Source organism: Mycolicibacterium chubuense (assembly GCF_001044255.1).
Lineage (GTDB): Bacteria > Actinomycetota > Actinomycetes > Mycobacteriales > Mycobacteriaceae > Mycobacterium > Mycobacterium chubuense.
Genome location: NZ_JYNX01000026.1, coordinates 1 through 54,037, shown reverse-complemented (window position 1 = coordinate 54,037; position 54,037 = coordinate 1). Strand labels below are relative to the sequence as shown.

Below are 54,037 nucleotides of genomic sequence, written 5' to 3'. Positions count from 1 at the left end.
GACACGCCGACCCCGGCTGCTTTCGCGATCTCGTTGAGCGTGGCCGCCATGCCGCCCCGCGTCGGGTCGCGCAGCGCGTGCAGGTCGGCGCCGGTCGCGATCATCGCCGCCACCAGACCGTGCAGGGGCGCGGTGTCACTGGCCACGGTGGTGCCGAATTCGAGACCTTCCCGGCAACTCAGCACGGCCACCCCGTGCACGCCGATGTCGCCGCTGACGATCACGACGTCTCCCGGCGCCGCGCGCCGTGGCTGGATGTCGGTACGTCCGTCGACCAGACCGATGCCTGCGGTGTTGATGTAGACCCCGTCACCATGCCCGGAGTCGACGACCTTGGTGTCGCCGGTGACGAGCCTGACACCGGCCGCCATGGCTGCAGTGCCGACAGCCTGGGCGACCCGGGCCAGTTCGTCCAGCGGCGTGCCCTCTTCGAGGATGAACGCGGTGGACAGCACCGCGGGTACGGCGCCCGCCATCGCCAAATCGTTCACCGTCCCGTTCACCGCCAGATCACCGATCGTGCCGCCCGGGAACACCATCGGCTTCACGACGAACGAGTCGGTGGAGAACGCCAGTCGCGCACCGCCGATCTCGACGATCGCCGAGTCACCCATCCCGGCATCGGCGGCGGGCCCGAACGCCGGCAGGAAGAGATGCTCGATGAGTTCGCCGGACATCGCTCCGCCCCCGCCGTGACCCATGACGATGTTGGGGGAGTCGCGCAGCGGCGCGGGGCAGACCCACGATTCCATGTCGATGGCCGTCCGGGTGCCGGAAGCATGCTCAGGCATTGGTCACCTCGAGACGCCGGTACAGGTAGTAGGCCGCACAGGCGCCCTCCGACGAGACCATGGTGGCGCCGAGCGGATTGCGCGGCGTGCACACGGTCCCGAACGCGGAGCACTCGTGCGGTTTGATGAGGCCCTGCAGTACCTCGCCCGAGCGGCACACCGCGGACTCCTCGGTGTGGATGTCGGTGACGGCGAACCGTTGTTCGGCGTCGTAATCGCGGTAGGCGTGTGACAACCGCCAGCCGCTGCTGGGAATCACGCCGATCCCGCGCCATGCCCGGTCGGTCACGTCGAACACGTCGAGCAGCATCGCCCTGGCGGCGGGGTTGCCGACGTCCTGAACCGCCCGAGGGTAGGCGTTCTCCAACTCGTGGCGGCCGGACTCGAGCTGCACGACCGTCCGCCGAATCCCCTCGAGGATGTCCAGCGGCTCGAAACCCGTGACCACGATCGGGATTCCGTACTTGTCACACAGAGGCGGGTATTCGTCGGTTCCCATCACCGTGCACACGTGGCCCGCCGCCAGGAACGCCTGGACGCGGCACGTCGGGGACTCCATGATCGCGGAGATCGCCGGGGGGACCAGCACATGGGAGACCAGCAGCGAGAAATTCTCGATACCGAGACGCTTCGCCTGATACACGGTCATCGCGTTGGCAGGGGCGGTGGTCTCGAAACCGATGCCGAAGAACACCACCTGCCTGTCCGGGTTGTCCCGTGCGATCGTCAGCGCGTCCAAGGGGGAGTAGACGACCCGGACGTCGCCGCCTTCGCTCTTGACGCGGAACAGGTCCTTCTCGCTGCCCGGCACGCGGAGCATGTCCCCGAACGAACAGAAGATCACATCCGGGCGGGAAGCGATCTCGAGCGCCTTGTCGATGACCTCGAGCGGCGTGACACAGACCGGGCAGCCCGGACCGTGGATCATCTCGACGGTGTCCGGAAGCAACTGGTCGATACCGTGCCGGATGATCGAATGCGTCTGGCCGCCGCAGACTTCCATGATCGACCAGCGGCGGGTCGCGGTGGACCTGATCTGGTCGATGAGCCGCAGCGCCAACTCCGGATTGCTGAATTCGTCCAGGTATTTCATGATGTCGCCTCGGATGTCCCGTTGGTGTTCGGCCGCGAGTTCGGGTTGGTCGCGCCGGCCTGTCGCGCGGCCTGCTCGAAGCCGTCGGCGAATTCCTCCTCGAGCACACCGAGATGCTCGAACTCGGCCAGTGTGCGAAGTGCGGATTCCTCGTCGAGTCGCTGGATGGCGAAGCCGACATGGACGACGACGTACTGGCCGACGCCGGCGTCCGGGATGTATTGCAGACACACGTCCTTCTTGACACCGCCGAAGTCGACGACCGACATCAGTGTGCCGTCACGCTCCTCGATGCTCATGATCTTCCCCGGTACCGCGAGACACATCTTCGCCCTCCCTTCTAGACGGCATTCCCCACGATCAGCTGTCCCAGTGCGATGCCTCCGTCGTTGGGCGGCACGTGGCGGTGGGTCAGGACATCGAATCCCTGTTCTTCCAACGATATTCGGGCCATTCGAAGCAGGAGGGCGTTCTGGAACACGCCCCCGGAGAGGGCCACCGCGGGCCCGCGATTCTCGACCGCGAGGTCGAGGATCAGCGTCGCGACGGCGCGGTGGAAACGGGAGCCGACCAGGCCGGGCGCGACGCCGGCGCGGAGGTCGGCGATGACCCCGGCCAGGACGGGGGTGGGGTCGATCTCCGCGGTGGGATCCCGGTGCTCGACGGTGAACCTGTAGCCGGTGGCGCCGCAGTCGTGTTCGCGGGAAAGCCCCTCGAGCTCGATTGCCGCCTGCGCCTCGTAGTCGACGACCTGACGGACCCCGGTCAGCGCCGCGACGGCGTCGAACAGCCTGCCCATGCTCGACGTCGGGGCGCACCCGAGGCCGGTGCGGAGTTGGTGCCGCAGCACCCGCTGTTCGTCGGCCGGGCATGCGCGCACCGGGGCCAGGTCGGCCGCCCAGGCCAGCCCGGCGGCCCACAGATGTGCGAGCGCCATCCGGTACGGGCGCATCACGCTGATGTCGCCGCCCGCCAGCGGCACGTAACGCAGCGCGGCCAGCCGCCGGTAGCCCTTGTAGTCGGCCAGTAGCACCTCACCGCCCCAGACCGCGCCGTCGGGGCCGTAACCCGTTCCGTCGAAGGCGAATCCGAGCACGGGCAGAGAGCCGTCCAGGCCGTGTTCGGCCATCACCGCGGCGATGTGCGCGTGGTGGTGCTGCACGCTGCGCACCGGCCGGCCCATCGCGTTGCGGTGCGCCCAAGCCCTCGAGCGGTACAGCGGGTGCGCGTCGGCGACGAGCACTTCTGGTTCGACCGCAGTGAGCCGCCTCAGGTGCTGCTGGGCGGAGTCGAAGGCGGACAGCGTGGCCAGGTCGTCCATGTCGCCGATGTGCTGGCTCAGCCACGCGTACCGCCCATCGGCGACGGCCATGGTGTTCTTCAGATCAGCGCCCACCGCGAGTGTCGGGGGCACCGCAACCGGCAACGCGATCGGCAGTGGCGCGTATCCGCGCGAGCGCCGGACCGGCGTGTCGGCGCGCATCACCGAGTCGTCGCACGGCACCAGGATGGCCCGGTCGTGCGTCAGCCACCCGTCGGCCAGCGGCGACAGCCGGTCGAAGGCGTCGTCGTCGGTGTAGCAGATGGGTTCGCCGCCGAGATTCCCCGACGTCATCACCAGGACCTGTGGCCCGGGTTCGTCCTCGTCGAGCCCGAACAACAGCGCATGCACCGGCGAGTAGGCCAGCAGGACGCCGAGGTCGGGGTTGTGCGGCGCCACGGCATCGGCGACCGCGGCACCGGTACGCCTGGGCATCAGCACGATCGGCCGGGCGGGACCGGTCAACAGCACGGCTGACGCGGGGTCGACGTGGGCGATGGCGTGCGCGGTCGACAGGTCGGGGACCATCACTGCGAACGGTTTGTCGCCGCGGCGTTTTCGGGACCGCAGCCCGGCCACCGCTGCGCCGTCGGCGGCGTCGCAGGCGAGGTGGAAGCCGCCGACCCCTTTGACCGCCAGTACACCGCCGTCGCGCAGGAGCCGTCGGGCGGCGCGTAACCCTGCTTCGCCGGCGGTGGCCCGACCGCCGCGGTCCCGGAAGCGCAGTGTCGGTCCGCACCCCGGGCAGCAGACGGGCTGAGCGTGGAATCGGCGGTCGGTGGGGTCGGCGTACTCCCGTGCGCACTCGGCGCACATCGGGAAGTCGGCCATCGACGTCGACGATCGGTCGTACGGCAGGGACGCGATGATCGTGAATCGCGGACCGCAGTTGGTGCAGTTGATGAAGGGGTGCCGGAACCGCCGGTTGCGCGGGTCGCGCAGCTCGGCTGCGCAGTCGGCGCACATCGCGACATCCGGGGACGCGAGCGTGCGGCCGCCCTCGGTGTGCGAGGTGTCGGCGATCGTGAAGCCGGTGCCACCGACAAGCGGAACGGGCTGTACAACCACGGATTCGAGGACAGCCAAAGGTGGTGGATGGTCGCGCAGCCGCGCGAGGAAGCGGTCGATGTCTGCGGCCGCGCCCTCGAGCTCGACGATGGCGCCGGTGCTGTCATTGCGCACCGAGCCGGACAGCCCCAGCAGAACGGCCTGCGTGTAAACGAAAGGCCGGAACCCGACGCCCTGCACCACGCCGCGCACACAGACGCGAACGCGGCGGCGGCCGGTCATGGTGGATCCCCGCTGCCGTGACCCCGGCCCATCAGCTCCAGCCCGGCCATGGCCGCGTCCGCGCCGGCCTTGTCGGTCTTCTCGACCACGAAACCCATGTGGATGATCACCCAGTCGCCGGGCGCGAAGTGCTCGTCGGGCAACATGCCGACATTCACCTTGCGGCGCTCCCCGGCCACATCGACGAGCGCCAGCTGGTCACCGTAGCCGTCCAGCATCCCGACGACCTGTCCGGGAATTCCCAGGCACATGGTCTCAGCCCCTTCCCGCCGCGGAACGCGTGAGCAGATCGGTCAGAAGGTCCTCGACGGCTTGTGCCGCGGTCGGCACCGCAGCCGCGACGGCGTCGGAGAGACCGATGCCCTCCTCGACTGCCTCGGCCTCACAGCCGATCACGATCGTGCGGGGCGGCGTGCCGCCGAGTGCCGCGAGGCTGGCGAACACCGCGCCCGGGTCCATGGCATGCGCATCGAGACCGGCGCTCACGGCGAGACTTTCGTGGTCGGCCTCGAACACGTGCACCGTCCCGGGCGCGCCGCGGCTGGGCACGGCGTCGACGAGCACCAGTGCCGACCAGCCGTCGAGCAGGTCGTAGGCCAGATGCATGCCCCTGATGCCGTAGTCCGTGAGCCGAACACACGGTCCGGCGAGCCGCGCCGGGATGTGCCGCATGACCTCGGGGCCGAAGCCGTCGTCCCCGAGGAAGATGTTGCCGATCCCGGCCACCAGGATCCTCGGGGTCACATGCGGCGCATCTTCAGGTAGCGCTGCACGTCGGGAACCGATCGCACCCCGATCACCACTCCTGCGAGGATCACGGCGGCCACCACGCCGACGGCAATCCAGCCGACTACTTCCATTTCGGACTCCTTTCGATGAGCGGTTCGACCTCGTCGGGGGCGAAGTACAGGCAGCGGCCGTACCAGTCGTGCAGCTCGGCCGCCGGATCGTCCTCGAGGACGACGCCGATGTGCTGACCGCCGTCCACATCGCCGTGCACAGACGCCACGCGCGCGATCCTGTCGGCGTAGAACAGGTCCTGGGCGTCGGCCCGGCGGCAGGGGTGCAGCCGCACCCGGCTGCCCCGCGCCACCCTGGTGCCGTTCACCAGGACCGCGTCGAGCTCGGGGCGAACGGCGTTGTCGGCCTCGGGATCCCACCAGTCGACGTCCGGCGGGATCTCGGGGAGCAGCGCCGGGCCGGGTGCGGCGGCGTGCGGATTGCGCAGTACGCCGTGCAGATCGAGCATCGCTTCCGGGGACATCGAATCGCAGCGGTCGATGATCTGGGCGGCCAACGGGTCGGTGGCGCGGGCCTGGGCCTTCTCCTCCTCGGTCATGGTCATGATGCGCAACGTCAGGATCTCGTCGATCTCGGTCGAGTCGTACAGTGCGCCCTTGCTCTGTTCGGCGATCTCGGGATGGTCGTACAGGATGATCGGCGAGACCAGAACCAGGTCGTGATCGCCGGGCGGCCCGGCCAACACGGGGAAACAGCGATGCTGACGACATCGTCCCGCTGCGCCGACGGCGGCGCCGGGTGGCTCGAGCAGCGAGACGAATTCGCCGCCGCTGACCTCCAGCAGTAGGTGGGTGCCGATCAGGGAGGTCGCGATCGCCTCGTTCTTGTCGGCTGCGGGCGACGAGGTGTTGCGCACCTCCAGCGTCAGCCGCAGCAGCCCGTCGTCCGGCTCGGCCGCGATCGAGAGGCGGCCACGCAGGTCACGACGGCCGCGCACCAGCCTGCCGCCATCGACGGTCTCGAGGTCGGTGCCGGCGGGGACTGCGATGTCCACCGCGAGCGGCAGCGCCGAGACAGGGGCGGCATCCACGGCGATCTCGCACTCGATCGCCTCGTCCCAGCTCAACCACCTGTCCGGACCTGCCCGTAGCTCGTCGACCTTCTCGTAGCGACCGCCACCGAGGTCGCGTTCGACCCCGCGGTGCTGCAGTTGCAGGAACCGAACGACGCCGGACACCGACGGCGCGCCGAGCGGCCGGACGAGAACCTGCGTGCACAGTGACGCGTTCTCGCCGATACCGGATTCCTCGGCACCGGGCGGGCCGAGGACGCCGAACTGCCAGCGCGACTGGTTCTTCCCGGACGTGGCACGGTACGGGTAGAGCAGGTAACCCTCGTAGAGCACCGCGTCGGCGACCGCGCGGGCCCGGTCCCATCCGCTGCTCATCGCAGTTCCCTGGCCGCGGCCAGCAGTTCGGAGATCGCCTCGTCGAAGTCGAGCAGTCCACGGGCCGATCGGTAGGCGGCCAGCGCGTCGATGGTGTCACGGGGCAGGCGCAGCCAACCGGTGTTGGGATAGTGCAGCCGGATGAGATCGCGCCACACCGACACCGGCATGTCGTAGCGTTCCTCTCGGTCCCACGGCACCTGCTGGACTCCGAAACCGCGACTGCCGTGGACGAAAACGGTTCCACTGAAGAGGAATTGCAGAGGAATGGCGCCCGTGTCGAGCGCCAGCAGATACTTGGCAGCCTTGACCTCGAAGTCGTAGGTGCACTCGAGCGGCAGCTGGACCTCCGTCGTCCCGGTGAACCCCGGCACCGTGACCGAGGTGTGCTGCCACAGGAATGTGTGCTGCGTTGCCGACCACCGGTCGCGAGGTCCGAACAGGTCGAGAAGTCCGGTCGCTTCGTCGTCGGAATAGCTGCGCCGCAACGGTTCGATCCTGACCTGGCACCGCAAGGCGATCGCGTGGATCGGCTCGTCACCGGTCGCCGCGGTGGCGATTCGGGCTGTCAACATCGGGGTCACGGCGTAGGGCTCGGGTGCGATGTCGACGACGGTGAAGTCGAGTTCGGTCATGTCCGCTGCACCGTCCGGGCGCGTGCGTCGAGAAGCTCGAAGAACTGGTGGACGTAGTCGTGTGCCTCCTGGCCACCGTCGAATCCGCGCCACAGGATGCGCAGCCGGCCGACGAACTCATAGCAGGCGTCGATCGGCACGAGGTAGCCCCGCGGCGCGGCGTCCTCGGTGTCGGGCGCGCGCACCAGGAGGGCTTCGGTGTCGGCGGCGAGGCTGTCGACCCGGTGATCGGCGGCACGGATGTCGTTCCACGCCTGCAGGTCCAGTTCCGACTCGGTGGCGCCCGCGGGACCCGGGTAGAAGGCCACGGTGCGCCCGAGCGAGGAGTTGCAGAAGAAGAACGCCAGCCCGACGGGGATCTGCAAGGCCTCCCACGCGCGACGGTCCATCGCGAAATCCGGGAACGCGAGGTAGCGGTCCGGCACCGCCCGGTACCGCAACTGCGCAGTGGTGTCGGTGAACAGCAGGTAGCAGCCACGACAGACGCACATCAGCTGCCGGACCTCGACATCGACCACGTGCTGGTGCTCGTCGGCGACCGGCTCCGAGCACATCTCGCAGCGCTCGCCCGCGGGCGCGGGTGCATTGCGGCCGGCGCGGATGCGCGTCAACACGGTCGGGACGTTGCCGGCCCCCGGCATCACGCCACCTCCGCGGATGCGGGCACGGCCATCGACAGCACGCCGTCGCGCTCGAGCACCGGTATCGGCTCCAGATGGCCGTCTTCGCCGATCCCGCAGCCGGCGTGGACCACGTCGAACCCGGCACCGCAGCCGGGGCACCGCAGCACGGCACCGGTCAAACGGGCACCGGCCATCGATCCGGTGCACGCGCCACACCGGTCGCGGTAGGCGAACACGGCATCGCCGATGCGGCAGGCCAGAGCGGTCATGCCCGCCACGCGGAAGCCGCCGACCTCGGCGTCGCGCAATTCGGCCAGTGCAGGCACCGGCTGCCAGGTCGAGCGCATTCCGTCGGCGCGCACCCGATTCAGCAGCGCGTCCGCGGGAATCACGCCGGTCGTTGAATCAGGTTCGGCGGCAACCACTTCGATCGTCTCGATCTCCGGGGCGGCCGCCCGCACCGCATCCTGGACCGCGAGTTCGAGCGTCACCGACGAGGACGGACAGCTCTTACAGCTGCCCTGGAACTGGAGGCGCACGACACCGTCGGTCACGCCCAGCAGTGAAACGTCGCCGCCGTGCGAGCCGAGATAGGGCCGCACGGCCTCCAGCGCATCGGCCACCCGCCGCTCGGCGTCATGCGGATGCAGCCCGTGCACCAGCAGCAGGCTGGCGACGAGATCGTCGGCCGCGAAGACCTGCGCGAGTTCCGGTTTCGCGGTCAAGGCCGCCTCGATCATCCGCTCCAGCGCCGCTCCGTAGAGATCCGTCACCTCGCCAACCAGTTGCTCGGCACGCTCCCGCGCGGCCATACCGCCGATTGCGACCGCATCGAGCAGCGTCTGTATCCGATCGCCCGCCGCGCGCCACTTCGCGTCGTCTCGGCTCGGCGGCTTCGGCGGGGCCATGCCCTATTCCCCGGTCACGGACTGGGTGGGGGAGTGCAGCAGGTTCAGGTGCTTCCCCTCGCCCAGGTACATGTGCACCCCACACGGCAGGCACGGATCGAAGCTGCGCACCGTCCTCATGACATCGATACCCTTGAAATGCTCCCTGTCGTTCTCCTCGAAGATCGGCTGGCCCTGCACCGCATCCTCGTAAGGCCCTGGCGTCCCATAGCTGTCACGTGGGTTGGCGTTCCACGGTGTCGGCGGATACGGGTGATAGTTCGCGATCTTGCCGTCGCGGATCACCATGTGGTGGGACAGCACGCCGCGCACCGCCTCGGTGAACCCGCAGCCGATGCCCTCGTCGGGCACCTCGAACTTCTCCCAGGTCTTGGTGCGTCCGGCACGGATCTCCACGAGTGCCTTTTCGGCGAAGTGCAGAGCGCATGCGGCGGCGTAGGCCTGGAAGTACGTCCGGGCGCGGTTGCGTTCGAGGGTGTTGCTGCCGTACCCCGGGATCCTCCACTCCAGTTCGACGGGTCCTTTCAGCGCCGTCTTCGGCAGGTTGATGCGCACGCTGGAACCGGTGGCCTTGACGTAGCCGATGTCCACCAGGCCGGCCAGCGCCGTCGACCACAGCCGGGCCAGCGGGCCGCCCCCGGTGTCCAGTGCCAGGTGGTCTTTGCCGTCGAACCATCGCGGTGACATCACCCAGCTGTAGTTGCCGTCGAAATCCCGCTTCTGCGGCTTGGGGTTGGTGTGCTGGTTCCACGGATGACGCCGATCGATCGGATTCCCCAGCGGATCGGTCTTGACGAACATCTCCTGGTCGGACCAGTCGTCGTAATAGCTGTGGCCCAACAGGATTCGGATACCGAGGTTGATGTCTACCAGTGAATGGGTGTGCAGTCTGCCGTCGATGACCACGCCGGGGGTGACGAACATGGCGTTGCCCCAGCGCTCCATGTCCTTGTATGCGAAGTTGCACACTTCGGGGTCCTGGAACGAGCCCCAGCAGCCGAGCAGGGTTCGCCGCAGGCCCACCTGGTCGTAGCCGGGCAGCGCCTCGTAGAAGAAGTCGAAGAGGTCATCGTGCATCGGTACGACTTTCTTCATGAACTCCACGTAGCGCATCAGCCGCGTCATGTAGTCGGTCATCAGCTGGATGGTGGCGGTGGTGCCGATACCGCCGGGATACAGCGTCGAGGGATGCACGTGCCGGCCTTCCATCAGGCAGAACATCTCCCGGGTCCACCTGCTCACCTGGAGCGCCTCGCGGTAGAAGTCGCCGGTGAACGGGTTGAGTGCCCTCATGATGTCGGCGATCGTGCGGTAGCCGTGGGCGTCGGCCTGCGGAGACTGGGTGTTCTCGGCCTTGGCGAGCACGCTGGGGTTGGTTTCGGCCACCATCTTCTCGCAGTAGTCGACCCCCACCAGGTTCTCCTGAAAGATGTTGTGGTCGAACATGTATTCGGCGGCCTCGCCGAGGTTGATCAGCCACTCACCCAGATGCGGCGGCTGCACGCCGTACGCCATGTTCTGGCAGTAGCACGAGCAGGTGGCGTGATTGTCCCCGCAGATACCGCAGATGCGGCTGGTGATGAAGTGCGCGTCTCTGGGGTCCTTGCCCTTCATGAAGATCGAGTAGCCGCGGAAGATCGACGAGGTGCTGTGGCACTCGACGACTTCCCGATTCTCGAAATCGATCTTGGTGTATATGCCGAGGCTGCCGACGATTCGGGTGATCGGGTCCCAGGCCATCTCCACCAGTTGGCCGGGGTCGCGCTTGACGTGGGACGGCTCGGGGATGATCGTTGTCATCGGACTTCTTCTTCCTGTGTGATACGCAGCGGTGCAGCGCTTTTCAACGATGCTGCACACGCGGCCCGGAAGACGCGAACAGCGACGGGCACCTACCAGGTGCGCGTCGCTCCCGTCTCGAGCCGCGTGCCGGGATGGCGCCACCTGGGTTCTTTGTCGAGCGTGCGACCCGTGACGTGGCGCAGACTGCGGATCACCGAGCCGTACAGTCCGGACGCGCCGCTCGAGAGCTTGCCGCCTGGCGGTTCGTCCATGAACGGCATGAACTTGTCGGGGAAGCCCGGCATGGTGCATCCGATGCAGATGCCGCCGACGTTCGGGCAACCGCCGACGCCGTTGATCCAGCCGCGTTTGGGCACGTTGCACTTGACGACAGGACCCCAGCAGCCAAGCTTGACAATGCATTTCGGGGACCCGTACTCGGTGGCGAAATCGCCCTGCTCGTAGTAGCCGGCCCGGTCGCACCCCTCGTGCACGGTCGCGCCGAACAGCCATGTGGGCCGCAGGGCATCGTCCAGCGGGATCATCGGGGCCTGGTCGGTGGCCATGTACAACAGGTACGTCAACGTCTCCGACAGGTTGTCCGGATGGATCGGGCAGCCGGGCACGCACACGATCGGGATGCCCGCCTTGGTCTTCCAGTCCCATCCGAGATAGTCGGGCACCCCCATGGCGCCCGTCGGGTTGCCCGCCATCGCGTGGATGCCGCCGTAGGTGGCACACGTCCCCACCGCCACCACCGCGGTTGCCTTGGGCGCGAGGCGATCCAGCCATTCGCTGGTGGTCATCGGCTGGCCGGTTGCCGGGTCGTTGCCGAACCCGCACCAGTACCCCTCGTTCTTGATCTTCTCGTTCGGGATCGACCCCTCGACGACCAACACGAACGGTTCCAATTCGCCTCTGTCCGCTTTGAAGAACCATTCGAGGAAGTCGTCGGCGCCCCCGTTCGGTCCGCACTCGAAGTCGATCAGTGGCCAGTGGACGGCGATCTTGGGCAGGCCGGGAAGCGCGCCGAGAGCGATCTCCTCGATGCTGGGTTGAGTGGCGGCAGTCAACGCCACTGAATCGCCGTCACAACTCAAACCGGCGTTGATCCATAGAACGTGGATCAGTGCCTCTTCCGCTTTGACTGCTGCCTCGAGGGGCATGTGTCACAGCTTTCCGGGGCCGGGCTGGGACCCCTGCAGCGTCGGAGTCGACCTTCGGCCCACTTGCACGCCGCTGAATCTCGGTTTACTCCCGTGGATATCCGTTGTCAACGGATAGTCGTTGCTGGATCTCGATCCAGCGATACCATTCCGCGACCCCCTGGCCGGTCGTCGCTGACACCGTCACGATGGTGACGCCGGGGTTGACCGAGCGTGCGTAGCCTGCGCATCGGTCGACGTCGAAGTCGACATAGGGGAGCAGGTCGGACTTGTTGATGACTACCAGGCCCGCGGCGGCGAACATGTGCGGATACTTCAGCGGTTTGTCGGCGCCCTCGGTCACCGAGATGATCACGACCTTCGTCAGCTCCCCGAGGTCGAACATGGCGGGGCAGACGAGGTTACCCACGTTCTCGATGAACAGCAGCGAATTCTCCGGCGGATTCAGTGCCTTGATCGCCTCACCGACCATCTGCGCGTCGAGGTGGCAGCCGGCCCCGGTGTTGATCTGCACGGCGGGCACCCCGGTGGCCCGGATGCGTTCGGCGTCGAGCAGCGTCTCCTGATCGCCCTCGATGACGGTCACCGGACTGGTTCTCAGCTCACGGACGGTCCGCTCCAGCAGCGTGGTCTTTCCGGCGCCGGGAGAGCTGGTGAGGTTCAGCGCGACGATCCGGCGTTGCGCCAGCCAGCGACGGTTCTGCTCGGCAAGCGCGTCATTCTTGGCCAGCACGCGGTGTTCGAGCTCGACGGTGTGGGCGTGCGCGTGGTCGTGGGTTTGGTCGTGGTCGTGGTCGTGGTGGGGTGGTGCGGCGCCGGGGACGGTGATGGTCGGTCCGTCGGCGCCGCACCCGCAGGTTGCGCACATGGTCAGCTCACTTCCATCGATCGAATGCGGATGTCGTGGCCGGCCGTCACCTCGACGTCGGCGCTGCCACACGGGCAGAGCAGGATGAAGTCCTGCAGGACGACGCTGTCGCCGCAGGCGCGGCAGCGGCCGGCTCCTGGTCGCATGTCGATGTCGAGGGACGCACCTTCGGCCACGGTGCCTTCGGTGGCGAGCTCGAAGCAGAACTCCATGGAGTCGGGGACCACTGCGCACAACGCCCCGACCTCCAGCGTGACGCTGTGCACGCGCCGACCGGCGGCGTGCTCACACACGGCATCGACGACACTCTGGGTGATCGCCATCTCGTGCATGAGAGTCCGTTCCGTGGCGGATCACCCCACGATAGGACTCTCGCGCGCGGCGCGTCCAGGACCGGCTAGGCGGCGACGTCGGCGAACACCCGGCGCAGGAACGCCAGCTGGTCGGCCTTGACCTGCGGGTCGCGGTAGATGTCGAAATGGCCGTAGGGGTAGCGGCGCAACTCCCCGCGCGGTGCGCGCTGCGCCGCCGCGATCGTCGGTCCCGGGGGTGTGACGGCGTCGTTCTCGCACACGCAGACCAGCAGTGGCATGGCCAGCCGCCCGGTGACGATGCCGGGCCGGTAGAAGCCCAGGCGCAGTGCGACGCGAGCGCTGAATTCATTGCGCCACAACGATTTCGGGCCGACGATCGCCTCGAATCCGGGTTTGGCGTCGGGGGAGGTCATCGCGGCGACAGTGCCCGGGTCGCCGACGGCGGCCATCAGGTGGGGCGGCCGCCCGCGCCAGGCGCCGATCTGGTCCCGCAGTCCCGCGGCCAGCCCCTTCGGGACGAACGACAGCGGTTGGGCGCGCAACGTCGCGATCCCGTCGGTGAACGGCGCCTGGGAGATCACCGCCGCGATCCGCGGATCCTCGGCCGCCACGGCCAACACGTGCCCGCCGCTGAACGACGAGCCCCAGACCACGATGCGATCGGGATCGACGCCGTCGAGGTGGCGGGCCCACTCCACGACGGTGTGGTAGTCGGCGTGCTGCATGGCGATGTCGAGCAGCTGCCGCGGTGTCCCGGTCGAGGCGCCGAAACCGCGGTAGTCGAACACGACCACGACATATCCGGCCTCGCAGAAGGCCTCGGCGTAGGCGGGCAGCCCGTCGTCGCGGGTGGCGGTGAACCCATGGGCCATCACGATGCACGGCCTGCCGGTGCCGGTCGGACCGGGCCCGTCGGGTACGTAGAGGTACGCGGCGATCTGGTCGGGGCCGGCCGGGATGCGGACGTCTCGTGGCGTGGTCATGGCCGAAACGCTAGCCCGTCGGCGTGTCCACTTGAATCGAACACCTGTTCGTCTACTGTGGGTGGAGTTCGCCCCCGCGACTTGTCGGTGCCCTGGCCTAGCGTCACGGCCAACCGACCGAGAACCGGTCGACAACGACTACCCGGAGAGGTACATCATGGCGCAGCAAGCCCCTGATCGCGAGAAGGCCCTGGAACTGGCACTCGCCCAGATCGACAAGAACTTCGGCAAGGGCTCGGTGATGCGACTCGGCGACGAGGTGCGCCAGCCCATCTCGGTCATCCCGACCGGCTCGATCGCTCTCGACGTCGCGCTCGGCATCGGTGGGTTGCCGCGCGGCCGCGTCGTCGAGATCTACGGCCCGGAATCCTCGGGTAAGACCACCGTCGCCCTGCACGCGGTGGCCAATGCCCAGGCCGCCGGCGGTATCGCGGCGTTCATCGACGCCGAGCACGCGCTGGACCCGGATTACGCCAAGAAGCTCGGCGTCGACACCGATGCGCTGCTGGTCAGCCAGCCCGACACCGGTGAGCAGGCACTTGAGATCGCCGACATGCTGGTGCGGTCCGGCGCCATCGACCTCATCGTCATCGACTCGGTCGCCGCGCTGGTGCCCCGTGCCGAGATCGAGGGCGAGATGGGGGACAGTCACGTCGGTCTGCAGGCCCGCCTGATGAGCCAGGCGCTGCGGAAGATGACCGGTGCGCTGAACAACTCGGGCACCACCGCGATCTTCATCAATCAGCTGCGCGAGAAGATCGGCGTGATGTTCGGTTCGCCCGAGACCACCACGGGCGGTAAGGCGTTGAAGTTCTACGCCTCGGTGCGTCTGGATGTGCGGCGGATCGAGACGCTCAAGGACGGCACCGACGCCGTGGGCAACCGCACGCGCGTCAAGGTCGTCAAGAACAAGGTGTCCCCGCCGTTCAAGCAGGCAGAGTTCGACATCCTCTACGGCAAGGGCATCAGCAAGGAAGGGTCGCTCATCGACATGGGCGTCGAGCACGGCTTCATCCGCAAGTCCGGCTCCTGGTTCACCTACGAGGGGGAGCAGCTGGGGCAGGGCAAAGAGAACGCCCGCAACTTCCTGCTCGAGAACGTCGACGCCGCCAACGAGATCGAGAAGAAGATCAAGGAGAAGCTCGGTATCGGCGCCGTCGTGACGGATGACGATGTCCTCCCCGCTCCCGTCGACTTCTGATCGTGCCGAGCAGGCGCGGGCCCTGTGCCTGCGCCTGCTCACTGCGCGGGCCCGAACGCGCTCGGAGCTGGAAGACCGGCTGGCCAAACGCGGCTACCCCGACGAGGTCAGCGCCCAGGTGCTCGACCGGCTCGCGCAGGTCGGGCTGATCGACGACGAGGACTTCGCCGAGCAGTGGGTGCGGTCGCGGCGGCTGCACGCCGGAAAAGGCAAGCGCGCGTTGGCCGCCGAGCTGCGCCACAAGGGCGTCGACAACGAGGTCATCACCGCGGCGCTGGCCGGGATCGACGCGGGCGCCGAACGCACCCGCGCCGAGCAACTGGTCCGCGACAAGCTGCGCCGGGAGAAGCTCGGCGACCCGGGGGACCGGGACGCCGAGAACAAGGTGGCGCGGCGGCTGGTCGGAATGCTCGCACGGCGCGGCTACAGCCAGACGATGGCGCTGGACGTGGTGACCGCCGAACTCGCCAACGAACGGGAGCGGCGCCGCGTCTAGCGTGCCGGGCGCAGATCGACGGTCAGACTGCGGGTGACGAAGCGCCGGACGGCGATCAGCGCGACGACCCCCAGGATCGCCGCCCAGGACAGGTCGACGCTCAACCGCAGCAGTCCGGCCGCGGTGAACAGTTCGATCATCACCCGCAGCGCGGGCAACGGCTGGTGGAAGACGAGCAGCGCGGCGAACCCGAGAACGATGCCCGCGATCGCCAGGCACCAGGACGCGTTGGCGACGACGCTCACGGGACCGACGAGCCGCCGGACGCGGGGCGGGGCGGTTGCCGGAGCGACTCGACCTCACGCTGCTCCTGGGCGATCTCGCGGTTGAGGAAGTAGTTCAGCACCGTACGGATGGCCGCGATCGCCGCCAGCTTGCCGATCTCGGCGAACGACGGTGAGATCGCGGTCCGCAACACGTCGGCGGCGAGCTGGAATTCCAGCCCCAGCACCAGGAAACGGGCGAGGGACAGGCGTACCGCGGAGAACTGGTTGATGTCGCGGCGGGTCAGCGCGGCGGCGAACTTCACGATCGCCACGACGGCGCCGATCATGATCACGACCGCGCCGCACGCCTCGATCAAGCGCACCATGACGTCGACCATCGACCGCAGCGCCGACTCCGGCAGGATGTCGATCGCGACCAGGGAGCTCGTCATCGGCGGTTCGGTCACACGCCGCGGCTGCGGTCGCCCTGGAACTCCAGCGGTTCGGCCTCCATCGGCGCAGGCCCCTTGCGGGAGCGCCTCATCCGGGCCTCCAGCTTGGTCGCCAACCACGACAGCGCGAAGTTCAGACTGATCATCAGCAGCGCGATCACGATCAGCGCCGGGATGTAATTGCCGTACGACGAGCCGACATTGGTGCCTTGGCGCACCAGCTCGACGAACGTGATCTGGTAACCCAGCGCGGTGTCCTTGAGGACGACGACGACCTGGGAGATCAGCACCGGCAGCATCGACGTGACCGCCTGGGGGAGCAGGATCGACCGCATCGTCTGGCCGGAGGTGAGCCCCAGCGCGGACGCGGCCTCGGCCTGGCCTTTCGGCAGCGCGTGCACGCCCGCGCGCACGATCTCGGCGATCACCGCACCGTTGTACAGCGTCAGCCCGGTGATGACGCCGGCCAGCGCAAGATGCTTCGACGGAAACACGTCGTAGTTGGCGTAGAGGAAGTAGGCGAAGATCATCATGATCAGCACCGGAACCGCGCGGAAGAACTCCACGATCACCGACGACACCCAGCGGATGACGATGTTCCTCGAGAGCCGGCCCACGCCCAGTACGAAGCCCAGCACCAGCGCCAGCGCGATCGACACCGCAGCCGCGGTCAGCGTGCCCTCGATGCCCGGCAGGATGTAGGTCCGCCACAGGTCGCCGGTCAGGAACGGCTCCCACTTCGCGGCGGTCAGCTGTCCCTTGGCTTCCAAGCGGGTGTAGACCAGCCACGCCACCGCGACCACCACGATCACGGTGACCGCCGAGATCACCCGGTTGCGGACCCGCGCCCGCGGGCCCGGCGCGTCGAAGAGAACCGACGACCCCGTCACGGCGCCATCACCTCGCCCCTCATCTGGCCACCGCCAATCGCCGGCCCAGCCATCCGAACAGCAGTCCCAGCGGCAACGTGAGGATCACGAATCCGAACGCGAAGATCGAGCCCACCACCAGCACCGCCGCGGTGTTCTCGATCATCTCCTTCATCAGCAGCGCCGCCTCGGCCACGCCGATCGCCGAGGCGATCGTGGTGTTCTTCGTCAGCGCGATCAGCACCGACCCCAGCGGGATGACGACGGCACGAAAAGCCTGCGGCAGCAACACGATCCGCAGGTTCTGCGAGAACGTCAGCCCCAGCGACCGGGCTGCCTCGGCCTGCCCGAGCGGCACCGTGTTGACCCCGGACCGCACCGTCTCACAGACGAACGACGCCGTGTAGACGGTGAATCCGAGCACCGCCAGCCGGAACCCGCTGTCGGCGATGAACGTCGGTGAGGTCCGGCTGGCCATCGTGATGCCCAGCGTCTGCGCCAGCCCGAACGAGCAGAACAGCACGATCAGGGTCAGCGGTGTGTTGCGCACGATGTTGACGTAGGCGGTGCCGAGCCAGTTCAGCATCGGTACCGGGGCCAGCCGCATCGCGGCCAGCCCCGTGCCCACCACCAGCGCGCCGATCGCCGAATACACCGTCAGCTGGATCGTCGTCCAGAACGCGGCGAAGATCTCGGCGCGGTACTCGGTGAAAATCTCCACTGCGGCGCGGGCCGACTACTTGTCGAGCGGCGGCGGCGCGGGCGCGGTGATGCCCGCCGGGCCGAGGTTCTTGTCGAACGCGGCCTTCCAGGCGCCGCTGTCCTCCATCTTCTTCAGCGCGTCGTTGATCTTGGTCTGCAGCTCGGTGTCGTCCTTCTTCAGGCCGATGCCGTAGCGCTCCTCGGAGAACGGCTCGCCGACGATCTTGAACGCGCCCGGGCTCTGTGCCGCATAGCCGGCGAGGATGACCTCGTCGGTGGTGACGGCGTCCACCGCACCGTTCTTGAGCGCCTCGACGCACGCCGAGTAGGTGTCGTACTGCTGCAGCTGAACCTTCGGGTACTCGTCCTTGATCTTCTGCGCCGGCGTCGAGCCCGACACCGAGCACAGGATCTTGTTGTTCTCCAGCGAGGCCTTGCCGGTGATGTCGTTGTTGTCCGACCGGACCAGCAGGCTCTGGCCGGTGATCAGGTACGGGCCGGCGAAGGAGACCTTCTCCTTGCGCGCGTCGGTGATCGAATAGGTCGCCGCGATGAACGTGACCTGACCGTTCTGGATCAGGTTCTCGCGCTGCGCCGAGGGGGACTCCTTCCATTCGATCTTGTCGGGCGCGTAGCCCAGCTCCCCGGCGACATAGGTGGCCACGTCGACGTCGAAGCCGCTCATCGTGCCGTCGGGATTCTTCATCCCGAGGCCGGGCTGATCGAACTTGGTGCCGATGGTGATCGTGTCGCCACCGCCGCCACCGCCACTGCCCCCGCTGTCGCCACCGCCGCAGGCGGTCGCAGCGAAGGGGAGGGCGACAGCCAGGGCGAGCGCGGCAGCGGCGCGCGAGGAAAGACGCATGATGTGAGGGTCCTTTCGAGGGTCAGTGATGAAGGATCTTGCCGAGGAAGTCTTTGGCGCGGTCCGAGGTCGGGTGGTCGAAGAACTGCGCGGGTTCGGCGTCCTCGACGATGGCACCGTCGGCCATGAACACCACGCGGTTGGCGGCCCGGCGCGCGAAGCCCATCTCGTGGGTGACTACCAGCATCGTCATGCCCTCGGCGGCCAGGTCGGTCATCACCGAGAGGACCTCGTTGATCATCTCGGGGTCCAGCGCGCTGGTGGGCTCGTCGAACAGCATCACCTTCGGGCTCATCGCCAGGGAGCGGGCGATCGCCACGCGCTGCTGCTGACCACCCGACAACTGGGCAGGGTACTTGTCGGCCTGGTTGGCCACCCCCACCCGCTCGAGCAGTTTCATCGCCGCCGCGTGCGCCTCGCCCTTGTTCTTCTTGCGCACCTTCATCGGGGCCAGCATCACGTTCTCGACGATCGTCTTGTGCGCGAACAGATTGAACGACTGGAACACCATGCCGACGTCGCTGCGCAGTTGCGCGAGTTTGCGGCCCTCCGCGGGCAGCGTCTGCCCGTCGATCGCGATCGTTCCCGAATCGATGGTCTCGAGCCGATTGATGGTGCGGCACAACGTCGATTTGCCCGAGCCGGACGGCCCGATGACGACGATGACCTGTCCCTTGCCGACCTCGAGGTTGATGTCCTGTAGCACGTGCAGGGAGCCGAAGTGCTTGTTGACCGCCTTCATCGAGACCATCGGCACGTCAGGGGACTCCCTGGGGCTCTCCATGGGTGCTGACCTTACCCAGGGAACGCCCAGCATGCTCCGAACTCGGCAATCCGCCGGGTACTCGCCGGTGCGGGGGCCGTCGCGCCCCGCCGTAGGATGGTGGCCGTGACTTCGGTGGTGAGCAGGCCCGACGGCTCGGCGGTGACCGGGTCGGCTGCGCGCACCTTCCAGGTCCGCACGTACGGCTGTCAGATGAACGTGCACGACTCCGAGCGGCTCTCCGGCCTGCTCGAGGAGGCCGGTTACCGGCGGGCCGACGAGGGAACCGACGCCGACATCGTGGTGTTCAACACCTGCGCGGTGCGCGAGAACGCCGACAACAAGCTCTACGGCAACCTCAGCCATCTCGCGCCGCGCAAACAGGCCGACCCGTCCATGCAGATCGCCGTCGGCGGATGCCTGGCGCAGAAGGACCGCGACACCGTGTTGACCAAGGCGCCGTGGGTCGACGTCGTGTTCGGCACGCACAACATCGGCGCGCTGCCCGCCCTACTGGACCGGGCCCGGCACAACCGCGTCGCCCAGGTCGAGATCGCCGAAGCGCTGCAGGAATTCCCCTCCGCGCTGCCTGCGAGTCGCGAATCTGCTTATGCAGCTTGGGTTTCCGTATCGGTGGGTTGCAACAACACCTGCACGTTCTGCATCGTGCCGTCGCTGCGCGGCAAGGAGGTGGACCGCAGGCCCGGTGACGTGCTGGCCGAGGTGCAGTCCCTGGTCGACCAGGGCGTGCTCGAGATCACGCTGCTGGGTCAGAACGTCAACGCCTACGGGGTGTCCTTCGCTGCGGACGAGCGCTTGCGCGAGGACCCGACGATGTGGTCCGACCAGCCCCGTGACCGCGGCGCGTTCGCGAAGCTGCTGCGCGCGTGCGGTCGGATCGACGGACTCGAGCGGGTGCGCTTCACCTCGCCGCACCCGGCGGAGTTCACCGACGACGTCATCGACGCGATGGCTCAGACGGCCAACGTGTGCCCGACCCTGCACATGCCGCTGCAGTCGGGTTCGGACCGCATCCTGCGCGCGATGCGGCGCTCCTACCGGGCGGACAGGTACCTCGGCATCATCGACCGCGTGCGTGCCGCCATTCCGCATGCCGCGATCACCACCGATCTGATCGTCGGGTTCCCTGGGGAGACCGAGGAGGACTTCCAGGCCACCCTCGACGTCGTCGCGGCCGCGCGCTTCGCCAGCGCGTTCACCTTCCAGTACAGCAAGCGCCCCGGCACACCCGCCGCGGAACTGCCCGGTCAGATCTCGAAAGAAGTTGTGTCGCAACGCTATCAGCGTCTGATCGAGCTGCAGGAGAAGATCTCGCTGGAGGAGAACGCCGCGCAGGTCGGTCGGACGGTCGAGGTGCTGGTCGCCACCGGCGAGGGGCGCAAGGACGCCGCCACGGCCCGGATGTCCGGCCGCGCCCGCGACGGCAGGCTGGTGCACTTCGCCCCCGGCCCGAACGCGGACCGGATCCGGCCCGGCGACGTCGTCGTGACCACCGTGACCGGGGCGGCGCCGCACCACCTGATCGCCGACACCGGGCCGATCTCGCACCGCACCACCCGCGCCGGGGACGCGCACGCGGCCGGACAGCGGCCCCGCACCGGCGTCGGCCTCGGCATGCCGTCGATCGGCGTCCCCGCCCCGGTGCAGCCGACCGGCGGGTGTGCCCGATGAGCGAGGAACCCCGCCGCGACGACGACTTCGACCACCTCAGGGAGGACATCGAAGCCGCCGAACGCCGCATCGCCCGCGAGATCGATCCCGGCCCCCGTGCGCTGGCCATCGCGATCTTCGTGTTCGCGCTGCTGACCACGCTGGTACTGCCGCACGCCGGCGACGCCCGCGGGCTCGACGTGCTGGTCGGCTCCGACGCCGCGCACGCCAGCGGCATCGCGCTCCCGCACCGAGTGTTCGCCTGGCTGGCCCTGGTCTTCGGCGGCGGCTTCTCCATCCTGGCGCTGCTGACCCGGCGGTGGGCGCTGGCCTGGATCGCGCTGGCCGGATCGACCGTCGCATCGTTCCTGGGGTTGCTCGCGGTGTGGTCGCGCCAGACTGCCGCGTCGCAGTACCCCGGCCCCGGGATCGGGCTGCTCATCGCGTGGTTCGCAATGATCCTGCTGGCCTATCACTGGGCCAGGGTGGTCGCCGCCCGCAGCGCGCTGCAACTGGCCACCGAGGAGCACCGCCGGCGGCTGACCGCCGAGCGTGACCGCAAGGGACTGCTCGACCGCTTCGGCGACGACGAGCCGCCCGCGTCCTAGCCGCTAGCGCTTCCTGCCCAGCGCATCCGCGGCGGCCTCGGCCCACTGACGCCACTGTTCCGCATTGGCGCGTGCCTGCTCAGCGTCCTTCGTACGGCCCGCCGCCTCGGCCTTATCCGCTTGGCGTTCGAACTGTTCGGCGCGTTCCCGGAACTGGTCGGCGCGGGCCTGCGCCTCGGGGTCCACCCCGCCCGTCGGCGCGTCGCGGATCTTCTTCTCCACCGCGCGCATCCGCCGCTCCAGCTCGGCGGCGCGCTCCCGCGGCACCTTGCCGATCGCGTCCCACTTGTCGCCGATCGCGCGCAACGCCGCCCGCGACGCCTCACGGTCGGCGGGATCGAGCCGTTCCGCCTCGACGAGCAGGGCCTCTTTCGCGTCGGCGTTCGCGCGGAACTCGGCGTCCCGCTCGGCGGTGGCGGCGTTGCGGGCGGAGAAGAACCGGTCCTGGGCGCTCTTGAACCGCTGCCACAGCGCGTCGTCGACGTCCTTGGCGGCCCGGCCCGCGGCCTTCCACTCACCGAGCAGGTCGCGGAAGACGGCCGAGGTCGGCCCCCAGTCGGTGGAATCGCACAGCTCCTCGGCGCGCACGCACAGCGCCTCCTTGGCCTGCCGGGCGCCGGCGCGTTCGCGGTCGAGCTCGGCGAAATGCGAGCCGCGGCGCCGATTGAACGTCTCGCGCGCCGCCGAGTACCGCTTCCACAGTGCGTCGTCGGTCTTGCGGTCGACACCGCTGATCGTCTTCCACTCGTCGAGGATCGCCCGCAGCCGGTCGCCCGCGGCCTTCCACTGCGACGCGGTGGCAGCCAGTTCCTCCGCCTCCGCGGCCAGCGCCTCCTTGCGGGCCGTCTGCTGCGCCCGGAGCTCTTCGCGTTTGGCCTTCTCTTCCTGCGAGGCGCCCTCGGCCTGCTCGACGATCGCCGCCAACCGGGCCGCCAGCGCGTCCACGTCGCCCAGCACGTGCGCCTCGGGCAGGCTCTCGGCCAGCGCCGAGGCGGCCGACCGGATCTTGCGGGCGTCGCCCGATCCCGACGCCAACCGGCGTTCGAGCAGCACCACCTCGGTCTGCAGGTCATCGAAGCGGCGCCCGAAATGCACGTAGGCGGCCTCGGCGTCGCCGGCCTGCCACGAGCCGATCGTGCGTTCGCCCGCCGCGGTGATCAGCCACACCGTGCCGTCGGGGTCGACGCGACCGAACCGGTGCGGATCGCTGGACGGCACCGCTGCGACCACCGCCGCGGCCACCGGCGGCGCCGGGCGCGGGCCGGGACGCGCCGGCCCCGGTTTCGGGCGGGAGGAGGACGGACCGGGAGTCGGCGCCGGCGACGGCGTGGGATCCGGTTCCTGCTGCCCAGCCTCGGAGGATCCGCCGGGTTCGGTGATCGTCATGTCAGTTACCTCATGTCCTCCGCGCGGTCTCCGCGCACCGTGCCGCGCAGCGCGGCGCCTCACAAGCTCCGACCGCTATTCAAACAGGTTGCCCGGCGCTGCGCCCACGCCTTGGCGCCGGTGATCTCTAGGCTCGGTGCGAAAACCGTCCGGACGGGGGAGGAGGTGGCCGATGGCGAAGGCCGACATCGCCGCGGTGCTGGCGCTGGCTGCGGCGTTCTTCATCGCCGTCGGCGACGTCATCCATCAGCGGTCCGCGCACGAGGTGACCGATGAACCCGTCGGCCATCTCGAGCTGTTCGGCCGGTTGTTGCGCGACGGCCGGTGGTGGCTGGGCAGCGGCGTCGCCGCGATCGGGTTCGCGCTGCAGGCCGCGGCGCTGGGACTGGGGTCGGTGCTGCTGGTGCAGGCGCTGCTGGTGACATCGCTGCTGTTCGCGCTGCCGATCAGCGCTCGACTGGCGGGTCGGCGGGTGACCCGCTGGCAGTGGCTGTGGGCCGCGCTGCTGGCCGCGGCCGTCGCCGTCATCGTGACGGTCGGCGATCCGACCGCCGGCGCGTCGCGGGCATCGCTGCACACCTGGCTGTGGGTGGCCGCGGTGCTCGGCCCGGTGCTGGCGCTGTGTCTGCTCGGGGCCCAGATGGCCTCGCCGCCGGCCAGCGCGGTGCTGCGGGCCGTGGTCTCCGGCGGGCTGTGGGGGCTGTTCGCGGTGCTGACCAAGGCGGTGGTGGACCGGCTCGACGTGACGAGCTGGGCGGGCATCGTCACGCTGCTGAGCACCCCCGAGTTGTACGTCTGGGCGGCGGTGGCGATCGCGGGCACCGCGATGCAACAGGCGTCGTTCCGGTCGGGTGCGCTGACGGCCTCGCTGCCGACGATGACGGTCGTCGAACCGGTGGTCGCCAGCGCCTTGGGCGTGGCTGTGCTCGGGGAGACGCTGCGGCCCGGGGAGACGGGGGTGTTCGCGCTGGTCGCCGCCGTGGCCGTGATGGTGGTCGCCACCGCGGCACTGGCCCGCGGCGAAGCCGCCACCCGCGAACCGGCCTGAGTCGCTGCGACTAGGTTGGTGGCGTGCTGAGCGCCATCGCGATCGTCCCGTCGGCACCCGTGATGGTTCCCGAGCTGGCCGGCGCCGCGGCCGCCGAGACAGCCGATCTGCGGGCCGCCGCGATCGCGGTCGCCGGCGCGCTCCCGCCGCGCTGGGTGGCCGTCGGCGTCGCGGCGACCGACGGCGTCAATGGGCCGGGCGCCGTCGGCACCTTCGCCGGCTACGGCGTCGACGTCCCGGTCCGGCTGTCCGGGACCGCCGAGGGCGCGCCGACTGCCCTTCCGCTGTGTGCGCTGATCACCGGATGGCTGCGCGGACTCGCGCGCCCCGAGGCTGTCGCCGAGGTGCGTGCCTTCGGCGCAGGCACTCCGGCGCAGGCCGCGCTGACCGCCGGGCGGGCCCTGCGCGCCGAACTCGACGGCACCGACGAGGCCGTCGGGGTGCTCGTCGTCGCAGACGGCGCCAACACGCTGACCGCGGCGGCCCCGGGCGGTCAAGACCCGGATTCGGTGCCCGTACAGGCCGCGCTCGACGACGCGCTTGCCGCCGGACGCGTCGCCGACCTAGCCGGCCTGCCCGACGGGATCGTCGGCCGGGTCGCCTACCAGGTGCTCGCCGGGTTGGCCGAGCCGGCACCGCGCACGGCCGAGGAACGCCACCGCGGCGCGCCCTACGGCGTCGGCTACTTCGTCGGCCTCTGGACGCCGTGACAGCGGTGCGGCCGCTGGCCATCATCGGGCCGACCGGAACGGGCAAGTCGGAGCTCGCGCTGGCCGTCGCGGACCTGCTGGATCGGCCCGCCGAGGTGGTGAACGCCGATGCGATGCAGCTCTACCGCGGCATGGACATCGGCACCGCGAAACTCACCGTCGCCGAGCGGCGCGGAATCCCGCACCACCAACTCGACGTCCTCGACGTCACCGAGACCGCGACGGTCGCCCGCTACCAACAGGCCGCGACCGCCGATGTCGAGGCGATCGCTGCGCGCGGGGCGGTGCCCGTCATCGTCGGCGGGTCGATGCTCTACATCCAGTCGCTGCTCGACGCTTGGTCGTTTCCCGCCACCGATCCCGCGGTCCGGGCGCGCTGGGAAGCGCGGCTGGAAGAGGTCGGGGTCGCCGCACTGCACCGGGAACTCGCGGGGGTGGACCCGGCCGCGGCGGCGTCGATCCTGCCCACCGACGGGCGGCGGATCGTGCGGGCACTGGAGGTCGTCGAACTGACCGGCCGGCCGTTCGCGGCGTCCGCGCCGACCATCGGAGCGCCCCGCTGGAACACCGCGATCATCGGATTGGACTGGCCCACAGAGGTTCTCGACCAGCGGCTGGCCCGCCGGACGGACACCATGTTCGACGCGGGACTGGTCGACGAGGTCATCGCCCTGCAGGCGCGCGGCCTGCGCGACGGGGTCACCGCGGCGCGCGCGCTGGGCTACGCGCAGGTGCTGGCCGACCTGGACGCCGGCGGGGACGGCAGCGCGGCGCGCGAGCCCACCTTCCTGGGCACCCGCCGCTACGTACGTCGGCAGCGGTCCTGGTTCCGCCGCGACCACCGCATCACCTGGCTCGACGGTGCCGCGGCCGGAAACGCCGACACGGCCGTGCGGATCTGGCGCGACGTATCCTGACCTCGTGAGGTTCGTCAAAGGGCACGGGACCCAGAACGACTTCGTCGTGCTGCCCGACCTGGACGCCGGGCTGACCCTGGCGCCCGCCGCGGTGGCCGCGCTGTGCGACCGCAGGCGGGGCCTGGGCGCTGATGGGGTGCTGCGGGTCACCACTGCCGGCGCGGCCCGGGCCGCCGGCGTGTTCGATCGGCTGCCCGAGGGCCTGGCCGACGACGACTGGTACATGGACTACCGCAACGCCGACGGTTCCCTCGCGCAGATGTGCGGCAACGGGGTGCGGGTGTTCGCGCACTACCTGCGCGCCAGCGGGCTGGAGACCCGCACCGAGTTCGTGGTCGGCTCGCTGGCCGGGCCGCGGCCGGTGGTGCTGCACGCTGCCGACGCGGTGCGCGCCGACGTGACCGTCGAGATGGGCAAGGCCAACGTCACCGGATCCGGCGCGGCGACCGTCGGCGGGCACCCGTTCACCGGCCTGGCCGTCGACGTCGGCAACCCGCACCTGGCCTGCGTCGACCCGGCGCTGAGCACCGGGGCGCTGGCGGCCCTCGACGTCGCGGCGCCGGTCGCGTTCGACGCCGCGCAGTTCCCCGACGGGGTGAACGTCGAGGTCCTCACCGCCCCCGCCGACGGCGCGGTGTCGATGCGGGTGCACGAGCGCGGTGTGGGGGAGACCCGCTCCTGCGGCACCGGAACCGTCGCGGCGGCCGTCGCTGCGCTGGCCCACCAGGGTGCGGCCACCGGTGCGCTGACCGTGCGCATCCCCGGCGGCGAGGTCGTCGTGACGATCACCGACGCCACCAGCTACCTGCGCGGACCGTCGGTTCTGGTGGCCGCGGGCGAACTCTCCGAGGAATGGTGGACAGCGTGCGCACGTTAAACGAGGTGCATGAACAGTGATCTCCGTGCGAACCTTGGTTCGCCTATGACGTATCCCGAATTCCTCAACGACACCCCCAGCGCGGGCGAACTCGCGCTCGAAGACCGCACGGCGCTGCGCCGCGTTGCGGGGCTGTCCACCGAACTGGCCGACGTCTCCGAGGTCGAGTACCGCCAGCTGCGCCTCGAGCGCGTCGTGCTGGTGGGGGTCTGGACCGAGGGCTCCGCGGCCGACGCCGACGCGAGCCTGGCCGAACTGGCCGCGCTCGCCGAGACCGCCGGCTCCGAGGTGCTCGAGGGCGTGATCCAGCGCCGCGACAAGCCCGACCCGGCCACCTACATCGGCTCCGGCAAAGCCGCCGAACTGCGCGAGGTGGTGCTGGCCACCGGCGCCGACACCGTGATCTGCGACGGTGAGCTCAGTCCTGCCCAGCTCAACGCGCTGGAGAAGGTCGTCAAGGTCAAGGTGATCGACCGGACCGCGCTGATCCTCGACATCTTCGCCCAGCACGCCACCAGCCGCGAGGGCAAGGCGCAGGTGTCGCTGGCCCAGATGGAGTACATGCTGCCCCGGCTGCGCGGCTGGGGTGAGTCGATGTCCCGGCAGGCCGGTGGCCGCGCGGGCGGCGCCGGCGGCGGCGTGGGTACCCGCGGACCCGGCGAGACCAAGATCGAGACCGACCGGCGCCGGATCCGGGAACGGATGTCCAAGCTGCGCCGAGACATCAAGGACATGAAGAAGATCCGCGACACCCAGCGCAGCGGGCGCAGGCGCGCCGATGTGGCCTCGGTCGCGATCGTCGGCTACACCAATGCCGGCAAATCCAGCCTGCTCAACGCGCTCACCGGCGCGGGTGTGCTGGTCGAGAACGCGCTGTTCGCCACACTCGAACCCACCACGCGCCGCGGCGAATTCGACGACGGCCGGCCGTTCGTGCTGACCGACACCGTCGGGTTCGTGCGGCACCTGCCCACCCAGCTGGTGGAGGCGTTCCGGTCGACGCTGGAAGAGGTCGTCGACGCCGACCTGCTGGTGCACGTGGTCGACGGATCCGACGTGAACCCGCTGGCGCAGATCAACGCGGTCCGACAGGTGATCAACGACGTGGTCGCCGAGTACGGCATCACCCCGCCCACCGAACTGCTGGTGGTGAACAAGACCGACGCGGCGAGCGGGCTGACGCTGGCCACGCTGCGACGGGCGCTGCCCGGTGCGGTGTTCGTGTCCGCGCACACCGGCGACGGGCTGGAACGGCTGCGCAGCCGGATGGCCGAGCTCGTCGTGCCCACCGACACCTCCGTCGACGTGACGATTCCCTACGAGCGTGGTGATCTGGTCGCGCGGGTGCACTCCGAAGGCCGGGTGGACGCCACCGAACACACCGAGCGCGGCACCCGGATCACGGCGCGGGTGCCGGTCGCCCTGGCGGCCGGCCTGGCCGAGTTCGCTACCTACTGACGATCCGCGGCGGCTGGTGCGCACGCACCGGAGGCGGTGTCGCGGTGTACTTCTCGACCTCGACGAGGGCGTGAGCCCCGCTGCAGCCGCGCGCCAGTGACGACGTGCCGACGTCGTCGGTGAGCACGTTCGGGTTGCCGTGCACGCACAGCGCATCGAGGTCGGCCGGATCGTCCGGGTCGTACCAGGCCCCGGTCGACAGCTGTACGACCCGGGGTCGCACACCGGCGTCGACGATCACCCCGGCCAGGCAGGCGCCGCGGTCGTTGAACACCCGCACCACGTCGCCGGCGCTCAGGCCCCGCGCCCGCGCGTCGTCCGGATGTATCCGGATCGGTTCCCGCCCGGCCACTTTCGACTTCTGGCTGGCCGCTCCGCCGTCGAGCTGACTGTGCAGCCGGGCGGCCGGTTGATTCGCCACCAGGTGCAGCGGATACCGCTGTGCCCGCTCGCCGCCCAGCCAGTCGGTCGGTTCGAACCAGCGCGGGTGGCCCGCGCAGTCGGCGTAGCCGAACCCGTCGATGTCGTCATTGAAGATCTCGATCAGACCGCTGCGGGTGCCGAGCCGGTGGGTCTGCGGATCCTCCCGGAAGTCGGCGAGCAGGGTCAGGCCGTCCTCGACCGGCAGCCGCAGGGAGCCGGTCCGCCAGAACTCCTCGAACGTCGGGACATCGAAGTCCAGCGTCTGCGACCAGGTTTCATAGAGATGGCGCAGCCATTCCTGTGAGTTGCGACCTTCGGTGAAGGCCTCCTCGATGCCGAGCCGGCGCGCCAGCGCGGCGAACGTGTCGTAGTCGTCGCGGGATTGCGCGTAGGGCTCGGTCAGCCTCGGCATCGCCATCAGCAGCGGATCGTTGCGGGAGCCCGAGAAGTCGTCGCGTTCGGCGAAGGTGGTCGACGGCACCACGATGTCGGCGTGCCGGGCCATCGGGGTCCAGTACGGGTCGTGCACCACGACGGTGTCCGGCCGCCCCAGCGCCCGCCGCAACCGCGGGATGTTCTGGTGGTGGTGGAACGGATTGCCGCCCGCCCAGTAGACCAGCCTGATGTCCGGATAGGTGAGCCGTAACCCGTTGTAGTCGAACGCTTCTCCCGGATGCAGCAGCATGTCGCTGACCGCCGCCACCGGAATGAACGACCTGACCGGGTTGAGACCCTGGGGCAGGCGGGGCAGCGAGCAGCGCAGCGGCGGCAGGCCCGGCTCGTTCATCGAGCCGTAGCCGTGGCCGAAGCCGCCGCCGGGGAGCCCGATCTGGCCGAGCATCGCGGCGAGTGTCAGCCCCATCCACGGCGCCTGCTCACCGAACCTGGTGCGCTGCAACGACCAGCTGACCGTCACGATCGTCCGGTTCGCGGCCATCCGGCGGGCCAGCGCGGTCAGCTCGTCGGCGTCCAGACCGCTGCGCTCGGCCGCCCACTGCGGGGACTTCGGCACCCCGTCGTTGGTGCCCAGCAGGTAGCGCTCGAAACGGTCGTATCCGGTGCAGTACCGCGCGAGGAAGTCCCGATCGGCCAGTGACTCGGTGGCCAGCACGTGCGCCAGGCCGAGCATGACCGCCACGTCGGTGCCGGGCACGGGGGCGTGCCAGTCGCAGGGGCCGTCGACGTCGTCACGCAACGGCGACAACGACACGATCTGCCCGCCGCGGGCGCGGAAGCGGTCCAGCGCATCGCGCGCCGGGTGCGCGGTGGTGCCGCCGTGATTGACGCCGGTGTTCTTCAGCGCCAGGCCGCCGAAGCACACCAGCAGGTCGGTGTGCTCGACGATGACGTCCCACTGGGTGGACCGCTTGAACAGGTCGTCGTGGGTTCCGACGACCCGCGGCATGATCACGCCGGTCGCGCCCAGGCTGTAGGAGTGCCGCGAGAACGTATATCCACCAAAGCAATTCAGGAATCGGTGCACCTGGCTCTGGGCGTGGTGGAAGCGGCCCGCACTCGACCAGCCGTACGACCCGCCGTAGATCGCCTCGTTGCCGTGGCGGTCGACGACCCGGCGCAGTTCACCGGCCAGCAGTTCGGTGAGCCGCTCCCAGCTGACGGCGACGAAGTCGTCGGCGCCGCGGCGCGCGCTGGGTCCCGGCCCGTCGTCGAGCCAGCCGCGGCGCACCGCGGGTCCGGTGATCCGCGAGACGTGGCGGACCGAACCGGGCAGATTGCCCAGAGCGGGCGACGGATCGGCGTCCCCGGCGAACGGGGCGACCGAGGCGATGTCGCCGGACTCGACGGTGGCGGTGAAGGCACCCCAGTGGGTGAGGCTGGTGCCCATGGCGGTGAGTCTAGGGCGTTCTGACGCGTGAGCCCGACCAACCATCCGGTTGGATGGGGTACTTTGGCGGCAACACCTGCCGACCACCGACGCGAGGATCTCCATGGGCTCTTCTGCCGCTGCTGCCAAGTCCGTCATCGCCTACGAGCGCACGCTGTTCGAACCCGAGCACGAGATGTTCCGCGAATCGTTCCGCGAATTCCTCGCCCGCCACGTCGCGCCGTTCCACGACCAGTGGGAGACCGACAAACTCGTCGATCGGCAGGTGTGGCTGGAGGCCGGCAAGCAGGGCTTCCTCGGCATGGCCGTGCCCGAGGAGTACGGCGGCGGCGGGGTCGACGACTTTCGCTACAACACCGTCATCACCGAGGAGATCACCGGGGCCGTAGCCGGGCAGCCCGCACATCCACAGCTGGTTGAGGTCGTCGCCTTCCAGAAGCTGAACCCGCAGAAGCAGCCGAACTCGTACCTGGCGCTGNCGGCGAGTACATCAGCGCCATCGCGATGACCGAGCCGGGCACGGGCAGCGACCTGCAGGGCATCAAGACTCGCGCCGTCCGCGACGGCGACCACTACGTGCTCAACGGGTCGAAGACGTTCATCACCAACGGGATCCTCTCCGACCTGGTGATCGTCGTGGCGCAGACCGATCCGGACAAGGGTGCTCTGGGCTTCTCGCTGCTCGTGGTCGAGCGTGGCATGGAGGGCTTCGAGCGCGGCCGCAAGCTCGACAAGGTCGGCCTCGACGCGCAGGACACCGCCGAGCTGTCGTTCACCGATGTCAAGGTGCCGGTCGAGAACCTCCTCGGCGAGGAGGGGCAGGGCTTCATCTACCTCATGCAGAGCCTGCCGCAGGAACGCATCAGCATCGCGATCATGGCAGCGGCGGCGATGGAGGCCGTGCTGGACGGGACCCTGCAGTACACCAAGGAGCGCAAAGCCTTCGGCAGGCCGATCGGCAGCCAGCAGAACAGCCGCTTCCTGCTCGCCGAGCTCTCCACCGAGGCGACCGTGGTGCGGATGATGGTCGACGAGTTCATCCGGCTGCACCTGGACGAGAAGCTGACCGTGGAGCAGGCGGCGATGGCCAAGTGGTACTCCACCGAGAAGCAGGTGCACCTGATCGACCGCTGCCTGCAGCTGCACGGCGGCTACGGCTACATGCGGGAGTACGACGTGGCCCGGGCCTACCTCGACGCCCGGGTCCAGACGATCTACGGCGGCACCACCGAGATCATGAAGGAGATCATCGGGCGCAGTCTCGGTGTCTAGTTTGCGGGGCCGCGGCGGTGATTCGGGCGGCGGTGCATATTCTTGCGTTGCTCGGCGAGGTGCCTTGGTAATCGTCGTCCGCTGACGCAGAGTGAACGCACGCGGTAATTTTCGCTGAACCTTTTCAGCGACCGAGTCGCCGACCGCGGGGAGGATGCATGATCCGGCAGCCGATGCTGCGCCGACGTTCAGCCGGTCGATGGGCCATCGGACTGTTGGGGGTCGCCACCGCGCTCCTGCTCTCTCCGGTCGCCGCGGCGCAGCCCGACGTCGATGCCAACAACGCCATCACCTCGGCCTGGCAGGCCAGCGGCGGCGACGCCGGCCCACTGGGGCCCAAGTCCGGCGACGTCTATCCCGTCGGAGCGGGTTTCGCGCAGAACTTCGCGTCCGGCAAGGTGTTCTTCACCCCTGCGACCGGCGCCCACGCGATGCAGGGCGCCATCCTGGAGAAGTACGAGTCACTCGGTGGACCCGCCGACAGCGACCTGGGGTTCCCGACCATCGACGAGGGCGACGGCCGCGCGCCGGGCAGCCGCAACAGCACGTTCAGCGCGCCGGACAACCCGGTGATCTTCTGGACCCCCGACACCGGCGCCCACGTGGTCCGCGGTCCCCTCAACGCGGCGTGGGACAAGCTCGGCGGTTCTTCCGGAGTGCTCGGCGTACCCAGCGAGGACGAGACCTACGACGGCTCGGTGGTGAGTCAGAAGTTCACCGGCGGCCAGGTGTCCTATGACTCGCGGACCAAGAAATTCACCACCGACCCACCCGAACTGGCCGACCAGTTGGGCGATCTGTCGATCCCCGAGGATCCGGTCGTCGCGATCAACGCCGCGCGCCGCGCCGCGGGCGGTCCGCTCGGCCCGCTCGGCGCGAGCGACGGGGAGCCCTACAAGATCGGCTCCGACGGGATGGGCCAGGACTTCGTCAACGGCAAGATCTTCTACAGCCCGGACACCGGCGCCAATGTGGTCACCGGCCAGGTACTGGCCAAATACGAGAGCGTCGGTGGTCCCGAAGGCGACCTCGGGTTCCCGATCACCGGTGAGGTGGACGGCGGTGTCGCGCCGGCGAGCCGGATGAGCAGCTTCGCCGCCGCGGACAAGCCCGTGATCTTCTGGACCCCCGACTACGGCGCGGTGATCGTGCGCGGCGCGATGAACGCGGCCTGGCAGAAACTCGGTGGAGCCACCGGCGCGCTCGGCGCACCCGTGTCCGATCAGAGCCAGAGCGGCGACGACATCACCCAGAAGTTCAGCGGCGGGGCGCTCACCTACAACACCGCGACCAAGAAATTCACCACCGAACCGGGCAACCTCGCGTCGCAGCTCGCCGGGCTGGAGGTGCCCGGTCAGCAGGCGCCGCAGGCCACGCCGTCGTCGCAGGCCGCCGACAGCGCCAAGGGCTCGGGCTTCCGCTGGACGTGGTGGTGGCTGCTGGCGATCGTGCCCGTGCTCCTCGTTCTCGGTGTGGTCGGACTCGCGGTGGCGCGCAACCGGCGCCGCGGCGGTGACGACGACGATCTGTTCGGGCCGCCGGCGGTCGACGTCGACGCCGACGACCGGGCCTACGGCACCGGCTCGGCGGGGGGCGACGACGGCCGCGAGGACACCCTGTTCGGCGACCGGTACGCCCGCGAAGGTCTCGGCTCGCTGGGATCAACGGTTCCTCCGACGCCCTCGAGTCCGCCGGAGGGTTACGAACCGGTCCGGGCGGGTTTCTGGGGAGCGCAGGAGCCATCGGCGGACGCGGGGGAGGTTCCGTCCTACGCCGAGCAGGAGGACCCCGACGCCGTGGACACGGCACCGACGCGCGTTCCGACGCCGACCGAGGTGGCCTCCGAGGACAGCGCTGCGCCTGTCGATGCCGACCGCGAGCCGCTGGTGGCAGATGAGCCGGAACCGGAGCCTTCTCCCGAACCCGAGCCTGAGCCGGTACCGCTGCCACCGCTGCCGGCTTTCGATGCCGTCACCGACACCGGCCGCCACGCCCGCGTCGACATCGACGAACCGGCCCCGATGGGCACCGCGCTGCACCTTCCCCTCGACGATCCCGACGAGGTTCCGGACGGCTATCCCATCAAAGCCGACACCAGGTCAGGCCTGTACTGGACTCCGGGGAGCGCCGACTACGAGGAGGCGCCGGCCCAGATCTGGTTCGCCACCGAGGAGATCGCGCGCACGAACGGCTTCGTCCGCGGCGGCTGACCGATACGCGCCGGGGGCCGTCAGATCTTGCGGATGACGGTCACGACCTTGCCGAGCACGGCGGCGTCGTTGCCCGGGATCGGATCGAACGCGGGGTTGTGCGGCATCAGCCAGACCTGCCCGCGGGTCCGCTTGAACGTCTTCACCGTGGCCTCACCATCGATCATCGCGGCCACGATGTCACCGTTGTCGGCGACGTTCTGCTGGCGGACGACCACCCAGTCGCCGTCGCAGATGGCCGCGTCGATCATCGATTCGCCGACCACTTTGAGCAGGAACAGCGAGCCCTCGCCGACGAGTTCACGCGGCAGGGGGAAGACGTCCTCGACGGCCTCTTCGGCCAGGATCGGGCCGCCGGCGGCGATGCGGCCCAGTACGGGCACGAATGTGGGCTCAGGCAACGCGTCGGAGCCGGCGACGTCGGTGGACACGGTCGGAGCGGCGACGTCGTCGATGCCGCGCACGTCGACCGCGCGAGGACGGTTCGGATCGCGGCGTAGGTAGCCTTTGCGCTCCAGTGTGCGCAACTGGTGCGCGACCGAGGACGTGGACGTGAGGCCGACGGCGTCGCCGATCTCCCGGATGCTCGGCGGGTAGCCCCGGGTGGTGACCGAGCTGCGGATCACCTCGAGGATGGTGCGCTGACGTTCGGTCAGTCCCGTTCCGCGGTCGCGGCGGGCGGCGGAGTCCTGGCCTGCTGTGCTGTCGCTGTCATCGCTCATGGCCCCGAATGTAACGCGGCACGCCGTCGGAATCAAACATGTGTTCGAGGCGTGTCGGAATCCGCCCGGTCGAACATGCGGTCGAGCTGACTTGTCGGTGGCCTGCGTTAGCGTTCGCAACAGTTCGATCACATGTTCTATTCATCGAACACATGATCGACTACTGTTCGAACACAGGAGCGAATATGGCTCACCGACCGAGAGGCAGACAGATGACCGTTCTCCACACTTCCGACGTCTGGGACGTGCCGGCCCGCAGTGCGCGTCCGGTGCGGGTCGGCCAGCCACACCGCACGCCGGCGGCTCGCCGGCCCCGCTCGCAGCGCCCGGCGGGAGCGCCGATGGCCTACCGCGGCAGCGGTGTCCTCGTGTCCCGGGCCTCGCACCGCCGCCGTCCGATCACGCCCGCCACCACCGTGCTGCTCGCGCTGGTCGCCGCCGCCATCACCGTGTGGCTGGGCCTGGTCGCCCAGGCCGGCGGTCTGCTGGGCGGCCAGACCGAGGTGCCCGGCAGGCTCGCGGTGGTTCAGGTGCAAACCGGCGAGTCCCTGCAGCAGGTCGCCCAGCGGGTGGCGCCCGACGCGCCGGTCGCCGACGTCGTCGACAAGATCCGCGAGCTGAACAAGCTCCAGACGGTCGCGCTGGACGCTGGTCAGACCCTCATCGCTCCGGTCGCCTGACCCGCGCGATCGCCATGCACGACCATTCCTGTGCCCGCTCCGGGCGGACTGTCCCCGCGGGGAACGCGCCGTCGGCTCCGCTGCTGCGCTGTGTCCGCCCAGCGCAGGTACGCTCGAAGACGTTCGAAGCGGTCTGCCGGTGCGGTGAAGGAGCGGTGATGCACTGTCCGTTCTGCCGTCACCCCGATTCGCGGGTGGTCGATTCCCGCGAGACCGACGAAGGTCAGGCGATCCGGCGGCGCAGATCCTGCCCCGAGTGCGGACGTCGCTTCACGACAGTGGAGAGCGCGGTGCTGGCCGTGGTCAAGCGCAGCGGCGTCACCGAACCCTTCAGCCGCGAGAAGGTCATCAAGGGTGTGCGCCGGGCCTGCCAGGGCCGCCAGGTCGACGACGACGCACTCAACCTGCTGGCGCAGAAGGTCGAAGATGCGGTGCGTGCCACCGGATCTCCCGAAGTGCCCAGCCATGAGGTCGGTCTCGCCATTCTCGGACCGTTGAGCGAGCTGGACGAGGTGGCCTACCTGAGGTTCGCATCGGTGTACCGGTCGTTCTCGTCAGCCGAGGACTTCGAGCGGGAGATCCAGGCCCTGCGCGCACACCGCGAGGTGCCGGCGGGGAGCTGACGCACTCACTCGAGGACGCGGTGCCCATCCTCGACCACGCGTCCTGCCACCTGCACCCACCCTTCTGGGCTCCAGACGGTCCGGATCATCGATCCCTGGCCCTGGATGATCGTGAGGTCGCGACTGAGATGTTCGGTGATCCGCACCGCGCCTGCACCGGTCGCTTCGTCCTCGCGAATGCCGAGGTGCGGGGCGAACATCCGCGCCCTGATCGTCCCTGCCTCGCGGTCCAGCCACGTCCACAGATAGTGCTCGACGGCGTCGCCGTAGTCGTCCGGATCGGCGGCGGCGAGCGCCTCGGCAGTGGGTATCTCGTAGAACGAGAAGTCCGGCGCCCACTCCGCGCGTGCGCTCACCGAGGTCATGTCGCCGGAGTGGCTCACCTGCACGATGCCCGCCGGAACCTGCAGGGTCCTGACCGGTGTGCCGCGTTCCTTCAGCCACCATGCCGCGCCGACCGTGGGGTGGCCGGCAAAGGGCAGCTCCACCGTCGGTGTGTGGATGTGGGCATGCGCCGTACGGGTGCCCGGATCGGGCAGTGTCACGAAAATCGTTTCGCTGTAACCCAATTCGGTCGCAATCCGCTGCCGGTCAGAAGGCGCCACGGTGGCCGAGTCGACGACGCCGAGCGGATTGCCGAAGCCGCCGTTCTCATCGGTGAACACCCGCAGCACTGTCACATCGATGGCCATGAGGCCGATGCTACGTGCCGGCCGGGTCAGGTGGCGCTGCGCTCGTCGGCCCCCATCGCATCGAGCACGGCCACCCGGGTGTCCACCGACCCCGACAGCGTGCTCTCGCTGATGCCGGTGCGCAGCAGGGTGCGCAGGTAGTCCTGGTCGTACACAGCGGGTTCGGTCCCGTCGATGAATTTCTCGACCACCTCGACGAACCGGTCGGGGTCGTCGTGGAACGGGAAATGACCGGAGCCCGGGAAGATCTCGAGCCGCGATCCCGGCATCGCGGCGTGCGCCATCTCGGCATGGCTGACGGGGATGACCGAATCCCCGCTGCCCCAGATCAGTTGCACCGGGACCGATTGCGTCAGATAGCACCGGTCGAGCATCGTCACCACCTGGCCGCGCCAGTCCACCACGGCGCGCAGCGTCCGCGCGAACGCCGACGAGGCCGTCGGTTCCGGCAGATCGGCGAGGATCCGCAGCATGTCCGGGATGTCGCGGCCGGCGCCGGTGGAGCCGAACAGTGCCCCGCCGAGGCGTCCGAGCACCTGCAGCGCCGGCAACACCAGCGGCAGGCGCAGCAGGGCGAGCGCTTCGCTGCCCATCGGCAGTGAGGCGAAGCGCAACGCGATGTTGACGTCCTTGGTGACCCCGCCGGCGCCGACGAGGATCAGTCGCTGCACCAGCTGGGGGAATTGGTAGGCGAACTGCATCGCCACGCCGCCACCGAGGGAGTGCCCGACCACGGTGACGCTGTCGATGTCGAGCACGCTGAGCAGATCGCGCATGCCGTTGGCATACGCGGCCACCGAGTAGTCGGCGCGGGGCTTGTCGGACTTGCCGTGGCCCAGCAGGTCGGGGGCGATGACGGTGAACCGCTGCGCAAGCGTGGTCTGCACTGTGCTCCACGTCGTCGAGTTGTCCCCGATGCCGTGGATGAGCAGGATCGCCGGACCCGACCCCGCGATGCGGTACGCCCTGCGGTAGCCGTGGATGGTGCGGTAGTGCAGCGTGGGTGTGAGTTCCCGGACGGAGCGCAGGTTCGGCTTGCGTTCGGTCATCGCGGACAGTCTCTCGTCAAGGTCATGTCGCCCACTTCGTCGTCGGGACGGAAAGCTGGGGACCGGCGGGGACGGCTAGGTGTTGTCCCTGGGGTCCTCTTTGTCCTTGTCCTTGGTGTACTCACCGGCCTGTTGGGCGAGGAACCGTTCGAACTCGGCACCCAATTCCTCACCGCTGGGCAGATCCTCGTCCCGCGCCAGAAGGGACCGGTTCTCCTGTGCGGCAACGAAGGCATCGTATTGCCTCTCCAGGGCCTCCACCACCTGAGCGACCTCGGCACTGGCCGCCACCTGCTCGTTGATCTTCTCGGCCACCTCCGCGGCGGCGCGACTCAGCTCCGCGGTCGGGATCTGCAGGGAACCGCTGCGGGCCACCTCGGAGAGCAACGTCTCCGCGGCCGCGGGGTAGTCGGTCTGGGCCAGGTAGTGCGGCACGTGCACGGTGAACCCCACCACCTCGTAGCCGTGCTGGGCCATCCGGAACTCCAGCAGGTTCGACACGCTGCCAGGCACCGCCACCTCGCCGACCCACGGCTGGTGCTCGGCGATCAGTTCCTTGTCGTTGGAATGCGCCGTCAGCGTCATCGGCCGGGTGTGCGGTACCGCCATCGGGATCGCGCCCAGCCCGATGACCCGGCGCACCGCCAGCCGCTCGGACAGCAACCGGACCGCGGTGATGAACCGCTCCCAGCGCAGATCCGGCTCCAGGCCGGCGAGCAGCAGAAACGGCGTACCGACGGTGTCGCGCAACGCGTAGAGGTTGAGCTCGGGCTCGTCGTAGCTGGTGAAGTGGTCGGTCTTGAACGTCATCAGCGGCCGCCGGGACCGGTAGTCCAGCAGCTCGTCGATCGCGAACGACGCCACCAACTCGGTGTCCAGCGTGTTCTTCAGGTGCTCGGCGGCCAGTTTGATGGCCCTGCCCGCGTCGGAGAAGCCCTCCAGCGCATGGATCAGCACCGGGCCGCGACCATCGGGGGACGAGAGCGAGGGCGCGGGGAATTCGAGCTCGTACATGCCGGTCTGCTCGGGTTGGTAGCGCTGACCCGGTTCCTCGTCGTCAGCCATCTCGATGGCCTCCTCACTGTCTGTCGGGTGAATGTCCAGTGTCCCTCACCGATGGATCGCCGCCACAGCGGTATCGCGGGCGTCACCCTCTTGTTCGAACACCCACACACCGGCGTGACATTCCGTGCCCACGTACCGCGCCGGCCGTCACGGCAGCGGCAGATGGGGGAGGATCGGTGGGTATGTGCCCGCCCGCACTCCTCCGGCTCGCCGCGGCCGCCCTGGCCGCGGCGCTGCTGACCTCGTGCGGAGCCGCCTATCCGGCTCCGCCGCAGGCGGCCGAGCCGGTGAGCTCGACGCCGCCGTCGGCGCACCCGGTGCCACCCGATCCGCGCGTCGGCGCCGTGTTCCTGGGTGCGGACGGGCTGCACGTCTGCAGTGCCTCGGTGCTGAGCTCCGCCGTCGCCGACCTGATCCTGACCGCCGCGCACTGCATGGCCGACGGCCTCGACGCCACCTTCATCCCCGGCTTCTCCGACACCCGCCCCGCCGAACCCCGCCACCTCGAGGCGGTCTACCTCGACCCACGCTGGGTGCGTGATCAGGATCCCGCGGCCGACTACGCGATCGCGCGGGTGAGCCGCGACGACGGGCCGGCGCTGCAGACGCTCGCCGCCGGCGGTCTGCACCTCGGTCCGGCGCCCGCGCCGGGAACCGACGTGACCGTGGTCGGCTACGGCTACGGAGTCGGCGGCGGGCCGACGGCGTGCACGGCAGCCACCGTCGCCCCGCGCGACGACTTTCCGGTGGTGCACTGCGACGGGATCGTCGCCGGGTTCTCCGGTGCGCCGTGGATCGCGGGTTCGACCGTGGTGGGCGTGATCGGCGGCCTCGACGGCGGGGGCTGCCTCGACGAGGTGTCGTACTCACCGCGCTTCGACGGGGCATTGCCCGCGCTGATGGCGCGGGCCGAGGCCGGCGGACCGGCCGACACCCCGCCCGCTGCGTTCGACGACGGCTGCGACTAGGTGCGGAACTGGTTGAGGGCGCGCAGCTTGTTCATCACGTCCAGCGCCGCGACCTTGTAGGCCTCTGAGAACGTCGGGTAGTTGAACACCGCGTCGACGAGGTACTCCACGGTGCCGCCGCACCCCATCACCGCCTGCCCGATGTGCACCATCTCGGTCGCGCTCGTGCCGAAGATGTGCACGCCGAGCAGCCGCAGGTCCTCGGTGGACACCAGCAGCTTGAGCATGCCGTAGGAGTCGCCGGCGATCTGGCCGCGGGCCAGCTCGCGGTAGCGCGACACCCCCACCTCGTACGGGACGGCATCCTTGGTGAGTTGCACCTCGGTGGCGCCGACATAGGACACCTCGGGAATGGAGTAGATGCCGATCGGCTGCAACTCGGTCATGCCCTTGCAGGGCTCTCCGAAGGCGTGGTACGCGGCGAGCCGGCCCTGATCCATCGAGGTGGCGGCCAGGGCGGGGAAGCCGATGACGTCACCCACCGCGTAGATGTGGTCGACCTTGGTGCAGAAGTTGTCGTCGACGAAGATGCGGCCGCGGTGGTCGGCCTCGAGCCCCGCGCTGGCCAGATCGAGCTGATCGGTCTGCCCCTGGCGGCCCGCGGAGTACATCACGGTCTCGGCCGGGATCTTCTTCCCGCTGGCCAGCGTCGTGACTGTGCCGGTCGCCCCGATGTCGACCGCGGTCACCTCCTCCCCGAACCGGAACGTCACCGCCAGGTCCCGCAGATGGAACTTCAGCGATTCGATGATCTCCGGGTCGCAGAAGTCGAGCATGTTCTCGCGCTTCTCGACGACGGTCACCTTGGTGCCGAGCGCGGCGAACATCGACGCGTACTCGATGCCGATCACCCCGGCTCCCACCACGACCATCGATGTCGGCAGCGTCTTGAGGTCGAGGATGCCGTCGGAGTCGAGCACCCGCTCCTCGTCGAACTCGACACCGTCCGGCCGCGCCGGTTTGGTGCCTGTCGCGATGACGATGTACTCGCCGGTGACCGTGGTGCGCTCGCCGCGGTGGGGTTCTTCCACCAGCACGGTGTGCGGATCGACGAACCGGCCGTGGCCCGAGATCAGGTCGATGCGGTTGCGCATCAGCTGCGAGCGGACGACGTCCTGTTCCTTGCCGATGACGTGGGTGGTGCGGGCCAGCAGGTCGGCCGGGGTGATCTTCTCCTTGACCCGGTAGCTGGCGCCGTACAGTTCGCGCTGACTCATCCCCGTCAGGTACACGACCGCTTCGCGCAGCGTCTTGGACGGGATGGTCCCGGTGTTCACGCACACCCCGCCGAGCATCCGTCCGCGTTCCACCACGGCCACGGACTTGCCGAGCTTGGCGGCGGCGATGGCGGCTTTCTGCCCGCCGGGACCCGAACCGATGACGACCAGGTCGTACTCCAGCATCGAAGCCATGGTCACTAGATGTACGCCGGATGCCGACGGTGCGCATGCCGACCGACGTCAACTTCATGTGAACACCTGACGCACAGGCCCCGATCGCTCCCCAGAGGCGATTTCATCCACAGATCGGCCGGTCCGCGACACCGTCGGCCGCCCAGCGTCGGTGGTTGTTGCGAGGTTGGCCCCATGGCCTCGACATCCCATCCTGAATCCCCCCTCGACCGGCCCGGCGACCTGATCGCGGCGCTGCCCGCCGTCCTCGGTTTCGTGCCGGAGAAATCGCTCGTGATCGTCACGGCGGCCGACGACGAGATGGGGGCGATCCTGCGCGCCGACCTCGCGGACCCCCGGGTGCCGCACCTGGCCGAGATGGCGGCGACCGCCGGTGCGGAGGCGGTGATCGCGGTGATCGTCGACGACGAGGGCGCGGGCTGTCCGATGTGCGCCGACGAGCACCGCGAACTGGCGCACGAGTTGACGGTCGAGCTGGCCCGGTGGGGCGTCGAGCTGCTGGCCGCCCACGTGGTCGACGTCGTCGCCGCCGGGGGCACCTGGGTGTGCGCGGACGGCTGCGGGGCCTCGGGGCGGGTGGAGGATCCGAGCGCCTCGCCGATCGCGGCGGCCGCGGTGCTCGACGGGCGGCGCCTCTACGCGCGGCGCGACGAGCTCGTCGAGGTGGTCGCGGTGGCCGACCCGCAGCGCAGCGCGGCCCTGGCCGAGGTCATCGAGCAGATGGGTCCACTCGACGACGACCGCGCGGGCGCACAGGCACGCAGCGACATCGAGCACGCGCTGGCGTGCGCCGAGCAGCTCGCCGCCGGCACGGCGCTGTGTGACGAGCAGACCGTTCGGCTGGCGCGCTCATTCACCGACCCGCGCGTGCGGGACACCCTCTACGCGCTGGCCGTCGGGGACCGGGCCGGGGTCGCCGAATCGCTGTGGGCCGACCTGTCGCGCCGGTTACCGTCGCCGTGGCGAGTGGAAGCGCTTGTGCTGCTTGCTTTTTCGGCGTACGCACGCGGTGACGGCCCTCTCGCGGGGATCTCGCTGGACGCGGCGCTGACGTGCGCGCCACTGCATCGGATGGCGGGCATGCTCGATCAGGCTCTGCAGTCGGGCATGCGGCCGGAGCAGATCCGGGAGCTCGCCCGCACCGGCTACCGGCTGGCGTCGCAACTCGGGGTGCGGCTGCCGCCGCGGCAGGCGTTCGGTAGGCGGGCGGGCTAGTGCCTCAGACCTTCTCGACCTTGACGGCGTGCGCCATCTCGTGGGGAAGTTCGACCTGCTCGTGGCCCGGAATGACGATCATCACGCCGCCGTGGTCGTTGACCTCGACGGTGACGCGGGCGTTCGGCACCACGCCGGCGTCCTTGAGCCGGGCGATCAGCTCGACGTCGCCCTGCACGTGCTCGGTCAGCTGCCGCACCACGACCGCGACGGGCATGCCGGCGGGCAGTTCGGTCAGCCGCACGAGGTTCTGGGCGTCGTTGATCAGGTCGTCCACCCCCAGTTCGGACAGGCCGGGGATCGGGTTGCCGAACGGTGATGTCGTCGGGTTGTCGAGCACCTGGACGAGCCGGCGCTCGACGTCCTCGCTCATCACGTGCTCCCAGCGGCACGCCTCCGCGTGCACTTCCTCCCAAGGCAGGCCGATCACATCGACCAGCAGCCGTTCGGCGAGACGGTGCTTGCGCATCACCGCCACGGCCAGGGCGCGGCCCTTGTCGGTCAGTTCGAGGTGCCGGTCTCCGGCGACGTGCAGCAGGCCGTCGCGCTCCATCCGCGAGACGGTCTGGCTCACGGTGGGGCCGCTCTGCTCGAGGCGTTCTGCGATACGCGCGCGCAGCGGGATCACGCCCTCTTCCTCGAGGTCGTAGATCGTCCGCAGATACATCTCGGTGGTATCGACCAAGTCGTTCATTAGGTCACCCTTCTTCGGGGACGATTCTACGGGAAACGGCGGCTGATATGGCCCGACCCGGGCCCGGGCGGGTCAGTACACGTCCAGCGCCGTCGCGGCGTCGTCGATCTCCCGCATTCTGGCCAGCGCGCCGTCTCCCAGCGCTGCGAGCACCCCGGTGACGAGCAGCTCCGCGACGGCCATGGTCGGGACCATGCTGTCGTAGGGCGACGGTGCATCGACGCGGCACGGCAGCACGATGGACGCCTGGGATGCCGTGGGCGACAACCACGGATCGGTGAACAAGATCACCGCTCCGCCGCGTTCGCGGACCCAGCGGGCGACCCCGGCCGTCGACGGCTCGTAGCGCCGGTAGTCGAACGCGACCAGCACATCGCGCCGACCCATGTCGGCGACGACGGCCGATCGCTCCACCGCGGTCGAGGGCAGCATCTGCACACCGGCGCGCATCTGGGTCAGGTGCAGGCACAGGTAGTGCGCGATCAGCCCACTGAACCGTCCGCCCACCAGATGGACGCGGCGCTTCGGATCGGCGAGAAATGCGACGGCGCCGGACAATTCGGCCTCCGGCAGCGCGGTCATCGTGTCTTGCACGGCGGCTGCCACGGTGGGGGCGGTGCGGCGCGTCAACTCCGCGGGGTCGGTGGTGGCCGTCGACGCGAACTCCTGCGCGTCGTAGAGGGCGGCCGGAGACGCGCCCGCGTCGGCCATCTCGGCCCGCACCGCCTGCTGGAAGTCGGGATAGCCGCGGTAGCCCAACCGGGTCACCAGCCGGATGACCGTCGGCGTGCTGACCTCCGCGCGGTGCGCCACCGTGGTCGCCGTCTCGAGGGCCAGCAGCGGGTAGCCGGACAGCAGCACACGGCCGACCTTGCGTTCGGCGGGACTCGCATCACCCAGGCGGTCGCGCAGCTGATCGGCGATCCCACTCACATCGGTTGTCCTTCAGTCGGCTCTCGTCGCGGCTCCGACGCAACCTATCGCGGCCGGCAGCCGTGTGATCAGGCACGCGAGCATCGCGATCCGCGGCACCACGCTGTCCAGGTCCAGCCACTCGTCCACCGAATGGTCGTCGCCGCCGACCGGCCCCAGCCCGTCGAGTGTCGGTACACCCGCCGCGGCGGCGTAGTTGGCGTCGGCCGCACCGCCGGTCGACACGTCGTCGATCGCGAATCCCAGCTCGTGTGCCACCGAGCGCACCTCGTCGAGCACCACGTCCTGCCGCGGGTCCCGCCGCATCGGCGGGCAGGCGTTCGAGACCGTCATCGACGCGGTGACACCCGGCACGTATGGGGTGTCGACGAGTCGCCGGACCCGGGCGATGGCCTCGTCGAGCCCGGGTCGCGGATCGACCCGGACCTCGAGTTCGACCGTGGCCGACGCCGCCACGACATTGACCCGCTCGCCGCCGGAGATCCTGCCGACGTTGACCCGGACCCCGGGCACCTCGGCATTGATGCGGTGCGCGTCGGCGACCAGCAGCGCCGCGGCGACCACCGCGTTCGCGCCGCGCTCGAAGTCGACGCCGGGGTGCGCGGCGCGGCCGGTCAGCGTGACGGTGATGTCGGCGATGCCCTTGCGGCTGGAGACCAGCGACCCGTCCTCGCGCGCGCCTTCGAGGCTGAGCACGACGTCGGACTCGGCGGCCAGCCGGGCGATCTCGTCCCGGCTCGTCGGCGACCCGATCTCCTCGTCGGGAACGCACAGCAGCACCACCTCGGCGACGCTGTGCGGCTGCGCGCCCGCCAGGATGTCCAGCACCGTCAGCCCGGCCAGCAGGCCCGCCTTGTCGTCACACACTCCGGGCCCGTACGCCCGCCCGTCGGCCACCCGGAACGGCCGCGCCGCGGCCGTACCGCGTGCGAACACGGTGTCCATGTGCGCCAGCAGCAGCACGCGTGCCGTGCCGGACCCCGATCGGCGCACGACCACCCGATCTCCCAGGCGGATGCCCTCGTGCGTCCCACCGGCGGCCCGCTCGACACGGCAACCCGACCGCAGCGCGCGGTCGCACACGACGTCGGCGATCCGGTTGACCCCGCCCGCGTCGGAGGACTCGGAGTCGATGCCGACCAGCGTGGCCAGGTCGGCGACGAACGCCGGATACCGTTCGGCGGCAAGCGCATACGCGGCGCCGGGGGACAGGGTCACAGCACCTTCGACAGGAACGCGCGGGTGCGGCTCTCCCGCGGATCGACCAGCACCTGCTGCGGGTCCCCGGACTCCACGATCACGCCGCCGTCCATGAACACCACGACGTCGGCGACCTCGCGCGCGAACCCGATCTCGTGGGTGACCACCACCATCGTCATACCGTCGGCGGCCAGATCGCGGATCACGGCCAGCACGTCGCCCACCAGTTCCGGGTCGAGCGCCGAGGTGGGCTCGTCGAACAACATCAGCTGCGGTTTCATCGCCAGCGCCCGGGCGATCGCCACCCGCTGCTGCTGACCGCCGGACAGCGCCGAGGGGTACGCGTCGGCCTTGTCGGCGAGCCCGACCCGATCGAGCAGCTCGCGCGCCTCGGCCACCGCGACATCGCGGCTGACGCCCTTGACCTGCATCGGGGCCTCGATGATGTTCTTCAGCGCCGTCATGTGCCCGAAGAGGTTGAAGCGCTGGAAGACCATACCGATGCCCGCGCGGCGCTTGCTGACCTCCTTGATCGTCAGCTCCCGCAGCTTGTTGCCGTCGACGCGGTAGCCCACCAGCTGCCCGTCCACCGACAGCCGGCCGGAGTCGATCTTCTCGAGGTGGTTGATGCACCGCAGGAAAGTGCTTTTCCCGGAGCCGCTCGGCCCCAGCAGGCACATCACCTGACCGGTCTGCACCGTCAGGTCGATTCCCCGCAGCACCTCCAGGTGGCCGAAGCGCTTGTGCACCTTCTCGGCCTCGACCATCGGCTGCGCGCGTGTCGTCGTCACGATTGTTCTCCTGACTTCTTCGCCGGGCGCCGCAGGCGCAGCCCGGTCAGGCGGGTCAGCGGACCGTCGTTGCCGAGCGGCAGCGTGCCGCGGGAGTAACGCCGTTCCAGCCACGCCTGCGGGATCGACAGCAGGCTGGTCAGCACCAGGTACCAGATGCTGGCCACGATCAGCAGCGGGATCACCTCGAAGTTCTTCGAGTAGACGTTCTGCAGGTTCGTCAGCAGGTCGTGTCCGGAGATCACCGACACCAGCGCGGTCGACTTGAGCATCGTGATGGTCTCGTTGCCCATCGGCGGAACGATGACCCGCATCGCCTGCGGCAGCACGATCCGCCGGGTGGTCGCCGCCGGCGTCATGCCCAGCGAGAACGCGGCCTCGGTCTGGCCGTCGTCGACGGCGAGCAGACCGGCCCGCACGATCTCCGAGGCGTACGCCATCTCGTTGAGCCCCAGGGCGAGGAGCGCGGCCATCGAGCCGGTGACGATCGTGCTCGTCGACTTGTCGAAGAAGACGATGTCGGTGAACGGGATACCGAAGATCAGCTGCGGGTACAGCGCGCCTAGGTACCCCCAGAAGATGATCTGCACCAGCAGCGGCGTGCCGCGGAACACCCAGACGAACAGTCCGGCGAGTCCGGACAGTATCGGGTTGGCCGACAGCCGCATCACCGCCAGCATGACCCCGCCGACGATGCCGATGATCATCGCGGCGACGGTGAGCCACAGGGTCGTCCACAGCCCCTCGAAAACCAGGCGGCTGAACAGGTAGTCCCCGACGACCGACCATTTGAGGTTGTCATTGGTGGCCAGCGAGACGACCACGCTCACGGCGATGACGACCACCACCGCGGCACTCACCCAGCGCATCGGGTGGCGCGCGGGGATGGTCTCCATGGTCTCGGCGTCCGGGGTGGTCGGGATCGGCCGGTCGGTGGTGTTGCGTGCCGCGATGTCCATGAGTCAGCTCTCGCCTGCGTTGATGGTTGCCTTGGGGATCGCGATCCCGGTCTCGCCCCATGCGGCGAGGATCTTGTTGTACGTGCCGTCGTCGATCAGGCGCTGCAGCGCCCGGCGGATCGCCTCGGTCAGCTCGGGCCGGTCCTTGCCGACGCCGATGCCGTTCGGGGTGGCGTCGATCCCGCCCGGTGCGGCGGGGTCGTGCACCACCTCGAAGTACTTGCCGTCCCCGGCGGTCTTGGCGGCGTAACCGGCGGCCGGCTTGTCCATGAAGTCGGCGACCACCTGACCGCTCAGCAGCGCCAGTTGCGCGTCGGTGTCCTTGGGCTTCTGCGCGACGACGGGATCGGGCTTGCCCGCCGCGCGGCACGGATTGTCCTCGCCGGTCAGCATCTTGGCTTGCTTGCTGCCGCTCTGCACCGCCACGTCGCGCCCGCACAGATCGGTCAAGGTCGTGATGCCGTGGGGGTTGCCCTTGGCCACCAGGATTCCGCTGCCGGACACGGAGTAGTCGACGAAATCCAGCACGCCCTGGCGTTCCTTGGTGTCGGTCATCGCCGACATCACGATGTCGAACTTGCGGGCCTGGATGGCGGGGATGATGCCGTCGAACGCCTGCTGGGCGAACTCGAACCGGACGCCCAGCGTCTTGGCGAGCGCCTGGCCGAGGTCGTAGTCGAGCCCGACGATCATCGAGCCGCCATTGGACTCGAACATCTCGAACGGCGCGTAGGGGACGTCCGTGGCGACGCGCACCACGCCGGCGGTACGGATGTCGGCGGGCAGCGCGGCACGCGCGTTCTCGTCGACCGGGACGTCGATCCCGGCGAGCCCGTCGATCGGGGGAGGACCGGCCGAGTTGGCCGGGTTGCTACATGCGGTGCACGCGATGCCCAGCGCGACGGCGACCAGGGTCACCGTGCGGGCGAGGCGCGAGGAACGCATACGTCATGTTAAATGGATTACAGAACAGATCACAAGAGATCTATTCGTAAATTCCTGAACACGTCTGGAAAGCGACGATGCCCGCCGTCAACACGGCGGGCATCGTCTCTGTGCAGGATGTCTGAGATCAGCTGGCGTACGAGCGCAGGCGGTCGGCGCGCTCGCCGTTGCGGAGCTTGGCCATCACCTCGCGCTCGATCTGGCGCACCCGCTCACGGGACAGCCCGAACAGCTTGCCGATCTGGTCGAGCGTGCGGGGCTGGCCGTCATCGAGGCCGAAGCGCAGCCGGATCACCTGCTGCTCGCGCTCGTCGAGCGTGGCCAGCACATAGCGGATGTCGGTGTGCAGCAGCTCGGAGATGACCGCGTTCTCCGCCGACATCGCCTCGGCGTCCTCGATGAAGTCGCCCAGCGGCGCCTCCTCGTCGCTGCCGACCGGCATGTCCAGGCTCACCGGGTCGCGGCTGTGCTCGAGCAGATCGGTGATCTTCTCCACCGGGATACCCGACTCGGCGGCGAGCTCCTCGTCGGTGGCCTCGCGGCCGAGGTTCTGGTGCATCTCGCGCTTGATGCGGGCGAGCTTGTTGACCTGCTCGACGAGGTGCACGGGCAGCCGGATGGTGCGGCTCTGGTCGGCCATGCCGCGCGTGATGGCCTGCCGGATCCACCAGGTCGCGTACGTCGAGAACTTGAAGCCCTTGCTGTAGTCGAACTTCTCCATCGCCCGGATCAGGCCGAGGTTGCCCTCCTGGATCAGGTCCAGCAGCGGCATCCCGCGGCCGGTGTAGCGCTTCGCCAGCGAGACGACCAGTCGCAGGTTCGCCTCGAGCAGATGCCGCCGCGCGGCCTCGCCGTCCCGGACCACCGCGGCCAGATCGCGTTTGCGGTTCTCGCCCAACCGTTTCCGCGTCTCCAGGAGGTGCCGCGCGTACAGCCCCGCCTCGATCCGCTTGGCCAACTCGACCTCGTCGGCAGCGTTGAGCAGCGCCGTCTTGCCGATGCCGTTCAGATACACGCGCACAAGGTCGGCGGCAGGGCTCTGAGCGTCGAGGTCTTGGTCCATGCGGCTGGTGGTGGCATTTGCCATGACGGCCTCCTGATCGGGTGGAACTTTCAAGAGCTACAACGCCCTAGACGCGCTGAGAGTTCCCACGTTCCGCCGGGTTCACACGTCCTGAACTGCGGTTATCGGAGGTCGACCTGAGAATGTGCTGAGAAATGAGCCAGAACGAGCTCAGCTGCGATCCCCGCCGCCGAAACCGTCGGCGTCAGGTTGCGGCGCCCGGGGAGGGGCGATGTCCAGAGCCGGCCGCTCGGCGGTCGGGAACAGCGGAATGCGTTTCTGGTTCTGGTACCGGCGGGGTTCTTCCGCCCGTCGCGGCGGACGGTCGTTGGCGATCAACACCGCCATCCACGGCAGCGGGATCGCCACCACGACGATGGCCAGAGAGACGAGGCCGTTGTGCCAGATGCCGTAGGCGACCGCGGCCAGGATGAGGGAAGGGATGCGGAAGGACATCAGGGTCAGATACTTCCGCACCCGCTGACGGTGCTGTTCCTCGTAGGCGGGAGCGGCCCGGGTGATCAGAACCGGCCGACCCTCGTCGTCGAAACTCAGCTCAGGGCTTTGTTTCATCTCTCCACTGTTCCACATCCGGGACGGGCAATGCCCGTCGCATTTATTACCGATTCATTCCCAGGCAGAATGGCCTCATGCAGACCGACACCATCGAGCGCACCGACACCGACGAACGCGTCGACGACGGCACCGACAGCGACACCCCGAAGTACTTCCACTACGTGAAGAAGGACAAGATCGCCGAGAGCGCGGTCATGGGGACCCACGTGGTGGCGCTGTGCGGCGAGGTGTTCCCGGTCACCCGTTCGGCCAAGCACGGCTCGCCGGTCTGCCCGGACTGCAAGCGGATCTACGACCAGCTCAAGAAGTAGGGGAGTCGGGGGCCGCGGGCACCACCGGTCTCGTCTCCGCGTCGCCCGAAGGCGCCGAGCCGTTCGCGCCGAAGGCTTCCGCCCGGGCCTCCAGCCAGCCGCGCACCCGGGTGGCATGCGTGCTCGGGGCCGGCCATTCCTCCTCGACCGCGGCGTTGAGTTCCGCGCCGATCATGATCGCGAACCCGAGGAAGAACGCGAACAGCAGGAACGCGATCGGTGTCGCCAAGGCCCCGTAGGTGTAGCCCGTGCTGGTGATCCAGGTCAGGTACAACCGGAGCCCCCACGTGGCGACCAGGAACACCGTCGTCGCCAGCACCGACCCCAGTAGCAGCCGGTGTGTCGGCAGCGGCTTGGGCAGCGAGACCCGGTACAGCACGTTCACGGCGACCGTGATCGCCACGAACAGCACCGGGTAATAGCCGTAGCGCAGCACGTTGTCCCAGCTGTCCGGGATGAACTCGGCGACCTTGCGCGGGCCCAGGGCGAGGAACGGCGCGGTGGCGATCGCCCCGACCAGCATCACCACATACAGCCCCAGCGCGTAGAACCGTTGCCGCACAGGGTGTCGCAGCGGGGTTTGGTCATGCGCCTCGGTGATGGAATCGACGAACGCCGAGATCGCCGACGAGCCGGCCCACAGTGAGATCACGAAGCCGATCGAGACCACCTCGCCGCGCGCGCCGCGCACGATGTCGCGCACCGTCGGCTCGATGATCTCGCTGACCACATTCGGTGAGAAGAACCTCGCCGCCGTACTGATCAGCTGGCTCTCGATGACCGGAAGCGTGTCCGGTCCGAACAGCGGAGCGATGTAGGCCAGGCTCCCGAGCATTCCGAGTAGCAGGGGCGGCAGCGACAGTGCGCACCAGAACGCAGCCTGAGCCGATTCCGAAAAGATGGAATCATCCCAGCTTTTCGACAGTGTCCGTAATGCGACACGGCGGATGTGGTGGCGTGATGGTCTCGGCCTCTGCGGCGATGGCCGCGATTCCGGCCCCTGTGACTGGTCAGTCATGACCAGACCAGCATGGCCGATTCAGCGCTACGGCTCCAGCGGACTCACTTCGATGACCGCGGCGAGTTCCACCAGCTTGGCCTCGTGCTCGTTGGCGTGGTGCTGGCAGAACAGCAGCTCGGCTCCCGAAGGGAGCTTCGCACGCACCCGGGCTGCCGCACCACAACGGTCGCAGCGGTCAGCCTTGGTCAATTCGGGACTGGTGAGCGTTGCGGTCATGGCACCTCCATAGGGTGTAGCGACGTACTTCTACTGTGTCAGACGCTTGGGGTTCCGGCCTTGTTCCCCGGGGGTTTACGGGTGTGTCGTGTCTCACGACCCCCCGCGTTGCGAGCGGAAGGGGCTGCCGGTATGCCAGCCGGGGAAGAACTCGTGCATCTGTGCGGGGCCGAGGAGTGGGCGACGGCGCAGCGGCGCGGTGTGCACTCACCGCCGTCGCTGACCGAGGTCGGCTTCGTGCACCTGTCCACCCCGCAGCAGGTCCACCTGCCCGCGAACCGGCTGTACGCCGGTCGCACGGACCTGGTGCTGCTGCACATCGACGGGGCACGGCTGACCTCTCCTGTTCGCTGGGAGCCCGGGGTCCCGGGGGATCCCGATGGCATGGTGTTCCCACATTTGTTCGGTGAACTGCCGGTTGACGCTGTGATCCGCGTCACTCCCTACGTGCCGGAGGCCGACGGCGCCTTCGCGCCGCTGGTTTAGCTCTCGACGTAGGCGTCGACCTCGATCTCGACGACGAGGTCGGGCGCGATGAGCGCCGACACCTCGACCATCGTGGCTGCGGGCCGGATGTCGGAGAACACCTCGGCGTGTACCGCGCCGACCTCGCGCCAGCAGCTGATGTCGGTGACGAAGATCCGGGTGCGCACGACATCGGACAGGGACGCGCCGACCTCGCCGAGTGCCACCTCGATGCGGCGCAACGCCTCCCGGGTCTGCGCCGCCGGGCTGTCTCCCGGGGCGGTGGTGCCGGCCACGGCGATGTGCGCGCCGGTGCGCACCGCGCGCGAGTACCCGACCTCGGACTCGAACGCCGAGCCCGAGGAGACGTTGACCCGTCGCGCCACGAGCACCAACCTAACGCCGGAGACGTCCGCGCGCGGGCGTGGCTCCATACACTGAGCGCTCGTGGGAATACTCTTCGGCTTCGCACCGTGGATCGTCTACTGGGTCCTGGTCGGCAACGTGCCGTTCACCGCCGCGGTCCTGGTCGCGTTGGCCGTGGCCGTCGCCGCATTCGTCGTCGCCAGGGTGAGGCGCTCGCCCGGCCGCACGCTCGAAATCGGTGCTGTCGCAACGTTTGTGGTCCTGGCGGTGCTGACGTTCACCGTGAGTCAGTCCTTCATGGAGACGTGGATCCAGCCCTTGAGCAACGCCGGTATCTTCGCGGTCACCTTGATCAGCGCGCTGATCGGTAAGCCGTTCGTTCGCGAGTTCGCCGAAGTGGGCCAGCCCGAAGAGGTGATCGACAGCGACGTCTTCGCCCGCATCACTTCGATACTGACCTGGGTGTGGATCGCGGCGTTCGCCGGGATGACGGTGTCGTCGCTGATCCCGCCGCTCGTCCAGGGTGACGCCACGATCCTCGACACCCGCACGCCGCTGTCGTTCGTCTGCTACTGGGTGTTGCCCTTCTCCCTGCTGGGCGTCGCCGCACTGCTGACGCGGCTGCTGCCCGAGCGGATGGTGCCGCCGGCAGAGGAGATCGTGCGCAAGACGACGTTCGTGGCCTTCGCCGAGGCCGAGATCGATCAGCTGATCTATCTCGCCACCGAGCACGCCAACCGCGAGGTGGGTGCGGGCAAGGAGGCCTACGACGTCCGGATCGGCAGCAAGGGTGTGCCGCTGGTCGGCGACGACACCCGGCAGTCGTGGCCGTCGTCCTACAAGGTGCGTGATCGCCGGAGTTGACCCGGCGCGCCTATTGACTGGTTCGTGGATTTGCCGGTTAGATTCCAGCAATCCATGACACCAGCGGCGGGGGGATTGCGCATGTCCGATGGCGGGCGCGGGACGGACACGATTCGGCAGCGGGGAACCGTCCGGCAGTGGCTGGCGGTGGGCACCGGCGGCGCGGCGATGATCGGCGCCGGGATCGCGCTGAGCCTGCATCCGGGCGAGCCGTCGACGACGCACCGTGAGGTGGCGCTGGCCTCCTTCGATTCCCTGTTGTCCGCCGAAGATGCTGACGCCGAACAGGTTTGGTGGCTCGGCTCCGCGGGATCGGGACATCGAGGATCGCGGCCGGCGCCGGTGGGTCCCGCAGTGGCGGGAACGCGGGCGCCGATGATCGGGACCGGCGGCTGGCTGATCGGAGACGGCGCCGACGCCGCGGCCGACTGCACGGGCGCCGCGTGCAACGGCCGCAACGGCGGCCTGCTGTGGGGCGACGGCGGAAACGGCGCAAACGGCGGCAAAGGTGGCAACGGCGGACTCTTTGGCGGAGACGGCGGCCGCGGGGGCGACGGCACCTCGCCCGGTCAGGACGGCGGCGCCGGTGGCAACGCCGGGAGGTTCGCGCAGACCGGTAACGGCGGCGACGGGGGTGACGGCGCCGACGGCGGGCCCGGTGTCCGCGGCGGGAACGGCGGGGCCGGGGGCGCCGCCGGATCGCTGCACGGCGACGGCGGCAAGGGCGGGAACGGCGGCGCGGGCGGAACGGGCCTCGACGGCGCCAACCCGGCACCCGTGGGGCGGGCCGCCGCGGGCACCCCGAGCTACCGGGGCTCCACCGGACTCCCGACCACGAACACCGTCGTCGACGGCGCGATCACCGGCAAGGCCGGCGGCGCGGGCGCNGTGGGGCGGGCCGCCGCGGGCACCCCGAGCTACCGGGGCTCCACCGGACTCCCGACCACGAACACCGTCGTCGACGGCGCGATCACCGGCAAGGCCGGCGGCGCGGGCGCCGACGGAACGCCCGGCAGCAACCAGTCGGGAGGCCAGGGCGGCACCGGGCAGGGGGCCAGCGCCTTCCTGGCGGCGCCACACCAGTTCGTCGTCAGCGGCGACGGCGGTGACGGCGGCGACGGCGCCGGTGGCGGCATGGGCGGTGACGGCGGCAGCGCAGGCGTGGCGCAACAACTCGTGCCCGGTGCTGCGGTCTTCGGTGGCCGGGGCGGCAACGGTGGGGTCGGCGGGGTCGGCGCCCGCGGCGGCGACGGTGGCGACGGTGG

58 protein-coding genes and 2 pseudogenes (1 of these 60 cut by a window edge) are annotated in these 54,037 nt (G+C 69.3%); 20 read left to right on the top strand and 40 right to left on the bottom strand.

The features are described from left to right. The 16 genes from hypE to MCHUDSM44219_RS07290 form a co-directional block, all read right to left on the bottom strand. A protein-coding gene (hypE, locus tag MCHUDSM44219_RS07360) for a hydrogenase expression/formation protein HypE (RefSeq protein ID WP_048417584.1) crosses the window boundary here: on the bottom strand, window positions 1-791 show its 5' portion. The gene continues 289 nt to the left of window position 1, outside the view; 791 of the gene's 1,080 nt are visible here — the first part of the coding sequence; the start codon lies at window positions 789-791; its stop codon lies off the left edge, out of view. Then, window positions 784-1,884 carry a hydrogenase formation protein HypD gene (hypD, locus tag MCHUDSM44219_RS07355; RefSeq protein WP_048417583.1) on the bottom strand — a complete coding sequence of 367 codons (1,101 nt, stop codon included), beginning with the start codon at window positions 1,882-1,884 and terminating at the stop codon, window positions 784-786. The genes hypE and hypD overlap by 8 nt, the downstream gene beginning before the upstream one ends. After that, complete coding sequence (locus tag MCHUDSM44219_RS07350) at window positions 1,881-2,210, bottom strand: HypC/HybG/HupF family hydrogenase formation chaperone (RefSeq protein ID WP_048417582.1); 330 nt, start codon at window positions 2,208-2,210, stop codon at window positions 1,881-1,883. The genes hypD and MCHUDSM44219_RS07350 overlap by 4 nt, the downstream gene beginning before the upstream one ends. 14 nt (window positions 2,211-2,224) lie before the next feature. Beyond that, on the bottom strand, window positions 2,225-4,495 hold the full coding sequence (hypF, locus tag MCHUDSM44219_RS07345) for a carbamoyltransferase HypF (protein WP_048417581.1): 2,271 nt from the start codon (window positions 4,493-4,495) through the stop codon (window positions 2,225-2,227). Beyond that, on the bottom strand, window positions 4,492-4,746 hold the full coding sequence (locus MCHUDSM44219_RS07340) for a HypC/HybG/HupF family hydrogenase formation chaperone (RefSeq protein ID WP_048417580.1): 255 nt from the start codon (window positions 4,744-4,746) through the stop codon (window positions 4,492-4,494). Before MCHUDSM44219_RS07340 ends, hypF begins: the two co-directional genes overlap by 4 nt. Window positions 4,747-4,750: 4 nt before the next feature. Further along, window positions 4,751-5,239, bottom strand: a complete 489-nt coding sequence (locus MCHUDSM44219_RS07335) for a hydrogenase maturation protease (RefSeq protein WP_048417579.1) — start codon at window positions 5,237-5,239, stop codon at window positions 4,751-4,753. Next, window positions 5,236-5,355, bottom strand: coding sequence for a DUF6893 family small protein (locus MCHUDSM44219_RS31690; protein ID WP_109777625.1), 120 nt, complete (start codon window positions 5,353-5,355; stop codon window positions 5,236-5,238). The genes MCHUDSM44219_RS07335 and MCHUDSM44219_RS31690 overlap by 4 nt, the downstream gene beginning before the upstream one ends. Continuing rightward, window positions 5,346-6,683, bottom strand: coding sequence for a hypothetical protein (locus tag MCHUDSM44219_RS07330; RefSeq protein WP_048417578.1), 1,338 nt, complete (start codon window positions 6,681-6,683; stop codon window positions 5,346-5,348). The genes MCHUDSM44219_RS31690 and MCHUDSM44219_RS07330 overlap by 10 nt, the downstream gene beginning before the upstream one ends. Next, window positions 6,680-7,318 (bottom strand): DUF6084 family protein, encoded by a 639-nt coding sequence (locus tag MCHUDSM44219_RS07325; protein WP_048417577.1) that lies wholly within the window; start codon window positions 7,316-7,318, stop codon window positions 6,680-6,682. The genes MCHUDSM44219_RS07330 and MCHUDSM44219_RS07325 overlap by 4 nt, the downstream gene beginning before the upstream one ends. Next, window positions 7,315-7,959: a DUF5947 family protein gene (locus MCHUDSM44219_RS07320; protein WP_048417576.1), complete on the bottom strand. Its 645-nt coding sequence runs from the start codon at window positions 7,957-7,959 to the stop codon at window positions 7,315-7,317. The genes MCHUDSM44219_RS07325 and MCHUDSM44219_RS07320 overlap by 4 nt, the downstream gene beginning before the upstream one ends. Continuing rightward, window positions 7,959-8,849 carry a NifU family protein gene (locus MCHUDSM44219_RS07315; protein ID WP_048417575.1) on the bottom strand — a complete coding sequence of 297 codons (891 nt, stop codon included), beginning with the start codon at window positions 8,847-8,849 and terminating at the stop codon, window positions 7,959-7,961. Before MCHUDSM44219_RS07315 ends, MCHUDSM44219_RS07320 begins: the two co-directional genes overlap by 1 nt. Before the next feature lie 3 nt (window positions 8,850-8,852). Next, window positions 8,853-10,649, bottom strand: a complete 1,797-nt coding sequence (locus tag MCHUDSM44219_RS07310; protein ID WP_048417574.1) for a nickel-dependent hydrogenase large subunit — start codon at window positions 10,647-10,649, stop codon at window positions 8,853-8,855. A gap of 92 nt (window positions 10,650-10,741) precedes the next feature. Beyond that, window positions 10,742-11,797, bottom strand: a complete 1,056-nt coding sequence (locus tag MCHUDSM44219_RS07305; protein ID WP_048417573.1) for an NADH-quinone oxidoreductase subunit B family protein — start codon at window positions 11,795-11,797, stop codon at window positions 10,742-10,744. An 85-nt stretch (window positions 11,798-11,882) separates the two neighbouring features. Further along, window positions 11,883-12,665 carry a hydrogenase nickel incorporation protein HypB gene (gene hypB, locus MCHUDSM44219_RS07300; protein WP_048417572.1) on the bottom strand — a complete coding sequence of 261 codons (783 nt, stop codon included), beginning with the start codon at window positions 12,663-12,665 and terminating at the stop codon, window positions 11,883-11,885. 2 nt (window positions 12,666-12,667) lie between these two features. Further along, window positions 12,668-12,997, bottom strand: coding sequence for a hydrogenase maturation nickel metallochaperone HypA/HybF (locus tag MCHUDSM44219_RS07295; RefSeq protein ID WP_048417571.1), 330 nt, complete (start codon window positions 12,995-12,997; stop codon window positions 12,668-12,670). 65 nt (window positions 12,998-13,062) lie between these two features. Beyond that, a complete protein-coding gene (locus MCHUDSM44219_RS07290; protein WP_048417570.1) occupies window positions 13,063-13,962 on the bottom strand; it encodes an alpha/beta hydrolase in 900 nt (299 codons plus the stop codon). A 157-nt stretch (window positions 13,963-14,119) separates the two neighbouring features. Between MCHUDSM44219_RS07290 and recA the strand changes: the two genes are divergently transcribed. Both recA and recX read left to right on the top strand, forming a co-directional pair. Further along, window positions 14,120-15,163, top strand: a complete 1,044-nt coding sequence (gene recA / locus MCHUDSM44219_RS07285) for a recombinase RecA (protein ID WP_048417569.1) — start codon at window positions 14,120-14,122, stop codon at window positions 15,161-15,163. Continuing rightward, the gene (gene recX / locus MCHUDSM44219_RS07280; RefSeq protein ID WP_048417568.1) at window positions 15,129-15,659 is read left to right on the top strand and encodes a recombination regulator RecX; all 531 of its coding nucleotides are present in this window, start codon (window positions 15,129-15,131) and stop codon (window positions 15,657-15,659) included. The genes recA and recX overlap by 35 nt, the downstream gene beginning before the upstream one ends. On the opposite strand, the gene MCHUDSM44219_RS07275 is transcribed toward recX, so the two are convergent. The 6 genes from MCHUDSM44219_RS07275 to MCHUDSM44219_RS07250 are packed head-to-tail and all read right to left on the bottom strand — an operon-like array spanning window position 15,656 to window position 19,504. After that, window positions 15,656-15,904 (bottom strand): hypothetical protein, encoded by a 249-nt coding sequence (locus MCHUDSM44219_RS07275; RefSeq protein WP_048417567.1) that lies wholly within the window; start codon window positions 15,902-15,904, stop codon window positions 15,656-15,658. The genes recX and MCHUDSM44219_RS07275 overlap by 4 nt on opposite strands. Next, entirely contained in the window at window positions 15,901-16,317 is a 417-nt protein-coding gene (locus MCHUDSM44219_RS07270) for a DUF1622 domain-containing protein (protein WP_048417598.1), read from the bottom strand. Before MCHUDSM44219_RS07270 ends, MCHUDSM44219_RS07275 begins: the two co-directional genes overlap by 4 nt. A gap of 11 nt (window positions 16,318-16,328) precedes the next feature. Next, window positions 16,329-17,207, bottom strand: a complete 879-nt coding sequence (locus MCHUDSM44219_RS07265; RefSeq protein ID WP_048417566.1) for an amino acid ABC transporter permease — start codon at window positions 17,205-17,207, stop codon at window positions 16,329-16,331. Window positions 17,208-17,226: 19 nt separating this feature from the next. Further along, window positions 17,227-17,907 (bottom strand): amino acid ABC transporter permease, encoded by a 681-nt coding sequence (locus MCHUDSM44219_RS07260; RefSeq protein WP_048417565.1) that lies wholly within the window; start codon window positions 17,905-17,907, stop codon window positions 17,227-17,229. A 15-nt stretch (window positions 17,908-17,922) separates the two neighbouring features. After that, window positions 17,923-18,753, bottom strand: coding sequence for a glutamate ABC transporter substrate-binding protein (locus MCHUDSM44219_RS07255; RefSeq protein ID WP_048417564.1), 831 nt, complete (start codon window positions 18,751-18,753; stop codon window positions 17,923-17,925). 22 nt (window positions 18,754-18,775) lie between these two features. Next, window positions 18,776-19,504 (bottom strand): amino acid ABC transporter ATP-binding protein, encoded by a 729-nt coding sequence (locus MCHUDSM44219_RS07250; RefSeq protein WP_082162091.1) that lies wholly within the window; start codon window positions 19,502-19,504, stop codon window positions 18,776-18,778. A 129-nt stretch (window positions 19,505-19,633) separates the two neighbouring features. On the opposite strand from MCHUDSM44219_RS07250, the gene miaB reads away from it, so the two are divergent. After that, the gene (miaB, locus tag MCHUDSM44219_RS07245; protein WP_048417562.1) at window positions 19,634-21,208 is read left to right on the top strand and encodes a tRNA (N6-isopentenyl adenosine(37)-C2)-methylthiotransferase MiaB; all 1,575 of its coding nucleotides are present in this window, start codon (window positions 19,634-19,636) and stop codon (window positions 21,206-21,208) included. After that, a complete protein-coding gene (locus MCHUDSM44219_RS07240; protein ID WP_048417597.1) occupies window positions 21,205-21,795 on the top strand; it encodes an Rv2732c family membrane protein in 591 nt (196 codons plus the stop codon). The genes miaB and MCHUDSM44219_RS07240 overlap by 4 nt, the downstream gene beginning before the upstream one ends. A 3-nt stretch (window positions 21,796-21,798) precedes the next feature. Here MCHUDSM44219_RS07240 and MCHUDSM44219_RS07235 read toward each other — a convergent pair whose 3' ends face one another. Continuing rightward, entirely contained in the window at window positions 21,799-23,181 is a 1,383-nt protein-coding gene (locus tag MCHUDSM44219_RS07235) for a DUF349 domain-containing protein (RefSeq protein ID WP_048417561.1), read from the bottom strand. Window positions 23,182-23,353: 172 nt separating this feature from the next. On the opposite strand from MCHUDSM44219_RS07235, the gene MCHUDSM44219_RS07230 reads away from it, so the two are divergent. From MCHUDSM44219_RS07230 to hflX, 5 genes are read left to right on the top strand one after another with little or no spacing between them, the layout of a single operon-like run. Further along, complete coding sequence (locus tag MCHUDSM44219_RS07230) at window positions 23,354-24,229, top strand: DMT family transporter (protein WP_048417560.1); 876 nt, start codon at window positions 23,354-23,356, stop codon at window positions 24,227-24,229. A gap of 23 nt (window positions 24,230-24,252) precedes the next feature. Then, window positions 24,253-24,939, top strand: a complete 687-nt coding sequence (locus MCHUDSM44219_RS07225) for a class III extradiol ring-cleavage dioxygenase family protein (protein ID WP_048417559.1) — start codon at window positions 24,253-24,255, stop codon at window positions 24,937-24,939. Window positions 24,940-24,944: 5 nt separating this feature from the next. Continuing rightward, window positions 24,945-25,856, top strand: coding sequence for a tRNA (adenosine(37)-N6)-dimethylallyltransferase MiaA (miaA, locus tag MCHUDSM44219_RS07220; protein WP_048417596.1), 912 nt, complete (start codon window positions 24,945-24,947; stop codon window positions 25,854-25,856). Window positions 25,857-25,860: 4 nt separating this feature from the next. Next, window positions 25,861-26,733, top strand: coding sequence for a diaminopimelate epimerase (gene dapF, locus MCHUDSM44219_RS07215; RefSeq protein WP_048417558.1), 873 nt, complete (start codon window positions 25,861-25,863; stop codon window positions 26,731-26,733). Window positions 26,734-26,778: 45 nt separating this feature from the next. After that, window positions 26,779-28,191 (top strand): GTPase HflX, encoded by a 1,413-nt coding sequence (hflX, locus tag MCHUDSM44219_RS07210; RefSeq protein WP_109777624.1) that lies wholly within the window; start codon window positions 26,779-26,781, stop codon window positions 28,189-28,191. Here the strand turns inward: hflX and MCHUDSM44219_RS07205 are convergent. Next, the gene (locus MCHUDSM44219_RS07205) at window positions 28,181-30,460 is read right to left on the bottom strand and encodes a molybdopterin-dependent oxidoreductase (RefSeq protein WP_236695387.1); all 2,280 of its coding nucleotides are present in this window, start codon (window positions 30,458-30,460) and stop codon (window positions 28,181-28,183) included. The two genes, hflX and MCHUDSM44219_RS07205, sit on opposite strands and share 11 nt — an antisense overlap. 103 nt (window positions 30,461-30,563) lie before the next feature. Here MCHUDSM44219_RS07205 and MCHUDSM44219_RS30785 point away from each other — a divergent pair. The 3 genes and pseudogenes from MCHUDSM44219_RS30785 to MCHUDSM44219_RS07195 form a co-directional block, all read left to right on the top strand. Continuing rightward, window positions 30,564-30,837 (top strand): annotated as a pseudogene (locus tag MCHUDSM44219_RS30785) (acyl-CoA dehydrogenase family protein); the annotation flags it as partial. A gap of 102 nt (window positions 30,838-30,939) precedes the next feature. Further along, on the top strand, window positions 30,940-31,732 hold a 793-nt coding region (locus tag MCHUDSM44219_RS07200; protein WP_131722295.1), incomplete at its 5' end, for an acyl-CoA dehydrogenase family protein. A gap of 158 nt (window positions 31,733-31,890) precedes the next feature. Then, window positions 31,891-33,942: an LGFP repeat-containing protein gene (locus MCHUDSM44219_RS07195; RefSeq protein ID WP_048417555.1), complete on the top strand. Its 2,052-nt coding sequence runs from the start codon at window positions 31,891-31,893 to the stop codon at window positions 33,940-33,942. Between the two features lie 20 nt (window positions 33,943-33,962). Here the strand turns inward: MCHUDSM44219_RS07195 and lexA are convergent, their stop codons facing one another. Further along, window positions 33,963-34,664, bottom strand: a complete 702-nt coding sequence (gene lexA / locus MCHUDSM44219_RS07190) for a transcriptional repressor LexA (RefSeq protein ID WP_048417554.1) — start codon at window positions 34,662-34,664, stop codon at window positions 33,963-33,965. 212 nt (window positions 34,665-34,876) lie between these two features. Here lexA and MCHUDSM44219_RS07185 point away from each other — a divergent pair, with 212 nt between their 5' ends. Together MCHUDSM44219_RS07185 and nrdR are read left to right on the top strand one after the other, a co-directional pair. Beyond that, complete coding sequence (locus MCHUDSM44219_RS07185; RefSeq protein ID WP_048417553.1) at window positions 34,877-35,344, top strand: LysM peptidoglycan-binding domain-containing protein; 468 nt, start codon at window positions 34,877-34,879, stop codon at window positions 35,342-35,344. 158 nt (window positions 35,345-35,502) lie between these two features. Next, the gene (nrdR, locus tag MCHUDSM44219_RS07180) at window positions 35,503-35,967 is read left to right on the top strand and encodes a transcriptional regulator NrdR (RefSeq protein WP_043408064.1); all 465 of its coding nucleotides are present in this window, start codon (window positions 35,503-35,505) and stop codon (window positions 35,965-35,967) included. Window positions 35,968-35,972: 5 nt separating this feature from the next. Here nrdR and MCHUDSM44219_RS07175 read toward each other — a convergent pair whose 3' ends face one another. The 3 genes from MCHUDSM44219_RS07175 to MCHUDSM44219_RS07165 all read right to left on the bottom strand — a co-directional run bounded on the left by MCHUDSM44219_RS07175 (window position 35,973) and on the right by MCHUDSM44219_RS07165 (window position 38,773). Continuing rightward, window positions 35,973-36,659 carry a PhzF family protein gene (locus tag MCHUDSM44219_RS07175; protein WP_048417552.1) on the bottom strand — a complete coding sequence of 229 codons (687 nt, stop codon included), beginning with the start codon at window positions 36,657-36,659 and terminating at the stop codon, window positions 35,973-35,975. 26 nt (window positions 36,660-36,685) lie between these two features. Beyond that, window positions 36,686-37,708: an alpha/beta fold hydrolase gene (locus MCHUDSM44219_RS07170; RefSeq protein WP_048417551.1), complete on the bottom strand. Its 1,023-nt coding sequence runs from the start codon at window positions 37,706-37,708 to the stop codon at window positions 36,686-36,688. A gap of 75 nt (window positions 37,709-37,783) precedes the next feature. Further along, window positions 37,784-38,773 carry a proteasome assembly chaperone family protein gene (locus MCHUDSM44219_RS07165; protein WP_048417550.1) on the bottom strand — a complete coding sequence of 330 codons (990 nt, stop codon included), beginning with the start codon at window positions 38,771-38,773 and terminating at the stop codon, window positions 37,784-37,786. 182 nt (window positions 38,774-38,955) lie between these two features. On the opposite strand from MCHUDSM44219_RS07165, the gene MCHUDSM44219_RS07160 reads away from it, so the two are divergent. After that, entirely contained in the window at window positions 38,956-39,741 is a 786-nt protein-coding gene (locus tag MCHUDSM44219_RS07160) for a trypsin-like serine peptidase (protein ID WP_048417549.1), read from the top strand. Here MCHUDSM44219_RS07160 and sthA read toward each other — a convergent pair. After that, window positions 39,738-41,144, bottom strand: coding sequence for a Si-specific NAD(P)(+) transhydrogenase (gene sthA, locus MCHUDSM44219_RS07155; protein ID WP_178044638.1), 1,407 nt, complete (start codon window positions 41,142-41,144; stop codon window positions 39,738-39,740). The two genes, MCHUDSM44219_RS07160 and sthA, sit on opposite strands and share 4 nt — an antisense overlap. Before the next feature lie 183 nt (window positions 41,145-41,327). Here sthA and MCHUDSM44219_RS07150 point away from each other — a divergent pair, with 183 nt between their 5' ends. Continuing rightward, window positions 41,328-42,368, top strand: coding sequence for a DUF4192 domain-containing protein (locus MCHUDSM44219_RS07150; RefSeq protein WP_048417548.1), 1,041 nt, complete (start codon window positions 41,328-41,330; stop codon window positions 42,366-42,368). A gap of 4 nt (window positions 42,369-42,372) precedes the next feature. Here MCHUDSM44219_RS07150 and MCHUDSM44219_RS07145 read toward each other — a convergent pair whose 3' ends face one another. The 8 genes from MCHUDSM44219_RS07145 to MCHUDSM44219_RS07110 all read right to left on the bottom strand — a co-directional run bounded on the left by MCHUDSM44219_RS07145 (window position 42,373) and on the right by MCHUDSM44219_RS07110 (window position 49,526). Continuing rightward, window positions 42,373-43,062 (bottom strand): iron-dependent transcriptional repressor DtxR, encoded by a 690-nt coding sequence (locus MCHUDSM44219_RS07145; protein ID WP_043408080.1) that lies wholly within the window; start codon window positions 43,060-43,062, stop codon window positions 42,373-42,375. 72 nt (window positions 43,063-43,134) lie between these two features. After that, on the bottom strand, window positions 43,135-43,995 hold the full coding sequence (locus MCHUDSM44219_RS07140; protein WP_048417547.1) for a MurR/RpiR family transcriptional regulator: 861 nt from the start codon (window positions 43,993-43,995) through the stop codon (window positions 43,135-43,137). 12 nt (window positions 43,996-44,007) lie between these two features. Beyond that, complete coding sequence (locus MCHUDSM44219_RS07135; protein ID WP_048417546.1) at window positions 44,008-45,213, bottom strand: M20/M25/M40 family metallo-hydrolase; 1,206 nt, start codon at window positions 45,211-45,213, stop codon at window positions 44,008-44,010. Continuing rightward, window positions 45,210-45,962: an amino acid ABC transporter ATP-binding protein gene (locus MCHUDSM44219_RS07130; RefSeq protein WP_048417545.1), complete on the bottom strand. Its 753-nt coding sequence runs from the start codon at window positions 45,960-45,962 to the stop codon at window positions 45,210-45,212. The genes MCHUDSM44219_RS07135 and MCHUDSM44219_RS07130 overlap by 4 nt, the downstream gene beginning before the upstream one ends. Before the next feature lie 20 nt (window positions 45,963-45,982). Next, a complete protein-coding gene (locus MCHUDSM44219_RS07125; RefSeq protein WP_082162090.1) occupies window positions 45,983-46,945 on the bottom strand; it encodes an amino acid ABC transporter permease in 963 nt (320 codons plus the stop codon). Window positions 46,946-46,948: 3 nt separating this feature from the next. Next, complete coding sequence (locus MCHUDSM44219_RS07120; RefSeq protein ID WP_048417544.1) at window positions 46,949-47,890, bottom strand: ABC transporter substrate-binding protein; 942 nt, start codon at window positions 47,888-47,890, stop codon at window positions 46,949-46,951. 127 nt (window positions 47,891-48,017) lie between these two features. Next, window positions 48,018-48,977 (bottom strand): sigma-70 family RNA polymerase sigma factor SigB, encoded by a 960-nt coding sequence (gene sigB, locus MCHUDSM44219_RS07115; protein WP_048417543.1) that lies wholly within the window; start codon window positions 48,975-48,977, stop codon window positions 48,018-48,020. Window positions 48,978-49,124: 147 nt separating this feature from the next. Next, on the bottom strand, window positions 49,125-49,526 hold the full coding sequence (locus MCHUDSM44219_RS07110) for a DUF3099 domain-containing protein (RefSeq protein ID WP_082162089.1): 402 nt from the start codon (window positions 49,524-49,526) through the stop codon (window positions 49,125-49,127). A 77-nt stretch (window positions 49,527-49,603) separates the two neighbouring features. On the opposite strand from MCHUDSM44219_RS07110, the gene MCHUDSM44219_RS07105 reads away from it, so the two are divergent. After that, the gene (locus tag MCHUDSM44219_RS07105; RefSeq protein ID WP_048417541.1) at window positions 49,604-49,840 is read left to right on the top strand and encodes a DUF3039 domain-containing protein; all 237 of its coding nucleotides are present in this window, start codon (window positions 49,604-49,606) and stop codon (window positions 49,838-49,840) included. Here MCHUDSM44219_RS07105 and MCHUDSM44219_RS07100 read toward each other — a convergent pair. Together MCHUDSM44219_RS07100 and MCHUDSM44219_RS07095 are read right to left on the bottom strand one after the other, a co-directional pair. Further along, window positions 49,830-50,858, bottom strand: coding sequence for a YihY/virulence factor BrkB family protein (locus MCHUDSM44219_RS07100; RefSeq protein ID WP_082162088.1), 1,029 nt, complete (start codon window positions 50,856-50,858; stop codon window positions 49,830-49,832). The two genes, MCHUDSM44219_RS07105 and MCHUDSM44219_RS07100, sit on opposite strands and share 11 nt — an antisense overlap. A 27-nt stretch (window positions 50,859-50,885) precedes the next feature. Further along, window positions 50,886-51,077, bottom strand: coding sequence for a DUF7455 domain-containing protein (locus tag MCHUDSM44219_RS07095; protein WP_043408089.1), 192 nt, complete (start codon window positions 51,075-51,077; stop codon window positions 50,886-50,888). Between the two features lie 132 nt (window positions 51,078-51,209). Between MCHUDSM44219_RS07095 and MCHUDSM44219_RS07090 the strand changes: the two genes are divergently transcribed. After that, window positions 51,210-51,563: a DUF952 domain-containing protein gene (locus MCHUDSM44219_RS07090; protein ID WP_048417540.1), complete on the top strand. Its 354-nt coding sequence runs from the start codon at window positions 51,210-51,212 to the stop codon at window positions 51,561-51,563. Here the strand turns inward: MCHUDSM44219_RS07090 and MCHUDSM44219_RS07085 are convergent. Further along, the gene (locus MCHUDSM44219_RS07085; RefSeq protein ID WP_048417539.1) at window positions 51,560-51,976 is read right to left on the bottom strand and encodes a RidA family protein; all 417 of its coding nucleotides are present in this window, start codon (window positions 51,974-51,976) and stop codon (window positions 51,560-51,562) included. The genes MCHUDSM44219_RS07090 and MCHUDSM44219_RS07085 overlap by 4 nt on opposite strands. A 13-nt stretch (window positions 51,977-51,989) precedes the next feature. Between MCHUDSM44219_RS07085 and MCHUDSM44219_RS07080 the strand changes: the two genes are divergently transcribed. Both MCHUDSM44219_RS07080 and MCHUDSM44219_RS31525 read left to right on the top strand, forming a co-directional pair. After that, entirely contained in the window at window positions 51,990-52,772 is a 783-nt protein-coding gene (locus tag MCHUDSM44219_RS07080; protein ID WP_048417538.1) for a hypothetical protein, read from the top strand. Window positions 52,773-53,660: 888 nt separating this feature from the next. Further along, window positions 53,661-54,037 (top strand): annotated as a pseudogene (locus MCHUDSM44219_RS31525) (hypothetical protein); the annotation flags it as partial.

Coding starts and splice junctions, on each gene's coding strand:
- MCHUDSM44219_RS07130 (WP_048417545.1), bottom strand. CDS start 45,962: ATGGTCGAGGCCGAGAAGGTGCACAAGCGCTTCGGCCACCTGGAGGTG.
- MCHUDSM44219_RS07110 (WP_082162089.1), bottom strand. CDS start 49,526: ATGAAACAAAGCCCTGAGCTGAGTTTCGACGACGAGGGTCGGCCGGTT.
- nrdR (WP_043408064.1), top strand. CDS start 35,503: ATGCACTGTCCGTTCTGCCGTCACCCCGATTCGCGGGTGGTCGATTCC.
- MCHUDSM44219_RS31690 (WP_109777625.1), bottom strand. CDS start 5,355: ATGGAAGTAGTCGGCTGGATTGCCGTCGGCGTGGTGGCCGCCGTGATC.
- MCHUDSM44219_RS07315 (WP_048417575.1), bottom strand. CDS start 8,849: ATGGCCCCGCCGAAGCCGCCGAGCCGAGACGACGCGAAGTGGCGCGCG.
- recX (WP_048417568.1), top strand. CDS start 15,129: ATGACGATGTCCTCCCCGCTCCCGTCGACTTCTGATCGTGCCGAGCAG.
- MCHUDSM44219_RS07340 (WP_048417580.1), bottom strand. CDS start 4,746: ATGTGCCTGGGAATTCCCGGACAGGTCGTCGGGATGCTGGACGGCTAC.
- MCHUDSM44219_RS07160 (WP_048417549.1), top strand. CDS start 38,956: ATGTGCCCGCCCGCACTCCTCCGGCTCGCCGCGGCCGCCCTGGCCGCG.
- MCHUDSM44219_RS07165 (WP_048417550.1), bottom strand. CDS start 38,773: ATGGCTGACGACGAGGAACCGGGTCAGCGCTACCAACCCGAGCAGACC.
- MCHUDSM44219_RS07205 (WP_236695387.1), bottom strand. CDS start 30,460: ATGGGCACCAGCCTCACCCACTGGGGTGCCTTCACCGCCACCGTCGAG.
- hflX (WP_109777624.1), top strand. CDS start 26,779: ATGACGTATCCCGAATTCCTCAACGACACCCCCAGCGCGGGCGAACTC.
- MCHUDSM44219_RS07250 (WP_082162091.1), bottom strand. CDS start 19,504: ATGGTCTCGATGAAGGCGGTCAACAAGCACTTCGGCTCCCTGCACGTG.
- lexA (WP_048417554.1), bottom strand. CDS start 34,664: ATGAGCGATGACAGCGACAGCACAGCAGGCCAGGACTCCGCCGCCCGC.
- MCHUDSM44219_RS07125 (WP_082162090.1), bottom strand. CDS start 46,945: ATGGACATCGCGGCACGCAACACCACCGACCGGCCGATCCCGACCACC.
- MCHUDSM44219_RS07095 (WP_043408089.1), bottom strand. CDS start 51,077: ATGACCGCAACGCTCACCAGTCCCGAATTGACCAAGGCTGACCGCTGC.
- MCHUDSM44219_RS07185 (WP_048417553.1), top strand. CDS start 34,877: ATGACCGTTCTCCACACTTCCGACGTCTGGGACGTGCCGGCCCGCAGT.
- recA (WP_048417569.1), top strand. CDS start 14,120: ATGGCGCAGCAAGCCCCTGATCGCGAGAAGGCCCTGGAACTGGCACTC.
- MCHUDSM44219_RS07270 (WP_048417598.1), bottom strand. CDS start 16,317: ATGACGAGCTCCCTGGTCGCGATCGACATCCTGCCGGAGTCGGCGCTG.
- hypB (WP_048417572.1), bottom strand. CDS start 12,665: ATGTGCGCAACCTGCGGGTGCGGCGCCGACGGACCGACCATCACCGTC.
- MCHUDSM44219_RS07330 (WP_048417578.1), bottom strand. CDS start 6,683: ATGAGCAGCGGATGGGACCGGGCCCGCGCGGTCGCCGACGCGGTGCTC.
- MCHUDSM44219_RS07240 (WP_048417597.1), top strand. CDS start 21,205: ATGAGCGAGGAACCCCGCCGCGACGACGACTTCGACCACCTCAGGGAG.
- MCHUDSM44219_RS07290 (WP_048417570.1), bottom strand. CDS start 13,962: ATGACCACGCCACGAGACGTCCGCATCCCGGCCGGCCCCGACCAGATC.
- sthA (WP_178044638.1), bottom strand. CDS start 41,144: ATGCTGGAGTACGACCTGGTCGTCATCGGTTCGGGTCCCGGCGGGCAG.
- sigB (WP_048417543.1), bottom strand. CDS start 48,977: ATGGCAAATGCCACCACCAGCCGCATGGACCAAGACCTCGACGCTCAG.
- MCHUDSM44219_RS07120 (WP_048417544.1), bottom strand. CDS start 47,890: ATGCGTTCCTCGCGCCTCGCCCGCACGGTGACCCTGGTCGCCGTCGCG.
- miaB (WP_048417562.1), top strand. CDS start 19,634: ATGGTGGCCGTGACTTCGGTGGTGAGCAGGCCCGACGGCTCGGCGGTG.
- MCHUDSM44219_RS07170 (WP_048417551.1), bottom strand. CDS start 37,708: ATGACCGAACGCAAGCCGAACCTGCGCTCCGTCCGGGAACTCACACCC.
- MCHUDSM44219_RS07090 (WP_048417540.1), top strand. CDS start 51,210: ATGCCAGCCGGGGAAGAACTCGTGCATCTGTGCGGGGCCGAGGAGTGG.
- MCHUDSM44219_RS07320 (WP_048417576.1), bottom strand. CDS start 7,959: ATGCCGGGGGCCGGCAACGTCCCGACCGTGTTGACGCGCATCCGCGCC.
- MCHUDSM44219_RS07175 (WP_048417552.1), bottom strand. CDS start 36,659: ATGGCCATCGATGTGACAGTGCTGCGGGTGTTCACCGATGAGAACGGC.
- MCHUDSM44219_RS07085 (WP_048417539.1), bottom strand. CDS start 51,976: ATGGAGCCACGCCCGCGCGCGGACGTCTCCGGCGTTAGGTTGGTGCTC.
- MCHUDSM44219_RS07325 (WP_048417577.1), bottom strand. CDS start 7,318: ATGACCGAACTCGACTTCACCGTCGTCGACATCGCACCCGAGCCCTAC.
- hypF (WP_048417581.1), bottom strand. CDS start 4,495: ATGACCGGCCGCCGCCGCGTTCGCGTCTGTGTGCGCGGCGTGGTGCAG.
- MCHUDSM44219_RS07295 (WP_048417571.1), bottom strand. CDS start 12,997: ATGCACGAGATGGCGATCACCCAGAGTGTCGTCGATGCCGTGTGTGAG.
- MCHUDSM44219_RS07350 (WP_048417582.1), bottom strand. CDS start 2,210: ATGTGTCTCGCGGTACCGGGGAAGATCATGAGCATCGAGGAGCGTGAC.
- MCHUDSM44219_RS07195 (WP_048417555.1), top strand. CDS start 31,891: ATGATCCGGCAGCCGATGCTGCGCCGACGTTCAGCCGGTCGATGGGCC.
- MCHUDSM44219_RS07105 (WP_048417541.1), top strand. CDS start 49,604: ATGCAGACCGACACCATCGAGCGCACCGACACCGACGAACGCGTCGAC.
- MCHUDSM44219_RS07230 (WP_048417560.1), top strand. CDS start 23,354: ATGGCGAAGGCCGACATCGCCGCGGTGCTGGCGCTGGCTGCGGCGTTC.
- MCHUDSM44219_RS07150 (WP_048417548.1), top strand. CDS start 41,328: ATGGCCTCGACATCCCATCCTGAATCCCCCCTCGACCGGCCCGGCGAC.
- MCHUDSM44219_RS07305 (WP_048417573.1), bottom strand. CDS start 11,797: ATGCCCCTCGAGGCAGCAGTCAAAGCGGAAGAGGCACTGATCCACGTT.
- MCHUDSM44219_RS07310 (WP_048417574.1), bottom strand. CDS start 10,649: ATGACAACGATCATCCCCGAGCCGTCCCACGTCAAGCGCGACCCCGGC.
- MCHUDSM44219_RS07145 (WP_043408080.1), bottom strand. CDS start 43,062: ATGAACGACTTGGTCGATACCACCGAGATGTATCTGCGGACGATCTAC.
- MCHUDSM44219_RS07100 (WP_082162088.1), bottom strand. CDS start 50,858: ATGACTGACCAGTCACAGGGGCCGGAATCGCGGCCATCGCCGCAGAGG.
- MCHUDSM44219_RS07255 (WP_048417564.1), bottom strand. CDS start 18,753: ATGCGTCTTTCCTCGCGCGCCGCTGCCGCGCTCGCCCTGGCTGTCGCC.
- hypD (WP_048417583.1), bottom strand. CDS start 1,884: ATGAAATACCTGGACGAATTCAGCAATCCGGAGTTGGCGCTGCGGCTC.
- MCHUDSM44219_RS07235 (WP_048417561.1), bottom strand. CDS start 23,181: ATGACGATCACCGAACCCGGCGGATCCTCCGAGGCTGGGCAGCAGGAA.